48 protein-coding genes and 10 tRNA genes (1 of these 58 running past the window's edge) are annotated in these 57,671 nt (G+C 33.2%); 23 read left to right on the forward strand and 35 right to left on the reverse strand.

Features of this window, described 5'->3' with window-relative positions:
• A partial coding sequence (locus G6CMJM_RS03165; protein ID WP_206660752.1) for a hypothetical protein occupies window positions 1–538 on the forward strand: 538 nt, incomplete at its 5' end.
• Here G6CMJM_RS03165 and queA read toward each other — a convergent pair.
• From queA to G6CMJM_RS00050, 10 genes are all read right to left on the reverse strand, one after another.
• Window positions 535–1,575, reverse strand: a complete 1,041-nt coding sequence (queA, locus tag G6CMJM_RS00005) for a tRNA preQ1(34) S-adenosylmethionine ribosyltransferase-isomerase QueA (protein ID WP_129718449.1) — start codon at window positions 1,573–1,575, stop codon at window positions 535–537. The two genes, G6CMJM_RS03165 and queA, sit on opposite strands and share 4 nt — an antisense overlap.
• A 119-nt stretch (window positions 1,576–1,694) precedes the next feature.
• Window positions 1,695–2,849, reverse strand: coding sequence for a CHAP domain-containing protein (locus tag G6CMJM_RS03250; protein ID WP_129718450.1), 1,155 nt, complete (start codon window positions 2,847–2,849; stop codon window positions 1,695–1,697).
• 258 nt (window positions 2,850–3,107) lie between these two features.
• Window positions 3,108–4,163, reverse strand: a complete 1,056-nt coding sequence (mltG, locus tag G6CMJM_RS00015; protein WP_129718451.1) for an endolytic transglycosylase MltG — start codon at window positions 4,161–4,163, stop codon at window positions 3,108–3,110.
• The gene (gene ruvX, locus G6CMJM_RS00020) at window positions 4,163–4,570 is read right to left on the reverse strand and encodes a Holliday junction resolvase RuvX (RefSeq protein ID WP_129718452.1); all 408 of its coding nucleotides are present in this window, start codon (window positions 4,568–4,570) and stop codon (window positions 4,163–4,165) included. The genes mltG and ruvX overlap by 1 nt, the downstream gene beginning before the upstream one ends.
• Window positions 4,570–6,183, reverse strand: a complete 1,614-nt coding sequence (locus G6CMJM_RS00025) for a baseplate J/gp47 family protein (protein WP_129718453.1) — start codon at window positions 6,181–6,183, stop codon at window positions 4,570–4,572. The genes ruvX and G6CMJM_RS00025 overlap by 1 nt, the downstream gene beginning before the upstream one ends.
• 15 nt (window positions 6,184–6,198) lie before the next feature.
• A complete protein-coding gene (locus G6CMJM_RS00030; RefSeq protein WP_206660753.1) occupies window positions 6,199–7,479 on the reverse strand; it encodes a cell division FtsA domain-containing protein in 1,281 nt (426 codons plus the stop codon).
• Window positions 7,480–7,557: 78 nt separating this feature from the next.
• A complete protein-coding gene (locus tag G6CMJM_RS00035) occupies window positions 7,558–9,447 on the reverse strand; it encodes an alanine--tRNA ligase (RefSeq protein WP_206660754.1) in 1,890 nt (629 codons plus the stop codon).
• A 66-nt stretch (window positions 9,448–9,513) separates the two neighbouring features.
• Entirely contained in the window at window positions 9,514–10,899 is a 1,386-nt protein-coding gene (locus G6CMJM_RS00040; RefSeq protein ID WP_129718454.1) for a hypothetical protein, read from the reverse strand.
• Window positions 10,900–10,908: 9 nt separating this feature from the next.
• Window positions 10,909–11,679, reverse strand: a complete 771-nt coding sequence (tpiA, locus tag G6CMJM_RS00045) for a triose-phosphate isomerase (RefSeq protein WP_129718455.1) — start codon at window positions 11,677–11,679, stop codon at window positions 10,909–10,911.
• Window position 11,680: 1 nt separating this feature from the next.
• Window positions 11,681–13,084 carry a phosphoglycerate kinase gene (locus G6CMJM_RS00050; protein WP_129718456.1) on the reverse strand — a complete coding sequence of 468 codons (1,404 nt, stop codon included), beginning with the start codon at window positions 13,082–13,084 and terminating at the stop codon, window positions 11,681–11,683.
• Between the two features lie 77 nt (window positions 13,085–13,161).
• On the opposite strand from G6CMJM_RS00050, the gene G6CMJM_RS03255 reads away from it, so the two are divergent.
• Window positions 13,162–13,290 carry a hypothetical protein gene (locus G6CMJM_RS03255; RefSeq protein WP_274542108.1) on the forward strand — a complete coding sequence of 43 codons (129 nt, stop codon included), beginning with the start codon at window positions 13,162–13,164 and terminating at the stop codon, window positions 13,288–13,290.
• A gap of 48 nt (window positions 13,291–13,338) precedes the next feature.
• Here G6CMJM_RS03255 and typA read toward each other — a convergent pair whose 3' ends face one another.
• Together typA and G6CMJM_RS00060 are read right to left on the reverse strand one after the other, a co-directional pair.
• Window positions 13,339–15,165 (reverse strand): translational GTPase TypA, encoded by a 1,827-nt coding sequence (typA, locus tag G6CMJM_RS00055; RefSeq protein WP_129718457.1) that lies wholly within the window; start codon window positions 15,163–15,165, stop codon window positions 13,339–13,341.
• A gap of 75 nt (window positions 15,166–15,240) precedes the next feature.
• Window positions 15,241–15,681, reverse strand: coding sequence for an HIT domain-containing protein (locus tag G6CMJM_RS00060; protein WP_129718458.1), 441 nt, complete (start codon window positions 15,679–15,681; stop codon window positions 15,241–15,243).
• A gap of 97 nt (window positions 15,682–15,778) precedes the next feature.
• On the opposite strand from G6CMJM_RS00060, the gene G6CMJM_RS00065 reads away from it, so the two are divergent.
• The 4 genes from G6CMJM_RS00065 (at window position 15,779) to G6CMJM_RS00080 (ending at window position 20,332) form a co-directional block, all read left to right on the forward strand.
• Window positions 15,779–15,855, forward strand: a tRNA-Val gene (locus tag G6CMJM_RS00065).
• Window positions 15,856–16,061: 206 nt separating this feature from the next.
• Window positions 16,062–16,418 (forward strand): hypothetical protein, encoded by a 357-nt coding sequence (locus tag G6CMJM_RS00070; protein WP_129718459.1) that lies wholly within the window; start codon window positions 16,062–16,064, stop codon window positions 16,416–16,418.
• A gap of 362 nt (window positions 16,419–16,780) precedes the next feature.
• Window positions 16,781–18,184: a hypothetical protein gene (locus tag G6CMJM_RS00075; RefSeq protein WP_129718460.1), complete on the forward strand. Its 1,404-nt coding sequence runs from the start codon at window positions 16,781–16,783 to the stop codon at window positions 18,182–18,184.
• Between the two features lie 195 nt (window positions 18,185–18,379).
• Window positions 18,380–20,332, forward strand: coding sequence for a DUF7507 domain-containing protein (locus tag G6CMJM_RS00080; RefSeq protein ID WP_129718461.1), 1,953 nt, complete (start codon window positions 18,380–18,382; stop codon window positions 20,330–20,332).
• Window positions 20,333–20,392: 60 nt separating this feature from the next.
• Here G6CMJM_RS00080 and G6CMJM_RS00085 read toward each other — a convergent pair whose 3' ends face one another.
• Window positions 20,393–21,175, reverse strand: coding sequence for a sensor histidine kinase (locus tag G6CMJM_RS00085; RefSeq protein WP_129718462.1), 783 nt, complete (start codon window positions 21,173–21,175; stop codon window positions 20,393–20,395).
• Between the two features lie 59 nt (window positions 21,176–21,234).
• On the opposite strand from G6CMJM_RS00085, the gene G6CMJM_RS00090 reads away from it, so the two are divergent.
• The gene (locus G6CMJM_RS00090) at window positions 21,235–21,603 is read left to right on the forward strand and encodes a response regulator transcription factor (protein WP_129718463.1); all 369 of its coding nucleotides are present in this window, start codon (window positions 21,235–21,237) and stop codon (window positions 21,601–21,603) included.
• On the opposite strand, the gene G6CMJM_RS00095 is transcribed toward G6CMJM_RS00090, so the two are convergent.
• Complete coding sequence (locus G6CMJM_RS00095; protein WP_129718464.1) at window positions 21,600–22,445, reverse strand: bifunctional 5,10-methylenetetrahydrofolate dehydrogenase/5,10-methenyltetrahydrofolate cyclohydrolase; 846 nt, start codon at window positions 22,443–22,445, stop codon at window positions 21,600–21,602. The two genes, G6CMJM_RS00090 and G6CMJM_RS00095, sit on opposite strands and share 4 nt — an antisense overlap.
• 90 nt (window positions 22,446–22,535) lie before the next feature.
• Here G6CMJM_RS00095 and G6CMJM_RS00100 point away from each other — a divergent pair, with 90 nt between their 5' ends.
• Window positions 22,536–23,132 (forward strand): DUF5684 domain-containing protein, encoded by a 597-nt coding sequence (locus G6CMJM_RS00100; RefSeq protein ID WP_129718465.1) that lies wholly within the window; start codon window positions 22,536–22,538, stop codon window positions 23,130–23,132.
• Between the two features lie 47 nt (window positions 23,133–23,179).
• Here G6CMJM_RS00100 and murB read toward each other — a convergent pair whose 3' ends face one another.
• The 4 genes from murB to G6CMJM_RS00120 form a co-directional block, all read right to left on the reverse strand.
• Window positions 23,180–24,241, reverse strand: a complete 1,062-nt coding sequence (gene murB / locus G6CMJM_RS00105) for a UDP-N-acetylmuramate dehydrogenase (protein WP_129718466.1) — start codon at window positions 24,239–24,241, stop codon at window positions 23,180–23,182.
• A gap of 105 nt (window positions 24,242–24,346) precedes the next feature.
• Window positions 24,347–24,423, reverse strand: a tRNA-Arg gene (locus G6CMJM_RS00110).
• Window positions 24,424–24,469: 46 nt separating this feature from the next.
• Window positions 24,470–25,987: a glycosyltransferase family 39 protein gene (locus G6CMJM_RS00115; RefSeq protein WP_129718467.1), complete on the reverse strand. Its 1,518-nt coding sequence runs from the start codon at window positions 25,985–25,987 to the stop codon at window positions 24,470–24,472.
• 1 nt (window position 25,988) lies between these two features.
• On the reverse strand, window positions 25,989–27,266 hold the full coding sequence (locus tag G6CMJM_RS00120; RefSeq protein WP_129718468.1) for a serine hydroxymethyltransferase: 1,278 nt from the start codon (window positions 27,264–27,266) through the stop codon (window positions 25,989–25,991).
• A 135-nt stretch (window positions 27,267–27,401) separates the two neighbouring features.
• On the opposite strand from G6CMJM_RS00120, the gene G6CMJM_RS00125 reads away from it, so the two are divergent.
• Window positions 27,402–28,931, forward strand: coding sequence for a helix-turn-helix domain-containing protein (locus tag G6CMJM_RS00125; RefSeq protein WP_129718469.1), 1,530 nt, complete (start codon window positions 27,402–27,404; stop codon window positions 28,929–28,931).
• Window positions 28,932–28,964: 33 nt separating this feature from the next.
• On the opposite strand, the gene G6CMJM_RS00130 is transcribed toward G6CMJM_RS00125, so the two are convergent.
• The 3 genes from G6CMJM_RS00130 to G6CMJM_RS00140 all read right to left on the reverse strand — a co-directional run bounded on the left by G6CMJM_RS00130 (window position 28,965) and on the right by G6CMJM_RS00140 (window position 30,074).
• The gene (locus G6CMJM_RS00130; RefSeq protein ID WP_129718470.1) at window positions 28,965–29,357 is read right to left on the reverse strand and encodes a hypothetical protein; all 393 of its coding nucleotides are present in this window, start codon (window positions 29,355–29,357) and stop codon (window positions 28,965–28,967) included.
• 89 nt (window positions 29,358–29,446) lie between these two features.
• Window positions 29,447–29,523, reverse strand: a tRNA-His gene (locus G6CMJM_RS00135).
• A 50-nt stretch (window positions 29,524–29,573) separates the two neighbouring features.
• On the reverse strand, window positions 29,574–30,074 hold the full coding sequence (locus G6CMJM_RS00140; RefSeq protein WP_129718471.1) for a hypothetical protein: 501 nt from the start codon (window positions 30,072–30,074) through the stop codon (window positions 29,574–29,576).
• 94 nt (window positions 30,075–30,168) lie between these two features.
• On the opposite strand from G6CMJM_RS00140, the gene G6CMJM_RS00145 reads away from it, so the two are divergent.
• From G6CMJM_RS00145 to G6CMJM_RS00155, 3 genes are all read left to right on the forward strand, one after another.
• Window positions 30,169–30,243, forward strand: a tRNA-Gly gene (locus tag G6CMJM_RS00145).
• A gap of 121 nt (window positions 30,244–30,364) precedes the next feature.
• A tRNA-Arg gene (locus G6CMJM_RS00150) sits at window positions 30,365–30,441 on the forward strand.
• 74 nt (window positions 30,442–30,515) lie between these two features.
• A tRNA-Lys gene (locus G6CMJM_RS00155) sits at window positions 30,516–30,592 on the forward strand.
• 32 nt (window positions 30,593–30,624) lie between these two features.
• Here G6CMJM_RS00155 and G6CMJM_RS00160 read toward each other — a convergent pair.
• The 3 genes from G6CMJM_RS00160 to G6CMJM_RS00170 are packed head-to-tail and all read right to left on the reverse strand — an operon-like array spanning window position 30,625 to window position 34,685.
• Window positions 30,625–31,827, reverse strand: a complete 1,203-nt coding sequence (locus G6CMJM_RS00160; RefSeq protein ID WP_129718472.1) for a hypothetical protein — start codon at window positions 31,825–31,827, stop codon at window positions 30,625–30,627.
• A 6-nt stretch (window positions 31,828–31,833) separates the two neighbouring features.
• Window positions 31,834–34,212 carry an AAA family ATPase gene (locus G6CMJM_RS00165; protein WP_129718473.1) on the reverse strand — a complete coding sequence of 793 codons (2,379 nt, stop codon included), beginning with the start codon at window positions 34,210–34,212 and terminating at the stop codon, window positions 31,834–31,836.
• Entirely contained in the window at window positions 34,209–34,685 is a 477-nt protein-coding gene (locus G6CMJM_RS00170) for a hypothetical protein (RefSeq protein ID WP_129718474.1), read from the reverse strand. The genes G6CMJM_RS00165 and G6CMJM_RS00170 overlap by 4 nt, the downstream gene beginning before the upstream one ends.
• Before the next feature lie 139 nt (window positions 34,686–34,824).
• Here G6CMJM_RS00170 and rny point away from each other — a divergent pair, with 139 nt between their 5' ends.
• Window positions 34,825–36,351: a ribonuclease Y gene (gene rny / locus G6CMJM_RS00175; protein WP_129718475.1), complete on the forward strand. Its 1,527-nt coding sequence runs from the start codon at window positions 34,825–34,827 to the stop codon at window positions 36,349–36,351.
• Window positions 36,352–36,635: 284 nt separating this feature from the next.
• Here rny and G6CMJM_RS00180 read toward each other — a convergent pair whose 3' ends face one another.
• The 3 genes from G6CMJM_RS00180 to G6CMJM_RS00190 all read right to left on the reverse strand — a co-directional run bounded on the left by G6CMJM_RS00180 (window position 36,636) and on the right by G6CMJM_RS00190 (window position 42,520).
• Entirely contained in the window at window positions 36,636–37,874 is a 1,239-nt protein-coding gene (locus tag G6CMJM_RS00180; RefSeq protein WP_129718476.1) for a hypothetical protein, read from the reverse strand.
• A gap of 24 nt (window positions 37,875–37,898) precedes the next feature.
• A complete protein-coding gene (locus G6CMJM_RS00185) occupies window positions 37,899–41,555 on the reverse strand; it encodes a hypothetical protein (protein WP_129718477.1) in 3,657 nt (1,218 codons plus the stop codon).
• Between the two features lie 131 nt (window positions 41,556–41,686).
• Window positions 41,687–42,520 carry a hypothetical protein gene (locus G6CMJM_RS00190; RefSeq protein WP_129718478.1) on the reverse strand — a complete coding sequence of 278 codons (834 nt, stop codon included), beginning with the start codon at window positions 42,518–42,520 and terminating at the stop codon, window positions 41,687–41,689.
• A gap of 261 nt (window positions 42,521–42,781) precedes the next feature.
• On the opposite strand from G6CMJM_RS00190, the gene G6CMJM_RS00195 reads away from it, so the two are divergent.
• The 6 genes from G6CMJM_RS00195 (at window position 42,782) to arcC (ending at window position 48,328) form a co-directional block, all read left to right on the forward strand.
• Window positions 42,782–45,127, forward strand: coding sequence for a cation-translocating P-type ATPase (locus tag G6CMJM_RS00195; protein ID WP_129718479.1), 2,346 nt, complete (start codon window positions 42,782–42,784; stop codon window positions 45,125–45,127).
• Window positions 45,128–45,178: 51 nt separating this feature from the next.
• Window positions 45,179–45,547 (forward strand): KH domain-containing protein, encoded by a 369-nt coding sequence (locus tag G6CMJM_RS00200; RefSeq protein ID WP_129718480.1) that lies wholly within the window; start codon window positions 45,179–45,181, stop codon window positions 45,545–45,547.
• Between the two features lie 204 nt (window positions 45,548–45,751).
• Window positions 45,752–46,393 carry a tRNA (guanosine(37)-N1)-methyltransferase TrmD gene (gene trmD / locus G6CMJM_RS00205; RefSeq protein WP_129718481.1) on the forward strand — a complete coding sequence of 214 codons (642 nt, stop codon included), beginning with the start codon at window positions 45,752–45,754 and terminating at the stop codon, window positions 46,391–46,393.
• A gap of 51 nt (window positions 46,394–46,444) precedes the next feature.
• Window positions 46,445–46,519: transfer RNA gene (locus tag G6CMJM_RS00210), tRNA-Gln, on the forward strand.
• A gap of 52 nt (window positions 46,520–46,571) precedes the next feature.
• Window positions 46,572–47,336: a nicotianamine synthase family protein gene (locus tag G6CMJM_RS00215; RefSeq protein WP_129718482.1), complete on the forward strand. Its 765-nt coding sequence runs from the start codon at window positions 46,572–46,574 to the stop codon at window positions 47,334–47,336.
• 59 nt (window positions 47,337–47,395) lie between these two features.
• Window positions 47,396–48,328: a carbamate kinase gene (gene arcC, locus G6CMJM_RS00220; RefSeq protein WP_129718483.1), complete on the forward strand. Its 933-nt coding sequence runs from the start codon at window positions 47,396–47,398 to the stop codon at window positions 48,326–48,328.
• A gap of 77 nt (window positions 48,329–48,405) precedes the next feature.
• Here the strand turns inward: arcC and pyk are convergent, their stop codons facing one another.
• Complete coding sequence (pyk, locus tag G6CMJM_RS00225; protein WP_129718484.1) at window positions 48,406–49,833, reverse strand: pyruvate kinase; 1,428 nt, start codon at window positions 49,831–49,833, stop codon at window positions 48,406–48,408.
• Window positions 49,834–49,958: 125 nt separating this feature from the next.
• Between pyk and G6CMJM_RS00230 the strand changes: the two genes are divergently transcribed.
• Together G6CMJM_RS00230 and G6CMJM_RS00235 are read left to right on the forward strand one after the other, a co-directional pair.
• Window positions 49,959–50,033, forward strand: a tRNA-Glu gene (locus G6CMJM_RS00230).
• 108 nt (window positions 50,034–50,141) lie between these two features.
• Window positions 50,142–50,216, forward strand: a tRNA-Glu gene (locus tag G6CMJM_RS00235).
• An 81-nt stretch (window positions 50,217–50,297) separates the two neighbouring features.
• Here the strand turns inward: G6CMJM_RS00235 and G6CMJM_RS00240 are convergent.
• On the reverse strand, window positions 50,298–51,155 hold the full coding sequence (locus G6CMJM_RS00240) for a sortase family protein (RefSeq protein ID WP_129718485.1): 858 nt from the start codon (window positions 51,153–51,155) through the stop codon (window positions 50,298–50,300).
• Window positions 51,156–51,331: 176 nt separating this feature from the next.
• On the opposite strand from G6CMJM_RS00240, the gene G6CMJM_RS00245 reads away from it, so the two are divergent.
• Window positions 51,332–51,408 (forward strand) — tRNA-Pro (locus tag G6CMJM_RS00245).
• Window positions 51,409–51,459: 51 nt separating this feature from the next.
• Here G6CMJM_RS00245 and G6CMJM_RS00250 read toward each other — a convergent pair.
• The 6 genes from G6CMJM_RS00250 to G6CMJM_RS00275 are packed head-to-tail and all read right to left on the reverse strand — an operon-like array spanning window position 51,460 to window position 56,975.
• Window positions 51,460–52,197: a type 1 glutamine amidotransferase gene (locus G6CMJM_RS00250; RefSeq protein ID WP_129718486.1), complete on the reverse strand. Its 738-nt coding sequence runs from the start codon at window positions 52,195–52,197 to the stop codon at window positions 51,460–51,462.
• Window positions 52,197–53,468 (reverse strand): DUF1727 domain-containing protein, encoded by a 1,272-nt coding sequence (locus G6CMJM_RS00255; protein ID WP_129718487.1) that lies wholly within the window; start codon window positions 53,466–53,468, stop codon window positions 52,197–52,199. Before G6CMJM_RS00255 ends, G6CMJM_RS00250 begins: the two co-directional genes overlap by 1 nt.
• A gap of 6 nt (window positions 53,469–53,474) precedes the next feature.
• Window positions 53,475–53,855, reverse strand: a complete 381-nt coding sequence (gene tsaB / locus G6CMJM_RS00260) for a tRNA (adenosine(37)-N6)-threonylcarbamoyltransferase complex dimerization subunit type 1 TsaB (protein WP_129718488.1) — start codon at window positions 53,853–53,855, stop codon at window positions 53,475–53,477.
• Window position 53,856: 1 nt separating this feature from the next.
• Window positions 53,857–54,279, reverse strand: a complete 423-nt coding sequence (gene tsaE, locus G6CMJM_RS00265; RefSeq protein WP_206660756.1) for a tRNA (adenosine(37)-N6)-threonylcarbamoyltransferase complex ATPase subunit type 1 TsaE — start codon at window positions 54,277–54,279, stop codon at window positions 53,857–53,859.
• Between the two features lie 45 nt (window positions 54,280–54,324).
• A complete protein-coding gene (locus tag G6CMJM_RS00270) occupies window positions 54,325–55,743 on the reverse strand; it encodes a ComEC/Rec2 family competence protein (protein WP_129718489.1) in 1,419 nt (472 codons plus the stop codon).
• On the reverse strand, window positions 55,743–56,975 hold the full coding sequence (locus G6CMJM_RS00275) for an MFS transporter (protein WP_129718490.1): 1,233 nt from the start codon (window positions 56,973–56,975) through the stop codon (window positions 55,743–55,745). Before G6CMJM_RS00275 ends, G6CMJM_RS00270 begins: the two co-directional genes overlap by 1 nt.
• 83 nt (window positions 56,976–57,058) lie before the next feature.
• Here G6CMJM_RS00275 and G6CMJM_RS00280 point away from each other — a divergent pair, with 83 nt between their 5' ends.
• A protein-coding gene (locus tag G6CMJM_RS00280) for a glycosyltransferase (protein ID WP_129718491.1) crosses the window boundary here: on the forward strand, window positions 57,059–57,671 show its start. The gene runs 695 nt beyond the window's last position; only the first 613 of its 1,308 coding nucleotides appear in the window; the start codon lies at window positions 57,059–57,061; its stop codon lies beyond the right edge, outside the window.

Consider the following 57,671-nt stretch of genomic DNA (forward strand, 5'->3'; position numbering starts at 1 on the left):
TGTTGCTGGTTTAATATTCTTAATGGTTTTCTTAGCTCTGCCAGCACTACAACGGGCTCAAAGAGATATGGCTAGAAAACAAGCCATAGCTGATATTGCTTCACAAATAATAACTTATTATTCTAATACTCGCCAGTTTCCAAAAGCATATAGGGGAAGTATTAAGAGTAAAGATTTTCCCCTTAGTAGCTTTCAATCATCCGAGATTGAAGAAGTTATAATTGTAGATTCAAGGGAACGTATGGGAGTTAGTACATCAGAATACTATGCAAATCTATCAGGTAAATTTAATAGTTTATATATCGGATTAGGTGGGGTATGCCAAAAAGAAAGATACGGTGAAGAATGGCCTGCTTACGGAATTGCAGCCGGAACAAGAAGTTCATCCCTTGGAGCAAAAGGCAACGGAAATTTTGCTATTTTAGGATATCTAGAAACAGGAGCTATAACATCTGTAAAATACTATGGTCATGATAAATATAGTAAATTAGATGATGGAAAAACCCTAGCTAATTACTGTGAAGATTTTAGTCTTTAATAAATAATCATCGAATCGCCGTAAGATAAAAACCTATAATTATGCTCACTTGCATAATTATAAGCATTTAAAAGATTATCCCAGCCAGCAAAAGCACTGGCCATCATTAATACTGTTGATTTTGGTGCATGAAAATTAGTTATCATACCATTTAAAATTTTAAAGTTATATCCAGGGTATATAAAAATATCAGCCTCACCAGTTAGTTTATCTTTCGCGTCGTTATAATCTAATAAGCTGTTAGCGTTATATTCTAGTGTTCTAGATACAGTAGTGCCTAAAGCAAAAACTCTTCTACTCTCCTTTTTTGCTTTTTTAATAATACTCACAGTTTCTTGTGGTATTTCAAAATACTCTTGGTGCATTTTATGTTCTTCTAGATTATCCGTTCGTATTGGCATAAATGTACCAAGGCCAACATGTAAGGTTAAATAACAAACTATTACGCCCTTATTTTTAAGAGTTTGTAATATTTCGTCGGTCATATTAAGGCTTGCAGTAGGCGCAGCTACGGAACCTTTTTCTTGAGCAAAAACTGTTTGATACCTTTTAATATCAAGCGGTGTTGCATCTCTCCTCATATATGGTGGAAGAGGCACAGTTCCATATTGATCACACAAGTCCCTTAAATCTTTATTTGAACTAACGATAGCCAAACCATCACCTAGTATTTCCTCAACCTTTATTTTTTCTTGGCTATTTTCAACAGTTAATATGTCGCCCTCTTTAATTTTCCCCCTATACATAACTTTATGCTGGTGCCAGTCGGCATCATAACTATGTCTTTCTAGGATAACCAATTCCCTTTTAACACCTGACTCTTTTTTCACAAATAATCGTGCTTTAATAACTTTAGTATCGTTCAAAACAAGCACATCACCCCCTTTAAAGAAATCAGCAATATTACGGTAAAAAGAATCCTTAATTTCTCCATTATTTCGGTTTAGGGCAAGGAGTCTTGACCATCCTCGTACCTCTGGGGGGGTAGAAGCAATTAATTCATCTACTAAATTATAAGTATAATCTTCTAGTTTCATTCTTTATATTATACACCTACCATGGGCTTTAAACTAAACTATTTTTATTTTCTTTATTAGCTGACTTAAAAAATAAAAGAGGTGATATTACCTCTTTTATTAATTTATACTATTAACTATTAGTGAATATAGTTAGATGGGTTACTTATTGGAATTGTTCGAGTAGTAATTTTACCCAAACCTCCGTTGTGGTTCATATCTGTAATTGTTATAGTACCATCACCATTTATAGATTCAACAATACCAACGTGTCCCCAGTAAGAGCTACCTGAAGCACCTGAGTTCCATTGCGCTATAGCACCAACTGTAGGCGTAGAGTCAACTCTATATCCAGCAGCTCTAGCACTTATTGCCCAACTTGACGCATTACCCCAGAAACTACCAATATCAGAACGACGGTTATAAACGTACCATGTACAGTTACCCCATGCATAAGCGTTACCAGCCTTAGCATTATAATTTGAGCTTGGCACTTGAGTAGCAATAACACCTCTTGATACTGAAGAGCTTTTAGCTGTAGATTTTACGGGAGTAGTATAATCTGGGCGTTCATTCTCTGGTAAAATTCCACCTGGGATAACGATTTCTTTACCAGCTTCTAGTTTTTCATTACCGTTATAAGAGGAGATCCTCTCTGTACTTGCTTGGTATTTTTTAGCAATTTCTTCAATAGAATCATTATCTTTAACGGTATATACAATACCATCAATAGGTAAAATTTTTAGTTCTTTACCAGCCTCAACCTTATCATCTTTTAGGTTGTTTACCCATTTAATAGTTTGAGCTGTAATACCATATTTATCAGCAATAGATTGAATAGTTTCTTCTTCTTTAGTTTTATAAACTGTAATTTTACGCTCTTCAGCCTTAACTTCTAAAATCTTCGGTTTTTCTACTACACCAGTTGATTGATTACTATCATTTATAACTGATATAGAAACTGATAAATTAGCAGTACTTGGCGCAACAGCTAAGTTAGCAGATTCAGCTAAACCAGCTACAACGTTAGACTCAGTAACTTTATCTAAAGAAATATTCTCTATTTTACTTTTATTCTCATCATTAGAAGATTCAATTATTTTGTTGCTATGAACTTCAATATTAGCTTTTTCTTCTTTATGGTTATAACTAAATAACGCAACTGAGAATATTGTTAATATAATAAGTGTATATATTATATTTGACTTATTTTTTAAAATTTTTTTCGGATTAATTTTGCCCTTACCCGTTTGTTTTTGATTTTGTATTATCTCGATACGAGATGTTTTTTCCATCTCTTTTCTTTGACTACAAATAATCGTTCTCCCGCAAACGTATTACTACGTTGCACTACCTTACTATTATCTTCCGAAGAATCAGATACGAATTCGACCTTAAATGTTAATATTATATCAGTTTCACCCGCGTATCCTTTACAACCTCTGGTAGGTGCCTTAATATAAAAACCACATTACTAAGTATAAGTTTTATATCAATTTACCTTAAGATTATAACAAAATATATTTAAAATGTCAATTAATGGTGCTTCTGTTTTAAATTATTTGACACTTTTTTTGACAATGATTTTTAATATTTTGTTGATGCTGAGCATCTGTTTTTGCAAAATAAGTTATATCATCATCGCCACTTAAAAAGAATAAATAATCGTGTTTTTCTGGGTTGGCTACAGCTTCTAAAGCATTAACGCCTGGTGTAGCTATTGGCGTAGGAGTTAAGCCTTTCTTAATTCTAAGATTATATGGGGATTCTAAATTAACATCCCTATCTAGCTTATTTTTATCTGCTATATATTGATAAGTTACATCTGATCCTAAAGTCATATTAGCTTTTAAGCGATTATAAAATACCCCTGCAATTTTCTTCATATCCTCTAGATTACCTAGTGATTCTTTTTGTACTATAGAAGCCAAAGTAATACCTTGATACAAACTTAAGTTATGACTAGCATATTTTTTAACTAATTGTTTTTCTTCTATTTTTTTCTCAAAATCTGCAAAAAACCGTTCAACTATTTCTTGTACAGTAACTCCTTTTTCAAAGTTATGAGTCTCCCCCCAAAAATATCCTTCATTATCTACATTTTTAGGTTTACCAGAAAAAAGTGTTTTAAATTTGCCAGAATAGTCTTTAGCTAAAGCACTATCAACTTCTTCACTAGAAAAGCCTGCTTTAACTAATACATTTTTAGCATTTTTGATAGTTCCTCCAGGTAAAAAAGTTATACTGATCTTTTTAGAGTTAGGGCTACCATTTAAAATTTTTAATATTTCAGCCATTGTCATATTACTATTTAGCTGATATTTACCAACTTTAACCTTATCAAGGTTATTATTTTTTGCGTAAAAATTAAAGAAAAATTTAGAATTAATTAATTTATATTTTTCTAATTCTTTGCCGATACTAGAGATAGTGTCGCCCTCTTCTATAGAAAAGTCTATTTCTTTACCATCACCTCTTTTATAATTTAAGGAATTATTATAACTATAAAAGGCCATACCTCCAAATACTAAAACGACAACAGCTAAAAATAAACCTATAAATCCAAATATCTTAGCAATCTTTTTTTTATTTTTACCCTGCTTACTCATTAAAAATTCTCCTCTAAATAATCTTGTAATATTATAGCCGCTGCTTGCATATCTATATCACCTTTAGTATAAGGTTTTTTATAACTTTTTAATATATTCTCTGCTTGTACACTAGTTAAGCTCTCATCTTGAAATTTAATTTCATTAACAGATAGTTTAAAATTTTCTAAAAATTCTTTAGTGTATACACTTTGTGCAGTCTCTTCTCCGCTCATATTTCTAGGAAGGCCGGCAACGATAGTGTTAATTTTCTCATTAACAATAATTTTATTTATTTGAAGAATCTCATCTCCATCATTAACTTCTATAGTAGTTAATGGGATAGCAATTTTAATACTACTATTAGCTACAGCAACACCTATACGACGCGTGCCAATATCAAGACCAAGTAAGTTTTTGGCTTTCATTATTCTACCGTAAATTCTATTGAAAGTTTATCATTATCTTTAGGAATCTTATTAACCCAAAAATATGAGAATTTAACTTCAACTTTATTAACTCCTTCAATCTTTTCTAATATAGATTGCACCTCACCAGATTTTTTGTCGGCAATTTTAGTTCTTAGCTCAGATTCTTTAATTTCTGGACCAACTTTAACTTCTGTAGAGGCAGTAATTTCTTTATCGCTATAATTTGTTAGGGCTATTTTTTTAACGCCATTATCATAAATTTTTTGATTCTCTACTTTTTCAATTTTCTGTTTTGCCCGGTTTTCTATAAATGTAGCTAATGAATCTCGTTTTATAGCTAAAATATTATGAATAACCTTGCTTTTAACAGTAACTTTACCTTTACTTGCTTCTTCATTAATAGATGGGCTTGCTACTGGATTTTCGGCAGTTGCTTTATAGCTATCTTTTATAGCAATAAAACTATTATCTATCTTGCTTAATAATTGTGATTCTATGTTATTATCTGATTTTTTAGCCAATTGTTGTTTAGCATTGTCGATATCGTTCTGTGACACTACACTAATAGTCTTCTTTGTTCCACCAGATAAAGCTTCACCTTTTGCGCTAACACCCTCTACTGCTGAAATGTAAGTTTGTGGACTTAAATTACATTTTTCACCAATTTCCGTAGCTTGTATTCCAACGGTTGTACTGCCAGCTATCAAATTACCACTTCGAACCTTTACCCCTGGTATTGTTGCGTTAGAGGTAGTAACAAAATTACATCCACCAGCAGAAAATGCAGTACCTTTAAGAACAGTCACAGCTTCACTCTCGCTACTTTGCGATAATGTTATAGTACCTTTGGAGGCTTCACCAATATCTTTCTTGCCAGTTGCATCAACAGTAACTTCATTATTTTGTTCTAAAGATTCTGTTTTGGTAGCTAGAACACCTTTTTGAGCATCTTCTAAAGTATCGCTATTTACCAGCTTAATTTTTTCTTTCAAGCTTATAGAATTTGTTTTAGCTGAAATTATTACCTTTGCACTTGGAGCAAACACAATAGCCCATACTAAAAATACAATAACAGCTATAGATAAACCACCTATAATAAATGCTTTCTTTCTGAATTTTTTAAAATCTGGAATTTTAGGAGTTTTAACATTTTTAGCTGCTTTAGATTTAAAATCTTTATTATCATCTATAGATTCATCAATATCAAGATTATTTAATATCTCATCTTCTTTATCTTCAGGGGTATCACCAGAAAAATCTGCTATAGGTAATTTTCCACCGTCAATAATCTCATCATCATCAACTTTTATTACATCAATCTCAGGAACTTCTGGCTTGTTATGGAGGCTCTGAGCTATAGGTATTTTAGCTACAGCGCACATAGGCCTTAAAGCTTTACTATTAGAAACTATAACAATTTTCTTATCGGCTTTTTCGGCACTTCTAGCTAATAATCTTAAATTAACGGCACTTCTAAGACTACCTAAATTTTTTGGTGGAACAATAGCAATAATTCGCTCTTTTGACTTCTTTATTTTATTTACAATATCAGTAATATCATCTTCTATATCAAGATAGATAACATCTTTTTTTACAATATTTTCACTCATATTTTTATACCTATCCTAAACTCTTAAAATTTTATTTAGCTTATCCTTAAAACTATCCCCTACATTTTCATTACCTGTATAAGTATCATAGGCAACTCTTAAAAGACCCATAGCCGTAATAAATGTATGGTCTACCAATTTTCCTGTCCCATCGTTAATACCAACCACTTCGCTAGGTTGAATGTATTTTATTTTAGGCTTTTTATTAAATGGTAAATCTTTCCACCAGTCAGTATCTTCTAGTTTATCTACTAACCCTTGCAAGCTAGCGCCACCACCACATAACAGAACGCGATTAGGTAGGTAGTCTAAGTTATCAAATTCGCTCAAAGCTAATTCAACTCCAGAGATCCAAACATCTAAAGTATTCTCAATAGCCTCTGTAGCTTCTTGAACGATATTTGATTGTAGTTTATCGCCAGACAGGTTCACTTTTAATTTTTCGGCATTTTTATATGATAAGTTCATTTCATTAGCTATTTGATTAGTAAAACTACGCCCACCAATACCAAACATCTTTGTTCCTTCAACGCCACCGTCATTAACCACAGCAATATCGGTAGTACCACCACCTACGTCAGCTAAAATAGCTGTAAAATTACTGCTTGAATCAGTACCTATCACACTTCTAGCTACAGCAAAAGGCTCAGCCGCCACTGCAATTAGATCTAGAGCTAGCTCATTAGCAACCCTCTCTATTGCACTAATATGCACCATTGGAGCGAAAGCAGTATATATTTGAACTGCTATATCTTTACCTTGAAAACCAATTGGGTTAGATATCTTATATCCATCAATATGTATACCAACAATTGCAGAGTTAACAAGCTTAACTTCAGCATCTTTATTGCCTGTTTCTAAAGCAATTTCACGCTGCGCTTTAATTTGGGCACGCTCTTGAATTTTTTCAATGATAAATTCCATTTCAGCATCATCAAGAGGTCTATTTGGCTGAGGTCTTCTATATTTAATAGTGCTGGTATTACCTTTAACTAGTTCACCAGCAATACCTATTACAGCTTTTCTAGCTTGTATTCCAGCTTGGTCTTCTGCCTCTATTAAAGCTGTTTCACAGTTGTGTATTACACTAGAAATATCTGCTATAGCACCTGAGTGCATGTCTGATAAAGATTGCCTTGCACGGCCAACACCAATAACATTAATATTTTCTCCATCTATTTCAGCAACTAAAGCTTTAACAAATTCAGTTCCAATATCTAAAGAGACGATAAAATTATCGTTAGCGTCTTCTTTTTGTTTACTTTTAAACAACATATTGCTTAAATTATAAAGCATTTATGTTTTTTTAGCAAACAAGGGGAGAAATACAAAAAACAAGCAGTTCTCTGCTTGTTTTTGTAAGTAATATTTTATTTATTGTAAGACTGCTTTTATTCTTCTTACTCCAGCACTAGAAGATTGCTCTTTCTTAATCTTAAACACTTTTCCACCATCTGCTAGTTGCAGAGTATTTTCAACATGAGGTCCACCACAAATCTCTACGCTAAACGGTTTTTCTCCGTCTGCCTGCATAGTATAAACTTTAACTACATCACCGTATTTATCGCCAAATACACCAATAGCCTTTAACTCATTTAATGCATAGTCAGTATCATATTCTGCAAAAGTAACTTTTAAGCCTTTTTTAATCTGTTCATTCACTATATTTTCAACTTCTAATATTTGCTCTGGGGTCATTTTTTGATCATAGTTGAAGTCAAAGCGTAAACGTTCTGTTGTGATATTAGAACCTCTTTGTTCAATATTTTTACCAAGTACAATACGAAGAGCTGCATTCATTAAGTGAGTAGCAGTATGCAATTTAAAGTGTTCTAAAGTCTGACCTTCCAAACCACCCTTAAACATACCTTTTGACGCAGTTTTAGAACGCTCCCTTTGGGCAAGCATATACTCTTCAAATTCTTTTTCCCATTTAGCACTAATTTGTATATTTAGCTTATGTGCTTCTTCTACGGATAATTCTGTAGGAAAACCGTATGTATCATATAACATAAATAAGTCTTTACCAGTTAATTCTTTATCTTTAAAACGGTTTAGCTCTCTTATTCCTTTTCGCAAGGTTCTAGCAAAGGCTTTTTCTTCTGTTACTAAAGTGCTGATGATTTGATCTTTTTTAGCTACAAACTCTTTATAATTATCTTTATAAATATCAATTATTACAGGTACTATTTGTTCTAAAAAGTTTTTTTCAATACCTAAATTAAAGGCTTGTATCATAGCTCTACGAATAAACTTTCTCATCACATAGCCTTGTTCTTTATTGCTTGGAGTACAACCATCTACTGCAAGAAAAGTAGCGCTTCTAAGATGGTCGGCTATTATTCTCATTGATTTTGTATTTTCTGCATACTTACTACCTGATATCTCTTCAATTTTATCTATAATAGGTTTTAATAAGCTAACCTTAAATACGTCAGAACTACCCATTTTAGCTGCAGCAATTCGCTCTAATCCACCGCCAAAATCAACATTTTTATTTTCTAAAGGCTCGAAACTGCCGTCCTCTAAGCGATGATACTGCATGAAAACCTGATTTCCTATTTCCATAAAACGACCACTATCACTTGCCGGATGTGCTTCTCCATAGCTAGGGTCATGATTTTCTTCACCAAAATCATAAAATACTTCAGAATCAGGACCACATGGATCACCAATAGGTGTAGAATCCAAGCCACCTCCACGACTCCACCAGTTTTCTTTGTCGTTATAGAAGAAAATACGTCCACCTTGCATACCTAATTTATCACCCTTTTCGGCCGTACCTAATTCTACAATCTTAGCTTCAATACCCTTTTCAGCAAAAACTTCTTGCCATATTTTAGCGCTTTCATCGTCTCTAGGTATATTGTATGTTTCATCACCTATAAAACATGAAACATATATTTTTTCAGGATCCAATCCAACTTCATCTACTAGAAAATTAAAGAACTGTCGTATCTGTTCTTTCTTAAAATAATCACCTAATGACCAGTTACCTAGCATTTCAAAAAAAGTGGTATGACGATTATCCCCTACATCATCAATATCTTGCGCACGCAAACATGTTTGACTATCTGTTAATCTATTTCCTTTAGGGTGCTTTTCGCCTAATAAATATGGCAATAATGGTTGCATTCCACTACCAGTGAAAAGAGTTGTAGGATCGTTATTTAAAACTAATGGCGCACGTTGTATTTCTTTATGTCCATTTTTAATTAGATATTCTGAGTAAAGTTTACGTATTTGCTGTGCTGTCATAACCATAATTGTAACATATCACCCCTATAAAACAAAATTAATAACCCTCCTAGTGGAGGGTTATTAATTATTTTATTTAAGGAAGAAGAAATATATTCCTAACCCCCCTGCTATTCCTAGTAACAATGTAGTAATTATTGCTAGAACCGTACCCCAACCTGTTTTTTTCTTATTATACTTTACGGGCATTGCGTAATCTTCTTTTGCTAGAAGAGGAGTGGTGCTATTCTTATTATTACTAATATTGTTAGAAATAGCATTTTTTTGAGGATATTGTACCTTATTGTTAGATATACCATTTATATTTCTTGTTCTAGATAAAGAGTTAAAGTTATCTATAGTTTTATAGCTTGCACTATTTCCTAATGGTCTTTTTTCAATTTTGGGATTATCTACAAAAGGAGTTTTAGTAATAGTATCGTTTTCTACGCTTCGAATAATAACTTTTTCTTCATCCTTATTTTCAGGTAGTGTCACGCTTGTATTATTGATAGGGTTATTATCTTTAAAAGAATCTTCTATTTTATTATCAGCTTTATCATTATCTTCAGTATATTCGCTAACTTTTATAGAAATACTTTCGGGTTTTTCTTCTTTTACTGTAGTATCCTCTGTAGCTTTAATATCTTTCTTAATCATTACAGAAATCTTTTCAGATTCTTCTTTTTTAGATTCTTGAGCTAATTCTTTTGCTATATCTTCTACACTTTTTACTGGTTTAGATCCACCAATCTCTGTTAAAACCTTCTCAAACTCAGCAATAGGCTTTTCTTCTTTAATTACTGGTTTTTCTATTTTTTCCGTTTTTATAGCTTTAACTAGCGTATTAACGATTTTGCTTTCATTAGGTATGTCAGTTTTTGTTTCTGTCTTCATTACTGCATTAAAAACCTGCAATTTATCAGTATCCTCTATGCTAACTACTTTACCTATATTTTCTATATTCTTTTTAGCTTCAATAGGCTTTACAACATTATTTTTATGCTTATTTAATATTGGACCTTCCAGTCTTCTTTTAGGAATACTTATAGATGAAGTATGTCTTCCAGAGATGTTCATAGGACTATCATAGTCAGGTAGTATAGGGCTTTCAAATTTATTATCTTCTATAGTTGCTAAATTATCATTAATAACATCTTTACTATTATGGCGCCTGTTGGATTCTGCTTTATCTTTAAAATCATCTAAAATCTTAATATCTTTCTTTAAAGGTTTATCAGAACTACCATCTTTTATATGTTCTTGAATATCTATTACATCGTTATCGATATTTCGTTCTTCTATAATTTTAGCCATTGAATGTAATTGGCTAGCAGTTTTAGGAGCTTTTCTTTCACCAAAAACCATCTTTTTCTTTGTACTTTCACTCATATTATCATCTTTCATTGGTGATATTTTTTTAGTTGTTAAAAAATTATTAACAGCTTTATCTAATTCATCAAAATCAAAATCTCGCATATCACAACCTTACTTATTAACCTTATTATCGATTTTTTGTACGATCTGCTCAAATTTCTCTAAGTTTAAGCTAGCACCACCTACAAGGAGTCCATCCACACCAGGAACAGCCATATAATCTACAGCACTTTCTGGTTGAACGCTGCCACCATATACAACCTGTATATTTTTAGCTACTTTTTCACCATAAAGATGCTTAACTTGAGTTCTTATCATTTTAACTGCCTTTTGTACTTGCTCTGGGTCAGCATTATCTCCACTTCCAATAGCCCAAACTGGCTCATAAGCTATAACGACTTTCTCGATATCTTCGCTTGATACATTAGCCAATCCACCTACTAACTGGTCGTTTAATACTAATGAGGTTTCCCCATGGTTACGCTCATCAGATGTCTCCCCTATACATAATATAGGGCGAATATCATTTCTTATTGCTGCCGCTACCTTAGCCCTGATATCCTTATCGCTTTCATGAAAAATATTACGCCTCTCTGAATGACCTACTAGGGCGTACTGCACTATACCTCTAAGCTGAGATATAGCAACTTCCCCAGTAAAAGCTCCTTGATCTCGCCAATAAAAATTCTGTGCTGCCAATTTAAATTGATTATGATTAACTTGCAAGCTAAGGGACTGTAAAGTGAATATAGATGGGGATAGGATAATATCTATATTGTTATAAATACCTATTTTAGTACTTAATTTATGTAAGAATATGCTAGATTGATGCATATCAAAATTCATTTTCCAGTTTGCAATTATAAGTTTATTTCTAGCCATCTTATTTACTCCTATTGTTTATATTTCTACGCTTACTTGGTAATATCTCTAGCCCGGGAAGTATTTCGCCACTAATAAGTTCTAGAGTAGCCCCTCCCCCTGTAGAAATAAGCGAAAAATCATTAGCGTCTACTTTTTTATCTTCGCACCAATTTAGTACAAAGGAAGAAGTATCACCACCACCAATAATAGATGTACCTCCATTCTTAGCTATCTCATGCATACTTTCAGCAATAGCAGCAGACCCAGCTTTAAATCCTTCTAATTCAGTTACACCGGCCGTACCATTCCAAATTACCGTTTCAGCATTCTTTAACTCATTCTTAACCATGCGTATAGTTTTATGACCAATATCAAGGATACTGTCATTATTATTTATATCTGCAAGGTCTTTATCAATCCTCTTACTATTAGTCCCTTCTACTTTTACAGCTATGTCACTAGGTAAAATAATAAAATTATCAATATTTTGAATACCTACTTTACGAATCGCCTTTTCATAAATAGATTCTATAATTTCAGTTTGACCATCTTCTATCTTACTTTTTCCTATATTATAGCCTTTATATTGTAAGAAAGTATTAGCAATAGCACCAGTAATTAATATTTTATCTGAAAGCGCAATAAATTTTTCAATTAATGGCAACTTATCAGAAATCTTACCCCCACCAAGAACTGCTATAAAAGGTCTTTTTGGTGTAGTTAGCATACTATATAATGTACCAACTTCTTTTTCAATTAATAGCCCAGCATAGCTTGGCATTATTTTTGCTATAGCTTCAGTAGAAGAATGACCACGATGAACAACGCCAAAGCCATCTTGCACGAAAATACCTGCACCAGTAATTTGTTTTAAGGCTTGCGCTAGACCTAAAGAATTTCGCTTTTCATCTTTACAAAAACGAATATTTTCTAACATTTCAATTTTATAATCATCATCGGCTTTAGCTATTGGCACTGGGTAATGAGTGCGAGAGAAAATAGGAGTAGCATGAAAATTCATAGGAAAATAATAATCTCTCTCTTGAAGAAGATTTTTTAAATGTTTAAAAACTGGCATTAATGAATATTTTCTTTTGCCATTTGGTAGTTTTTCTAGTTCATCAATATCAGCTAAACTTTCTACTGATTGTGGGCGACCTAGATGTGATACTATTATAATTTTCTTAACACCTTGATTAATCAAGTATTCAATTGTTGGTAAACTCGCTTTTATTCTAAAATCATTTAAAATATGGGCAGAGCCGTTATCATCGTAAGATATAGGTACGTTATAATCTGCTCGCAAAAGCACTACCTTATCTTTTAGGCTAGCGTCTTTAACTGTTTTTTTATTAAACATATTTTCCTTTTTATTTTCTAATTTTGTAAAAATTATAGCATATAAACGCTTGTGCTTCAACATATTTTATGATTAAAATACTGTTTTTTACAAAATAACTATTGACTTTACTATATAAATATGTTATTATATAAACATTGATGACAAAAACAAACATAAAAAACAAAAAAGATCATCATAGAAAGGAAAATACATTGTTTAAAGTTATTAGAGTTAGCCAAAACGAGGAATCATATTCTATTAAAGTTCGAACTAATCGTGAACGCTAAATAAAATAAAAAATAAATACCCCCTTTTGTCCTTTGGGGGTATTTTTATTATTTATTACTTTTAGCCATTCTTTTTCGTTCGTTTGAATCTAGATATCTCTTACGAAGACGTAAGTTTTCGGGCGTAATTTCCAAAAGCTCATCATCTTCAATAAAGTCAATACATTGTTCTAAACTTAGGTCGGTAAACGGTGTAAGTTGCACTGCACCATCGCTTGATTTTGAACGCATATTAGTTAAATGCTTCTCTTTAACAACATTAATTTCTAGATCTTCTTGCCTATTATTCAAACCTACAATCATTCCAGCATATACTTCTTTACCAGCTGGAATAAATAGCTCACCTCTAGATTCAGCACTTTGCAGAGCGTATGGCGTTGAAATACCTTTCTCGAAAGCTATTAAAGCTCCATTACGAGTTGATGGAATTTTTGCACCTAAAGTTTGGTATCCATGAGGCAAGGAATTCATTATGATAGTTCCTTTAGTAGCTGTAAGCATTAAGTTACGCAAACCAATCATTGCTCTAGTAGTAATAATATAAGTCATACGGCTAGCGCCTGTAGGAAGATTTTCTTGGCCCTTCATTTCTCCTCTACGGATTCCCATTTCTTGGCTAACAGCACCTACAAATTCTGGAGCCACTTCTATTATTAATTCCTCTACCGGCTCTTTTTCTTCACCATCTTCAGTAATAGTAACTACCTGAGGACGACCTACTTCAAATTCAAAACCTTCACGCCTTAATGTCTCAATTAACACTGATAAGTGTAACTCTCCTCTACCACTCACAATAAATCCAATGCCATCTTCTTTTACCTGTAAGCTAACATTAGTTTCTAATTCTTTGCGTAACCTATCGCCGATCTGACGCGAAGTAGTAAACTCACCCTCGCGACCTTTCATTGGGCTAGTATTAGGGCCTAAATACATAGATAATGTTGGTTTTTCTATTTCTATTGTTGGTAAAGCTTCAGGATTTTCAGCATCTGCAATAGTTTCACCAATTTCAGCGTCAGTAATACCTGTTATAGCTACAATATCACCAGCAAAAGCCTCTTTAATTTCTTCCCTAGTTAAGCCTCTATAGGCAAATAACTTATCTATCTTACTCTTTTTAACAGTTCCGTCCCTTTTAACTAAGCTTACCTGTTCGTTAGTTTTTACGCTACCTCTAGTAATTCTACCTATTGCGTATTTTCCTAAGAAATTGTCATAAGTTAAAGAAGTAACTAAAAGCTGTAAACTACCTTCAATATTAACTTTCGGCGCAGGTATATCTTCTATAATGGCATTGAAAATAGGCTCAAAATTAGCATCTTCATCTAGATTTGCTGGTACACTTTTCCAAGCTTTACCATCTCTACCGATTGCATAGTAGGTAGGATATAATAGCTGATCATCATTTGTGGCAAGCTCTAAAAACAAGTCTGATACTTCATCATTAACTTCATCAATTCTTCGTGCAGGCTTATCTATTTTGTTCATTACTACAATCGGCTTAAGCCCTAACTCTAAAGCTTTAGATAACACAAATTTAGTTTGTGGCATAGGTCCTTCTTGTGCGTCAACAACAAGAATAACTCCATCGGCCATATTTAAAGTACGCTCTACCTCACCTGAAAAGTCGGCATGCCCAGGCGTATCTATAATATTAATTTTGTAATCATTATAATAAATTGAGGTTTGCTTTGCAGTAATTGTAATACCTCTTTCACTTTCTTGATCCCCTGAGTCCATTAGTAATGTCTGTGACATTTCTGCTTGGTTATCACGAAAAGTATTACTTTGCTTTAATAGGCCATCAACAAGTGTAGTTTTACCATGGTCGACGTGAGCAATAATTGCCACGTTACGTATCTTATTTGAATCCATATTTTCCTTTTATTAGATTATCAATTTATTTTTAAACTTTACATATTTTAACATCTTATATAGTAAATAGCAAATTTACAGCCACCATAAAATTTTACCTGCAATATTAAATAATCTTTTAACAGGTTTATTATAGTTAAGGGTTATAAGATGGGTGTGCTGGTGAGCTACAGTTTTCCTTACATTTTGGTTAGCTCTAGCATAAAATGAATACCCTTTCTTTTCGTAATCTGCTAATATCTGAAAATATTCATTGCTATATTCATTATCAAAACTACTAATTGTAGTGGTAAATTTTTTAGGAATTACTAGTAGATGATCATCAACCTCAAATCCATCCCATATTTCATATGGAAACATATTTTTAACAACTATAAAATGTTTTCGTTTTTCAACTATCAAATCTTCCTTTAACGCTCTATCGTAAAAATTAAATTCTTTTATAACCGATTCGTTATGCTTATCTTTATATTTTTCGTATTTTTTGCCTGCTATATTAGGTTTGCGAGTATCCATTTTTTCCTATTCTATTTTTAAAATAACAATTCTTTAATAAAATTATAGCAAAAACTATTGACTTTTAAAAAACTAACTGCTAAAATATCTAACATATGGGTGATTAGCTCAGTTGGCTAGAGCACCTCGTTTACACCGAGGGGGTCTGGGGTTCGAGTCCCTAATCACCCACCATATTTTATTGTTTTTTATAACACCACGCAAAATGGTGTTATTTTTATTTTATAACCCTTTTATTTATTGACATATATAACATAATATGTTATAATAAAAAACATATTAGCACCTTACTAGTTCATTTAGAATTAATTTGAAGTGCTTTTAAAATCTTTTTTAGAAGGGAGCATTTCAAAATGCTTTATATTTTAACAAACATTATTATGTTCATTCTGAGAATCCTACCTTTAGGAATTATCGTTGACAATAGAATGTCGGTATATTCTATCCTAATTACTAGCTTTTTTATTCTAGTAATAATTAGTGAAAAATACCTAAAATTGTTAACCATTGTAACTGCAGGAAATTCTTATACTATTGCGTTGCTAGTTATCGGGTTAGTCCTAAACTCTACTGCTAGTTTCTTCTTATGGCTGATTGGTTTAGTGCTAATGATTATAGCTTATATCTTTGCGCTAAAACAATATAAGGCCTCTCAAAAAAGAGAGAAAGCTAAAGCAAAACCAAAAATAACTTTCCAAAATATGAAAAAGAAATTTATTGATTGGCTAGACGAATAATAGCAAAAGAATTTATAATTCTAAATAGAATAATCTTAAAAGACTATCTTAAAAGATAGTCTTTTTCTCTTTTTTAAAATGCTTGCGTTTATATTAATATGGTGTTATAATTATTGATTTTTTAAGAGTTTTGTGATATAATTAAACCAGTCGACAGTATTAGTTAACATTAATACGGCCGATGTAGCTTAATAAAATAGGTTGATTAGAGGTATCAACTTTTTTGGTGTAGTTTTGGGCTATGTTGTTTCAAAATAGTCCTAAGCTACATCAAAACTGTAGTTACCTCTTAAAGAGGTATTCCATTTTGTTTTTCTTACGCAGGAAACAACAAAAAATAAATGCAAAGGAGTGAAAGAAAAATGGAAAAATGGAATAATAACAACGACATCTATAATGTCCTTTTGGACGTTATAGTTTACAAGTACGGCGAAAAAGCTAAAGATGATTGGATTTCTCGATATCAAAACGCTTATGAAGAATTATCTGAAGAAGATCAGAAAAAATTTCTTCTAAAACATCTAAGTGCTTTAGGGATCCATTCTGAAGAAGATCTTCCCGAGGAGATACATAAGCAATATGAAAAAGATACCAGCAAGTTAAGTCGCAGCAGCAAAAAACATTCAGGCAAACGTCGCTTAATTTTCTATAGCATTATTGGTATTTTATTCTTGTTTGTTATTATTTGGTCAGTAACCTCATTGTCAGGCAAAGACCAAAAAACTAATAAGAGTGAAGAGACTATTACTTCTTCTGTTGCTGGAAAAAATCTTGATGAGTGGGAAGTTGACATGAGTTACGATCCCAATTCAACAAAAGTTATTCAAAATTCAGCAAAAGATAAGAACTCTCTGCCAAACAACAAGGAAGAAGCTCTAAATATCTTAACAGAAGAAATGAAGCATAAACCAAATGTACTACTAGATAAAGCAAAGTATACGAGCGTATTGCCTAGTGAAACTAGAGTTGAAGAGCTTATTGAAACTAGAAACGGAAAACAATATCTTAACGAAAAAGGTAAAGAAGCCTTTTATGCTGTAAAAAATATTTTCCGTCCTGAAAATGCTAGTATTGAAAAAGTTCAAAACCATGGCTTTTCTACAGGTATCGTGCAAGGTAAGCATGTTTTAGATGAGACAGATCGTGACTATAGCAATTGGAATGCGTTAACTTTCCGTAAGGAAAATCCTAAAACAAAACAAGTAAACGTATACTATAACTTGCTATATTGCGGAAATTCTGTATATTCAGCTAAAGATCCTAAGATCCCTCAAGGTAAAGTAGACAATCCAAAAGATGAGCCTAAACCTAATCCAAAAGATCCAGATCCTAAACCACAAGATCCAGAGCCTACACCTAACCTAGAAGCAAAAGACCCTAGCAAAGAGGTTTATGCCCAACGTGGGAATAAAGAAGATGGACGAAAAGAAGAACAAGACGGCAAAGGACCTGAAACTTCTAAGGTACAATTACCTGAAAAGTATGAAGCTCCTAAACCACCTCAAGCTTCTTCATCAAGTCAGTCTTCAACATCTAGTTCATCGACTAGTTCAGAATCAATAACTCCACCTAGAGAATGGACTGGAAGTGGTTCCTTTACGGATAGTAATGGTGCTACTAAAGTATCTGAAAATGGTGCTGTTAGCACTCCATCAGGGAAAAATTATAGTAGCTTGAAAGATTCAGTTCCACCTGTAGAAAGTGGCGCTACTGGATCGTCATCTGTTATCGATGAGTCAATCAGTGAACCTCCAATTGATGACTAATCGCCTCTAAAAGTACCTTATAAGCTGGCGACCTATTCGTCGCCAGCCTTTCCATGATATTTCTAACCAACTTATTTTATTTTAGCTTTAACAATTCGGTTCTATAGCGACAGCAAAAAACATAAAAACTCCCCAATAAAACAAAATTTATATAATTCAATATTAATTCTAATCACAAAATTAGAAGGGAGAAAAATGAGAGACCTTTTAAAAAAGATCATTTCTTTTGCTAAAAATCACCCCGTGATAATAAGCTCAATTCTAGTTTCAGTATTTGTGCCGTTAGTTTACACACTAGCTTACGGGCCAAATCGTAACACTTATACTGTAGCTAAACCTGCCGACCATATAGTGTTCAACTCTATAGTTGACAACCCAACTTTAGGTGGTAACGAACAAGATTTCGTTGGCATTCGTGAAGTTGGCACATCTAACGCTTGGTCTAATTCAGTTCAAGCAAAACCTGGAAAAGAATATTACGTACGTATGTATGTACATAATAATGCTGCATCTAATCTAAAACTTGTTGCTCAAAACGTAGTAGCAAAACTAAATGTACCTACAAATACAGCTAAATCTATTACTTTACAAGGACAAGTATCTGCATCAAATGCTACTCCCGCAACTGTATGGGATGAAGCTACATTAAAATCAGATAGAGACTTTAACCTTGCTTACGTAGCTGGCTCAGCAACATATACAAGCAATAAATTAAATGGTGTTGCCCTACCTGACTCAATCGTTACTAATACTGGTGCTAAATTAGGTTATGACAAACTTGATGGTAACATTCCTGGATGTTTTGAATATTCAGGTTATGTAACCCTAAAAGTTAAGCCTCAATTTGCTCCAGAAGAAAAATCAGATATTGCCCTTTCTAAGAAAGTTCGCAATAAAACAAATGGTGAAAAAGCTTGGAATGAAATAGTAAATGCTAAAAGTGGTGATACAGTTCAATTCCAAATTGAAGCTAAAAATAATGGTTCTGCTACTATTGACAATATGGTATTAAGAGATATCTTACCTAATGGTTTAGAATATGTGGCAGGTACTACAAAGCTATATAACAAGGCTAATAATGGCCTAAAAGTTAGTGATAATCTAGTAGCTGATTCTGGTATAAATGTAGGAAGTTACGGGCCAAACGCTAACGTTTTCGTACGTTTTGATGCTAAAGTATCAGAAAACCAAAAACTACCTAAATGTGGAGAAAATACTTTAACAAATCTAGCACAAGCAAGTAATCAAAAAATCGTACAAAACGATACTGCAAGTGTAAAAGTTAACAAAACTTGTGAAACACCAAAGCCATCAACTTACAAATGTGAATCTCTAAGTATTAAACCTATTAGAAAAACAAGTGGTTTTGATACTACTCAAAATAAACCATTTGGTACTGAAACCTTCGAGTTTGACACTAAATACAGCCTACAAAATACTGAATTTGTTGGTGTAAAATATGTAATCAAAAATTCTAAAGGTGAAACAGTAATTGAAAAAACTGTAAATAACGGTTCTAAATTAACTGTTGAAATTTCTATAGCTGGTAAATATACAGTTACCTCAACAGTATTGTCTAAAGATGGACAAAATAGTGCTCAAAACTGTGAAAAACATTTTGAAGTTAAAAATCAAGAAAAGCCATCGATCTCAATACGTAAAACTGTAAACAACCAAAAGAATATTACAGTAGAGGCAGAAAAAGAATTCAATTACGAATTACTCGTAACTAATAATGGAAATGTAGATTTAAGAGATATAGTAGTTTCTGATAAAGCACCTGCTAATATTACATTCATTAGTGCTGATAGAGGAACTCTATTAAATAATAACTTAACATACAAAATAGCTAATCTAAAAGTTGGTGAAAGCCAAATTATCACTATTAAAGCTAAAGCTACTGCCGTGGGAATATCTTCACGCAATATAGCTTGTGTAAACACTCCAGTAATCCCTGGTGATAACGATGGATGTGACAGTGCAAATATAGAAGTGCCTAAAAAGGATACTCCACCTGCACCTAAACAACCAGAATTACCATCAGAACTTCCAAAAACTGGTGCTGATAACCTACTTGAGATAATTGGTTTATCTTCAGTAGTACTAGCAACTAGCTACTATGTCGCTAGCCGAAAACTTCTAAAATAAAGCTTGACCGCTTCCTAACTTTGAAGCTCAAGCTTCACCAAAATAGACCCTAAAAAGGGTCTATTTTTTTATCTTAAATCCAAAAGTACTTCCTTTACCCTCTTGGCTATAAAAAATAATTTCTCCATTATGTTCATCTATAATTTTTTTAGATAGATACAAACCTACGCCAGTTCCATCAGGCCTTTTCTTTTGTGCGTTAGAACCTCTATAAAACTTAGTGAATAATTTACCTTGCTGAGTAGCGGGCACTCCTATACCACTATCCGTAACTTTAAAATATGCATATTTTTTATCTTCGCCCACTTCTATGGTAATTTCTGAATCTTTTTCAGAATAAAAAATAGCATTATCAATCATATTCATTATTACTTGTCTAAGTTTACTAAAATCAGCACTAAAAATAATTTTCTTATGTTTTTTATTAAATTTAATTTTAATATTACGTGTTTTGGCAATTTCTTGTAAAACTATCAGCTCTTCATCTATTATTTTAGCAAGGTCGCCCTCCTCTTTTTGCAGTTCAAACTTACCAGACTGCACTCTAGATACACCTAAAAAATCTCCAATAATTCTAACCATTCTTTCACTACTATTAAATGCTTCCATTAAAAACCGTTTTTGCAGGTCATTCACTTCGCCAGCATCGCCTTCAAGTAACATTGACAAATACCCTTTTATAGACGTTAAAGGGGTTCTTAGCTGGTGGGAAGCAATAGATAAAAAGTCGTCTTTAATAATTTTATCTTTATCTTCTTTATGGTTTTTATGGCTAATAAGAATAATTAAGCTACAAATTCCACTACCCATAAAAAAGCCTAAGAAGAATATAGCTATTTCCATGTAGTAATTTTAACATAACCGATTTGAAAAGTAAAAAATATTATGCTAAAATTAGCCTAATGACAAAAATAGCAATTATTGAAGATGATGCTGTAATAAGCCAAATGTACAAAATGAAATTTGAACTAGAAGGTTTTGATACCTATGTAGCATTAGACGGTAAAGACGGCATTAAAATGGTTGAAAAAAATCACCCTCATCTATTGCTATTAGACCTTCAAATGCCAGACCTTAATGGAGATGAGGTTCTATCTCAAATTCGTCAAAGTAAATGGGGTAAAAATTTACCTGTGCTAATTTTAACAAATACTAGCAAAGAAGATTCCCCTGAAGCATTAAAAAGCCTAAATGTTACAGATTATATAGTTAAAGCAGAATTAACACCTCGTCAAGTTGTTAATAAGGTTAAAGATATTTTAAACAATTAAAGGTCAACTTGCCCTTGCTTATCAGCTTGTTTTCTAGCAGAAATAATCACATTATCTATAAGCGAAGCTATTGTCAATGGTCCCACGCCACCAATTTTAGGTGTTACCGTTAAGTCTTTTCTATCTTCTCTTACCTCTTCAGCTAAATCGCCTACCACCTTACCACCGTCCGTAGATGTTCCAGCATCTACTACTACGCAGTTCTTTTTCAACATTTCGCTTTTTATCAGTGCTGGCTTACCTACAGCACTCACAACAACATCATAATTGTGTAGAGTTTTTTGCATCTCATTACTATTCTCTTCATTAAAAGTCATTACGTTATAGCCACTTTTAAGCCACATACTAGCTAGAGGCTTACCTACTAGTTTTCCATCGCCAACAATTGCTATTTTTTTATTTTTTAAATCTATATTATAGCCTACTAGTAGCCAGTCAATTGCTTGTGCTGTAGCTGAAAAATATATATTGCTTTCACTATTAAGCCCATCCACATCTTTTTCCGGCTTAATATAGCTTAATATTTCCTCAACATCTCCCCACTCTTGTTTTTTATCTAAAGGCAGCTGCACTATAATTCCATGCACATTTTTATCATTATTAGTTTGCTCTATTTTAGAAATAATATTTTTTGGTGTAATTTCAACAATATCAACATCAACCAATATGTCATCAGCGTACTGTTTTTTTAAACGCATATAAGTTTCAGTAACTTTATTATCTCCTGCATAAAAAATTACTAATTTTGGAAATACTCGCCAGCTTTGTCTTAATGCCCTAACTTGCTTGGCTTGTCTTTCTTTTATAAAATCTCTTAATTCGGCACCATTTAAAAATTTCATATCTGTTATATATTATATTCTTATTGATTGACTTTTTCAATTTATGTAGTTATAATTTTTTGTAACAAATATAATTTTGAAAGGAAAAAGATGAATCTTTTATCACAATTTGCCTATTCTTACGGGACAAACTATGGTTATTACCACAGCAACACTTCAAGTGTAGAAAGTATGGGAACTTGGTTTATATTATTACTACTATTAATCCCAGCAGTAGCTATAGCAGGCTATGTAATTATGTCTCTATTTTTTGCTCGTATTTTTAAATTAGCAGGTCTTCCAGCATGGAAAGCTTGGGTGCCAATATATAATCAATGGATATTTTTCCAACTTGGTGGCTATAGTGGTGCTTTTGTATTACTTCCATTTGTAACAATAATTCCTGTTATAGGATTTTTCGCAAGTATCGTCTACTTCGTATTCTTCTGTTTTGCAGCTCAAGAAATCGGTAAAAAAGTTGGTAAAAGCGATATCTTCATTCTAGTTCCACTAGGACTTGTTACTTTTGGTATAACTACATATGTATGGTTCTATCAAGTTGGTAATAGAGAGAATGTTTGGAATGATTCACTAGGTAAAGAAAGCTTAGCAGAAGGAACTATTCTTGGATATGCTGAAACTGAAGAAGAAACTGAAGTTCAGGAAGCAGAAGTAGTTAAAGAAGAAAAAGCAGAAGATAAAGAATAGATATACAATTATGAATAATAAATAAAAGCCTTATATAAGGCTTTTATTTATTCTACCTCTAACGGCTCTTGCTCTATAGCTACGCCAAATTTATTTTTAACTTCCTTAGCAATAAACTCCCTAGCCATTACTAAATCATCAAAATTCTTGGCACTGTCATTAGTTAACACTAAAGCATTCTTCTCATATGGCCTCATACCATAAATAAGCTTATTTTTTAGCCCTGCCTTATCTATAAGCCAACCTGTTGCAATTTTTTTCTTATTGTCTTGGCCACTACATTCAAATATTGGTGCGTCAGGATATTCTTTTTTGATTTTTCTTGCATTGCACTCTTCAACAATAGCATTCTTGAAAAAACTACCTGAGCTAGCAATATTTTCAGGGTCGGGCAACTTATTTCTTCTAATATCATCAACAATATTCATAATTTGCTTAGCATTAATAGTTTCCTTACTTATTCCATTATCGTCTAAATATTTTTCAATGCTGATATAAAAATTATTAGAAGCTTGATATTGTTTTTTTAACTTTAACTTAACACTCGTAATAATATATTTGCCCAAAAATTTATCACGAAAAATACTACCCCGATAAGTCATTTCACAATCTTCATTCTTTAAAGTAGTAAAAATACACCTATCAGTATCGTAAACCTCTACCTCCTCTAAAATATCTTTAGCCTCTTGTCCGTAAGCTCCCACATTTTGTACAGCTAATGCACCTACACTTCCAGGAATCCTTACCATTGCCTCACAACCACAGTAACCTTCATCTACAGCATGTCTTACAAAATTGTCCCAATGCTCACCGGCACCTATTTTAAAAATCACTTTTTCATTATCTTCAAAAACTTTTTCCTCCCCTAATATATTGATTTTAATAACTAAACCATCAAAACCATTATCTCTAACTAAGGTATTACTGCCTTCGCCTAAAATATAAAATTTTATTTTTTGTTTTTTAGCAAAATCAATAAGCTTAACTACATCTTCCTTAGTTTTCGCTACAGCAAAATACTTAGCGTTTCCTCCTAGTTTCATGGTAGTTAACTGTCCAATATTAATATTTTTCTTAATTTCAATATTGTCTAACTTTATAGTATTCATAAAACAATTATATCAATTATGATATAATTTAAAAAGGTTATTATTAAATTATTATCTAATAAAAATACACTGAAGTTATATTCAGTGTATAAAATTTTCAGAATATGGTACACCCGGCAAGATTCGAACTTGCAACCGCTTGGTTCGAAGCCAAGTACTCTATCCAGTTGAGCTACGGGTGCTTAATACTAGTATTATACCATATCCCTCTATTATATTAAATATTTTTTATTTAGTAACTTTATACATACTTAAATTACTAAATTCAATACCTTTAATATTTTCTATTCTATAAACACCAGTAAATTCAGGGTATTTATCTTTATTCATCACTACATAAAAATTATCTAGATTATCAATATCGTATATTCGTTTTTTATATTTATTAATTGGTGCATATCCACCACCATAGTTATTATGATTATCTGTAAAAATATTCATATCACATTGTTTATTATATACTTCTAGTTCCATAAATAAATATATGTCATCCATTATTATCGGATGGTTTCCGCATATAGTAGATATCTTAGCCATATTGTCACCAGCATTAGATTCTCTATAATTTTGATAGTTAAAATTACCAGCACTAGCTAAATTACTAACGCCAGTAAATAAAATTATTGCTGTCACTATAGATATAATAGCTTTATTATCTTTAACTTTAAGTAGCATTCTTGCTATTGCTACAAAAAATACTAAGTAGAATAGAATAATATATTGCGACATATATCTTTCTACAAAGAAAGGTTTCTTTAATATAAAAGGCTGAGATAGTATAGCTATTATTATAAATGGCAAAATAGCCGACCAAAATACCACAAAAAAGTTTCTATTTATTTTTTTATCTTTTTTATTGAATAAACCTCTCTTAATAATTACAAATATAAATAATGCCATAATTAAGGTGAACCCTAATGGATATTCCCAGCCAGGTTTATAAAAGAAGATAAAATCAAACATATTTTTTGCTACATTAAAACTAAAATAATCACCTATACCTGAAGAAGCTGAATTTTCTAGCTGAAACTTAAAACTTGGTATCCACGGTAGGTAGCATAAAACTGCAAACAGGTAAGCCTTAAACCACTCTTTTTGCCAAATTTTATAATCTTTATTCTTTATAACGCTATATATAGCAATGATAAAATGACTAAAAAATACAAAAGCCAATGTATATAAAGTATACATTCCAATAAGTACACTTAAACCGTAATAAAGCCAATAAAAGCTTTTCTTTCGTCCGCCACCTTTCATAATTTTACAAAAAAGAATAGTTGAAATTAAAGCTATAAAACTAGCTAGCGAATACATTCTTATTTCATAAGAATATCTTAGCAGGAATGGCGAAAAAACCATTAATAAGCTAACTACAGTAGCAACTTTTTTACCATATATCTTTTTCACAAAAAGTCCAATAAATAATATAGATACTGCAAAAAAAATTATACTCAAAGCTCTAAGGCTCATAATGTTAAAATTAAATATCCTACCCCATATATTTAAAAGTATGTAATAAAAAGGTGGGTGTGCATCTACGCTAGTTAAATTAATAGTTTCACTTATAGTTTTATTTTTAGTTATCCAAATTGAATAGGATTCATCAAACCAAACTTGTTGTCTACTTGCTAAAAAGAGTGAAAAGCTAAAGCTAAATATAACTATTAACATTAAAGAAAATTTAAAATACTTTTCCCTATCAATATTACTTTTAATTTTCCTAAGTTTTGATAATATACTATTCATTTTATTCCTTGTCGCTAGGTAGTGGGTATTTTAAAGCAAATTCTCTAACTTCTTCTCTAATCCTCTGTAAATACTCATCATCATACCTATTTTCTATAGCTTTAGCCATCCAGTCAGCTATTTTTAACATATCTTTTTCTGTCATTCCCCTTGAAGTAATAGCTGGTGTGCCTAACCGTATACCGCTAGGTTTAAACATTGTTAGCTGATCATTTGGGATAGAATTAGCATTTAAAGTAAGGCCAATTTTATCCATTACCTTTTCAGCCTCTTTACCATCTATTCCAAAACTACTATATACATCAGCTAAAATTAAGTGATTTTTAGTTCCATTAGTTACTAGTTTAAACCCTTTTTTCTTTAGCTCTTCAGCTAAAGTTATAGCATTTTTAACAACTTGCTCAGCATACTGTTTAAATTCTGGCTGCAAAGCTTCATACAAAGCTACAGCTTTAGCTGCTATAGAATGCATTTGAGGACCTCCTTGTGTACCAGGAAATACCGAACGATCTATTAGTGTTGGTATATTTTCAATTGTTTTTTCTACTTTTTTAAGTGGATTAGAAACTACACCTTTAGATAATATCATTCCCCCTCTAGGGCCTCTCAAAGTTTTATGTGTTGTAGTAGTTACAACATGAAAACCGTAATCAAAAGGGTTATCTGCCACTCCTCCAGCTATTAGCCCAGCAATATGGGCAACATCGGCCATTAATAGTGCATTATATTTTTTACCTATTTCAGCAATTCTACCATAGTTTATTTCTCCAGGGTAAGCAGAAAAGCCAGCTAATATAATTTTAGGTCTATATTTTTCAGCTTTCTTCTCTATATCTTCATAATCAATATCGCCATTTTCATCAAGGCCATAACGCACAAAATTATAAATTTTACCACTTCTTGTTACTGGTGAGCCATGAGTTAAATGGCCTCCTTGTGCTAAGTCCATACCTAAAACAGTATCGCCAACCTCTAACCAAGCATTATAAACTGCTTCATTAGCGTTAGCACCTGAGTGTAGCTGAACATTTACATGGTCGGCTTTAAAAATCTTTTTAGCTCGCTCTATAGCTAAAGATTCAATAATATCTGTATTTTCTTGACCACCGTAATATCTTTTTCCAGGATAACCTTCTGAATATTTATTAGTAAGTACTGAACCTAAAGCATTCAAAACTGGTCTACTAACATAATTCTCACTCGGTATTAATTCCAACCCTTCTCGTTGCCTTTGTTCTTCTTTTTTTATGGCATTAAATATTTCATTATCAAGAATCATCTTAAAAACTCCTTTTTATTGTTTCTATATATATTTGTTGAGGAATTTTTTACTATATCATAAGTTAAATTATATCATACTATATTTTAAAATGCAGTATTGTACACTATATATCATTTATGATATATTAATAATATGAAAAATGATCAAGCTTATTTAGAAAAAATTGGATTGTTAATACAAGAAGCTCGTGTATATCGTGGCATGACTCAATCTGAACTTGCTGAAAAACTTAAAACATCTCAAAGTGCTGTTAACCGTATAGAAAGTGGTAAGCAAAATTTAACCCTTGAAATGTTAACAAGAATATCCGAAGTATTATCAAGTGAAATTATATCTGTTAACGCTAATAAAAAAACTAATTTCAGAGTGCATGGTGGCCGTAAACTTTCAGGAACTATTGAAGTAAAAACAAGTAAAAATGCAGCTGTTGGTTTACTTTGTGCCTCTTTAATTAATAAAGGCAAAACAACTCTTCGTAGAGTAGCTAAAATTGAAGAAGTTAACCGTATTATTGAAGTTTTAAATTCTATAGGAGTAAAAACAAGGTGGCTTAATGAAGATAATGACTTAGAAATTATACCCCCAGAAAAACTAGACTTTCATAATCTTGATGTACAAGCAGCCAAACGCACTCGCTCTATATTAATGTTTCTTGGCCCATTACTTCACCAATACAATCATTTTCAAATTCCTTTTTCCGGTGGCTGCAACCTTGGAAAACGCACAGTAGAACCCCACATTGCAGGCCTAAAGCATTTTGGCAGTAAAGTTGATGCTTCTAGCGACTGTTACATAGTAAATAATAACCCGCAAAAAGTATTAAGGCCTATACTCCTTACCGAACGAGGCGACACAACTACTGAAAATATTATTATGGCAGCTGCTTTAAGTGGTCAAAAAATAACAATTCGTAATGCTAGCCCAAACTATATGGTGCAAGACCTTTGTTTCTTCCTTGAAGAATTAGGTATTAAAATTGAAGGAATAGGCTCTACAACTCTAATAATTCACGGCGTAAATTCTGTTAATAAAGATGTTGAATATTTTGTAAGCGAAGATCCTATAGAAGCTATAACCTTTGTAGCTGTTGCTCTAACAACAGGAAGCAAAATAACAATTAAAAGAATGCCTGCTGAATTTGTAGAACTAGAACTAGCAACTTTATCTCAAATGGGTGCTATTTTTGATATTTCTCCAGAATACTATTCACGCAATAAAAAAACTCGCCTAATTGACGTAACGGTTCATAAGTCAAAACTAACTGCTGCTAAAGATAAGCTCCACGCTATGCCTTTCCCAGGAATCAATATGGATAATCTCCCATTCTTGGGTCTTATTGCTACTATGGCTAATGGTAGAACTCTTGTTCATGATTGGAGCTATGAAAACCGTGCCATCTATTTTACTGAACTTTCTAAGCTTAACGCTAAAATAGAGCTTGTAGACCCTCACCGTGTTTGGATAACTGGTGAAACTAAATGGAAACCAGCTGATATAGTTGCCCCACCAGCTCTAAGGCCAAGCGTCGTGATCCTTATTGCTATGCTGGCCGCTCCGGGCGTCTCTACTTTGCGTGATGTATATAATATTAATAGGGGATATGAAGATTTTGCCCAGCGTTTAAATTCTCTAGGTGCCCAAATTGAAACATTATTAGTATAAAAATACCCCTCTATAAAGAGGGGTATACCAGAATTACTTAGAATAAAAATCCTGATATTCGGCAATATATTCTTTAAGATTGTTAGACATAAATGTTCTGTCGTGTCGAGGCATCATTCTTAAGTTGTTTAGCAATTTATTAGCAAATAGTAAGTTAAATTTTACTGTACCTTTAGGGGCATTTTTGCCATCATATAAGATACATAAAACATCATTAACTTTTATTACAATATCGCTACTTTCACCGTAGTTATCTGCTTCTGCTAAAGCATTTGCAGTGTCAGTGATCGCTTTGCTTATAACAACTAAAATGTCCCAAATTTCACCTTGTCCATGCTCTTGCCATAGGATATTTTGTATTTCTCCACCAAACATAGTTACATTTTTAGAGCCTAATTCTGGTATTGTGTAAAGTCCTTTTGCCATTTTCTTTTCCTCCTAGTCGGCAAATTTATAACTAAATTATAGCATATTTTTCTTTTTTTGTCAAATAAAAAAGAGCTACTGCTCTTATATGGGGCGAATGATGGGGTTCGAACCCACGGCCTCCGGAGCCACAATCCAGCGCTCTAACCAGCTGAGCTACATCCGCCACACTATTTGCTTATTATAGCATATTTTTAAATTATCATCAATAAAATTTTATTTTAAAGGTGGTCTAAAATTATAAAAATTATTACCACTAGGTGTGCTACTACTTTGAAAAGATGAACCCCTTGCTATACCACTTTGGCTAATACTGTTAAAATCACGACTAGAATTTCTAGAGCTACTATTATTATTACTACTATAAGTGCCCATTCTTCTTTTAGTTGATGAATCTATATCAGAATCTTTTAAAGCCATATTCTTCTGCCTATTCATGCCTTGCGTTTCTTCTAGCTGCTGACGTCTTTCTCGTATTTTAGTTAATGTAGAATTCGCTCCAGTTCTAGCTGCTCTTCTATTTGAATCTAACCTGCCTAGCTGAGAATCGCTATAAGATTTCACAATACTTTGTGAATAATCTATTTTTTGTCTTTGTGAAAAACTATTTCTACTATCAGCTGAACCAAAATTAGAGCCAGACTGTGCTTTAGCGTACCCACTGCTGTGCATAACCTCGTTTAAATTAGTTTTTGTCACAAAGTCATTCATTTTCATATAGTTATATTTTAGCATAAACCTTTTATTGTATGCAAAAATGGGGTTTATTTTACTTGATTTTATTTTAACGCTTTGCTATAATTAACTACATGCGGGCGTCGTATAACGGCTAATATACCTGCCTTCCAAGCAAGTGATGAGAGTTCGATTCTCTCCGCCCGCACCATTTGATCTTTTTTGTTTTAGTAAAACCCCTCATAATTTAATTATCGAGGGGATTTTGCTTTCCTTGTAAAAAATAAAATTAATTGATTTTGTATTTTTATTTTGCTATAATATTTACATAGGCCCCCGTAGCTCAGTGGATTAGAGTAAGAGGTTTCTACCCTCCTGGCCGTAGGTTCGAGTCCTACCGGGGGTACCACAGAATTTTAATATTTTTAATCTATTACCATATTAACTTTATATTGCTAATATGATAAAATGTAACTATTATATGGGCCAGTAGCTCAGCTGGTTAGAGCACCTGCCTCTTAAGCAGGGTGTCGAGGGTTCAAGCCCCTCCTGGCCCTCCAAAATAAACCTCCGCAGTTCCGTACTCGGAGTTTTATTTTTGATTTTTTCGAATCGCTCTCCCGGTGGAAAGTATTTTATATCTTCGACTAAAAACTAAATTAACAAATATCACCTGATATAATTGCGCTAAGACTTGAGCAATACTTAAAGCAAATGGAGTAATGGGGCTAAATACGATAACTAGAAGAAGCCGAAATGCCATAGCAGAAGATTTTATAAAAGTAGCAATTTTAGCAGAAAATTTTAACTGAATAAAATCTAGTTTTAATCGATACTGAGGATATAACAAAAATGCTAAATACTCAATTATTACAAAAGTAATAGAAATACCTAGATTTAAATCATAAAAATTTTTCATACTTACAAAAGCAATAATTGAGCTCAAAATTAATACAAAAATCAAGACATAAGAATTCTTATAACTTTTCGGGAAATTCATACGCTTCTTAGCGATGTCAATCTTAGTTTTAGTCTGAATCGCTGTAGCAACATCCCATTGAATATCAGTTATTAAGGTAACAAAAGTTATTGCTAAAGCATACTCTTCACCAAAAGAAAAAGCTTTACCTATGCCAAAAAGATAAACAAAAAATAAAATTAAATTTTCGCCAAAATCCATAGAATTTATTTTTATCGATCTTAAAATATTGAACCTAAAAGAAACTCTTCGCACTTCTCTAATAAATACAAAAAGAGTAAAAGCGAAAATCGTCAGTAAAGTTGCGCTAATTATTATTTTTGAATTTTTAGTTAAAAATGAAGCACCGATAAAAACGATAAAATTTAATAGATTAAAGGTTAATGAATATTTGTTTGCAATTTTGTTTTTATCTTGATAATAAAGTTTATCCAAAATTATACAAAAAACTAGCTGAATCCAAAGCTGAAGCGCAATATAAAGACAAAAGTCTCGATAAATACTAGGATCGGCATTCATGAAAATAATAAATTTATCAATATTAAGTGCTACTAGCCCAAAAATAATCCCAGAAAATATCAAACCGGTAAAAATTCCAGCATCAACAATCTTAGAATTCCTAACCTTTATTGAAACTAAGTTTGCACCTACACCAAAAATATCACGCAACATTAACCATACAAATTGAAGTGGATAAGTAATCGAAAATACATTAATAAGTCGAGAGTCTAAAATTAAACTCAGCATAAACCACGAGATAATAGGGTTAAGAGAGGCTAAGGCTAAATCAAGCCCAATCTGAAATAGCTGTTTCATTTTAAGTTATAAACTTTCCCGGACTATATTTTCATCAATTATAATATTTGAGCCAGCAGTAGCCTCTCCTGAAAGCATTTTTCTAGCAATAGTATTTTCTACTACTTTTTGAATTACTCTTCGCATAGGTCTAGCACCAAGTTGTGGGTCATAACCTAGTTCTGCCAATAATCGTTTTGCTTCTGCTTCTACTTCTACAGTTATTTTTTGTCCTGCTAGCATTTTATTAACGCTAGCTAGCATAATATCAATAATCTGCAATAAGTTTTCTTTTGTTAATGGCTCAAACACTACAACTTCATCAAAACGGTTCAAGAATTCAGGACGAAATTCTCGGCTGTTAATTAAATCATTTACAATAATACTTTCTGTATCGGCAGCACTATAACCTCTCTCTATCAATTCCCTAATCCTATCAGCTCCAGCATTAGATGTAGCCACTATAATTGTATCCCTAAAAGAAACTTCCCTATTTCGTTCGTCCCTTAATATACCCTCATCTAATACCTGCAATAGTGCTGTAAGTACATTAGGGTGAGCTTTTTCAATTTCATCTAAAAGTACAACCGAAAAAGGTTTTTTCATAACTTGTGCTGTTAATGATCCTGCATCTTTAGCACCATCAGCTATCAATCTTGCCACGTCATCTAACTGCACATATTCATTTAAGTCTAAACGTACAATATTGTCTTCACCATTAAAATAAGCTTCAGCTAATGCTTTTGCTAGCTCTGTTTTACCTACACCTGTTGGCCCTAAAAATAGGAATGTACCAATTGGCCTATTTTGATTTCTCACGCCGGTTCTGGCTCTTCTTAAGGCATTAGCTACGGCTGAAACAGCTTTTTCTTGACCAATCATTCTTTTATGTAATATATCTTCAAGGTTTAGAAGTGTTTCTTTTTCTTCTTCAGCTTTAGCTGTAGAAACTTTTACGTTCATCGTTTTTTCAATTGCATTCTCTACCGATAAAGCATTAACAAGTCCATTATTACCAAAACTAGCCGCCATCTCTAATAAGCGTACTGCCCTACCTGGCATCTCTAAATCATAAATATATTTTTGCGATAGGTTATAGGCTTCTTTTAAAGCTTGGTATTGGTAAAAAACTTTATTTTGATGTTCAAAAATTATCAGTTTATCTTCCATTACGGCCAAAGTTTCCTCAAAGTTAGCTGGCTGCACCTGCAACCTATTGAGTGCTGTAGCTAAATTTGGTTTTTTTGCAGAAATTTGCAAAAACTTTTGCTCGTCCATTGTTAAAATCATGCGTAGTTTACCAGACTCTATTATTGGAAGTAAAATATTGGAGATGTCAACGGACCCCACCCCATCTTCAAAAAATAGTTGCGCATTATCAAGACAGATAATTATATTTTTAGCAGCATAAGCTTCAGCCAATATATAATTTACTAAATTTTCAACTTCACCCCTACCAGGAGCAGCCCCAATAATTGCCCCAGCATCTAAAGAGATAACTTGACGGTATTGCAAGTTTAACGGTATTTTATTTTCGCCATTAACAATACGCTCAGCAAAAGCATTAACAACAGTACTTTTACCAACCCCATCTGGCCCTATTAAAGCTATATTTTGCTTGCCGTTAGCTGAAAACTGGCTTATCATTTTTTCAATAATATCGTGGTGCTGTTCTAGGTTAGAGCTCATTAATACATTTCCAGCTACTTGCTGGGTTATATTACTACCAAATCTATCTAAAGTAGGCGTCCAGCCAAAACTCCAATCTCTAGCAATGCCACCAGTTTTACGTGGCATTTTCATTTTACCAATTAACGAATAAATATGGTCATGCCATTTAACGCCTCTTTCAAGGTCACTAAAATCAATATAAAATTGTGCTAATAATTTTTCATAGTCTGGGTAATTTTTAACTACAGCTAGTGCCAATACTGATCCCGATATAGTTACTGTATTTAAATCTTGGTGAATCTGCAAAGCTGTACGAAAAATATTCTCAGGGCTATTTTGTGGTAAGGTTGCAAGACTAGTGATAGTAGTTTTTCCAAGTCCGAAACGAGTAGCAATAAACATACCACCGGAAGATGCTAGTATTATTTCAGCTATTTTTTCAGAAGTAATATTTTTAGGCATTTTACCTAATATATTACTAGCTACTCGCGATTCAAAATTAAAAGGTGCGTCAGGGTTAAGACGGTGCAATTCACCATTCCACCAATTTAAAATAATAATAAAAGGCACTATAACAGCCAAAATAAGCCAACCTATTGGTTTATCTAATAGTATTAAGGTTAATCCAGATATTATAGCTATAACTCTAAGTATCTTAATTAAAGTTAAAAATGGCCTTAATCCATTCATTAAGCGTGATTTTTTAGCTCTTATATGTCCGTAATCAAAAATCATCTAAATAACCACCCTTTCTTTTTTGTTTGTACCTGTTCAACTTTTATGGTTTTTTCTTGTTTCATTTTTTCCATATTGTCTTTAATTTTTGGTAAAATTTGTGGAGTCCAGCCAATTATAAACATTACAAAAAAAGTAATTGGCAAAATAGGTAATAATGGCCATAATAATAAAATAAATAAACCATATATTGTTTTCCCTGCAATATAAAATATACCTATTAGCATTACTATAGTTCTTAGCAACGCTCCTATAAAACGGGAAACAAGCCTATCTAAAAACTTACGCATTCGCATTTCCAGTGAAGCATTTACAAGCCCACCAGCATCAATTTGCCTAAATGGTGCAAACCAAGTTCTAAGTAATAAGCCAAGCGAAAAAGTATCAATAGACCTTTCAATTCCGTCTAAAGTTTTCTCTGCCTTTAAAACCCAACCTTTTCCATACCACCAAGAAATAAAAGACATTAGCATAATAAAATTATACCAAAACTATCTTTATTTTGCTAGTTTGAAGCAAGCTTATATTTACCATTTGTGTTATAATATTATTATAGCTTTTTATAGTAAAGCATTTTGATTTTTTAATTTATTTTTTGATGAAAGGAACGATATGGACATTATATTTACCATCATAGGTATTTTAGTTGGTGGTAGTAGTGTTTTTACTTACCAAAAAGTAAAAACTGCTAACGCTAAAAATAATTCCGACAAAATAATTGCTACTGCGCAAAAAAAATCTGCAGAAATTTTAGCTAAAGCTAATGAAAAAGCAATTAAAATAACTGAGGAAGCTAAAAAAGATGAAAGCGACCGTCGTAAAGAACTGCAAAAAACAGAGAACCGTCTTATAGAACGTGAAACTGTTTTAGATGCTAAGCTAGACCAAATTAATGAAAGAAGTGAAAAGTTAGAAAAAAGAAACGAGTCACTTAGAAAACAAGAAAATGAGCTTGAAGATTTAAAGGAACAAGTCCTTAAAATTAAAGAGAAGCAAACAAATAAGCTAGAAGAAATAGCAAAATTAAATCGTAAAGAAGCTGAAGAACGCTTGCTTGCTGCTACTGAAAAATCAATGAAACAAGATATGATTAACCTTGTAGCTAAAATTCAAAAAAATACACAAGAAGATGCCGAGGAGCGTGCTCAAACCATTTTAGTTACTGCCATGGAACGTATCTCTAGCGAAGTTACTGCTGATAGAACCGTAACGGCTTTAAAATTACCAGATGATGAAATGAAAGGTCGTATTATTGGTAAAGAAGGCCGTAATATTCAAGCTATTCAAAGAGCTACTGGTGTTGATGTATTAGTAGATGATACTCCAGGCATGGTTGTATTATCTAGTTTTGACCCTGTTCGCCGTCAAGTTGCAAGGCTATCACTTGAGTTGCTTATGAAAGACGGTCGTATTAATCCAGCTCGCATTGAAGAAGTTGTAGAAAAAGCCCAAAAAGAAATTAATAAAGAAATCAATCGTGCTGGTGAAGATGCTGCCAGGGAAGTTGGTATTTCTGGTTTACCTCGTGAAATGCTTCGCTTACTAGGTGAGCTAAAATTCCGTACTAGTTATGGTCAAAACGTATTAAAACACTCTACTGAAATGGCTAATATTGCTGGTTTAATTGCTGAAGAAATTGGTGCTAATATTAAAATAGCTAAAACGGCTGCCCTTTTCCATGATGTTGGCAAAGCCGTAACTCATAAAATTGAGGGCAAACATGCTCAAATAGGTGCTGAACTTGCCGAAAAATACGGTATGGATCCACGTGTAGTTAACGCTATAGCTGCTCACCATGATGATGTTGAAGCGACAACTCCGGAAGCTATTATTGTTAAAATTACAGATGCAATGAGTGCTTCTCGCCCTGGTGTGCGTAATGCTGCTGCTGAAAACTTTATGGAGCGTATGCGTGAACTTGAAAATGTAGCTACTAGTTTTGATGGAATTGATAAAGCTTACGCTATTTCTGCAGGTAGGGAAATTCGTATTATTGTAAGCCCTGAAAAAATTGATGATCTATCAGCCATTAAACTTGCTCGTGATATTGCTAATAAAATTGAAAGCACAATGCAATATCCTGGCGTTATTAAAGTAAATATCATTCGTGAAACTCGTGCTATAGAATACGCAAAATAGTAATAAAACTATTATAGTAAAATAACCTACCGTAAAAATGTAGGTTATTTTTTAAGTTCTTTTTTCGTAGTTTTGCCCCCTTTTATTTTTACCTTGTTTTACTCATAGCCTTAAAGAGCTAAAATAAATTAATCAAATAGCATATTATTAAGCGTTATTTCTATTTTTTACCATTAAGCTAGTTAATTCTATTGCTTCTAATTATCTATATAAAGTAACTCTAACACTATAAAAAGAACCTCCTTTTTATTGAGGTTCTTTTTTTATAGCTTTTTTCACTTGTTTTATTTACAATCAAATGAGTTTTTGTCACTCTGCCTTAAGTTTGTTACCCAGAAGTTTTTACATACAGGTTTTGCCTGATCTTCTGTTTGTACTGAAAAATCTGGCACTGGGAAGTTAGGGTCAGAAAACTCAATTCGGCTTTGCACTCGCCTAAATTGGTCATTAGCTCGCCCTGTGGAGTCTACAGACGGCTGCACACCGTTAAAATTCACTACTTTGCCATTATTTAATAATTCAATTTTAAAGCTTGCCCTATTGTAAATTGGCGTTAACCTTAAGAACGCGAAATCTTCTGGTCGTTGTTCGTGCCTTAAGTCTATTAGCATTGAACAAGCAAATTCTTGTCCTCTGTCTAAATTACTTTCACATCTTGTTAAAGTATATCTATCTGTTCTAGTAGTGTCACCCTCACGCCTTGTAGATGGAAGCCTTGAAGTATTAGATGTAGCAATTCCACTTGCTGGGTAAAGGAGCATCTCATCTAGCCCAGTACCACCATTAACACCACCAACACCTGAATTACCAGCAGAAAAGTTATTATTTAACCTTTCTAGTAATCTATCATTGTCACTATTAAAACGGTAACCGTAAACCTGTGTTTTCAAAATAGCCGGCCTATTAATAGCGTTTTTCCATTCTTTATTGCTTGGAACGGTAGTTTTTGGCCTTGGGCTACTTTCATTCTCTAAGTTTATATTAGTGTTATCTTTATTTGTTAAGTCTTCTTTATTGTGCCAAGATATCCTTACTTGGTTAAAAGCACTTGTTCCCCTTAGGGCTATCATTCTAGAAGTTCCTTCAGTTGCTGAACCTAGAAAATCAGCCGTATCACGTGTAATTTTAACGCATGTATAGGCTTGGTTTAAATCAACTTTACTTGCACTATTTCCAGCGCTTGATTGCACTTTAGTTTCAGCTCCAGCAGTTCCTATACCACCACTAGCTAAAGTGTCGCACTCTCTTTTTGCCATAGCATCAGCCATTCGTCGACATTCTCCGTTAGTAGTATCGTTACCACCAGCACATCTTGTGTTAAAGTTCTCTAAAAATCTTTTAGCATCCTCTACCCCTACCTGCGCACTATCGTACGCAGATTGGGATAAGTCTTGTTGTGTTGCTTGTTGCTGATCTCTTACCATTAGCCGCATAAAGCTAGCTGCCATAATAGCCACTAATGCACAGGTAATGGCAACAATAAAGATTGAAACGCTACCTTTTTTACTAAAGTTTTTCTTCATATTCTTCATATCACCTTTCCTCTACTAATACCTTACTGGCAACTCTTTTGAGAAAGTTGTTAACATTTTACCATTTCCACTAGCTTGTGCTTGTGCCCACATATATATGTCAGCCCTTTGGTTATAAGTTTCAGCAGGAGTTGATCTATCCATTCCAGCCTTATTTTCTGAACCGTAGGTTCGCCATGAATGTAGGTTGTTAGCTAGCACCGGTCCGTTTACGGCTAAGTGTTTACCACAGTTCTTTTGGTTAACATGTCCGTGGCCAGTTGTTGCCCCATTTGCACAAGTATAAATATCACCTGTAGCAATTAGCCATGCGTCTATATTACCTACATTTCCTTGTATATATATATTACCCTCGGCAATCATAATTATTTGTTGGAACTGTTTAATACCATTAGTTCCTATAGGGTTTCGCACAAAAATGTCACCATTTATAACAATGTCCCTACCTTTAATAATATGTGTTCTTATTGGGGAGCCTCCTCTTCGGTAATCAACGCCGTTAAAGGTTCCTATACCCTCATCAACTCGTACTTCATTGCCATCACTTCTAGGGAATTTAGTATTTAAGCTATTTCTTATAGCGTTAATACTTGAAGCACCTTGACCGAATGATCCAGCACCGTTTACAAAATTATCAATTGTTAAGTTTCTAGTTGTTTGTGAAGATTCAGACTTAAAGCCTTTTACTTGTCCACCTACTAAAGCCTCATATTCTACCCAAGAACCTAAGCCCCTAGAAACGCTTGTGACCACTCCACCACGAGAATACAAGCCATTTCCCCATACTTGCATTTTAGGTTTTTTGGTAACAAGCATACAAAGTGGTTGTGAATGTCGCCAATCTCTACCAACTTTAGCCTGTTGTTCTTCTTGCGTTTCATTCTCTAGCATTGTAGGTGCTGAGATTGATACAGCAACACAGTACCTTTGGCCTAGTGGTGCATTATCAGGTATTTTAATGTTTCTTAAAATATCTTGAAGTGTATTTTCACCCACTTGGAATTCTCTTTCACCCTCTTTTACTGAGAATCGTTTACCTTTTCCTCTAAATTGTTCATTATAATGGCTAGCAGTATTACCATTACGGTTATCTACTGGGTTTGTAGGTACTGGAATTTCTTCATCTACGCCATCAACTTCCCATTGGGTAATTTTCCATTTAGTATTCCTTGGGGTTCTAGTTCCCTTATTTGGTACTTTTGGAATAATCGGTACATCATCACCAGGTTCTACTGGTATTTCACCACTACTACAGTTACTTGAATTGCCATCCATTGGGCTTTTAATACAGTTAGTAATATCAAAGTGGTAAGGTACATAAGCACATAGCCATTCACCTACAGTAGGGCTTCCACGGTCTCGGCTATGAGTAGCGTAAGCTCGTTGACAAAGTGATGTTCCTAAGTCACTACTTTGCACTCTATAGGTATATCTACTATCGTTCGTAGTTTTAGTTTGGCCTGGATCAATATTTCCTGAGTTTGTCCTAAACTGAAAGTCGTTAGTTGCTCTACTGCTTGCTTGGTTTTTATTAGTCAAGCCATAAGCTTTTTGTCCACCGGCATTAGTATAGGTATGCGGGTTATTTTCAATAGTATTTCCAGGGAAGCCAGGTGCTACGTAGCTAGTGCTGTTTCTGAATGAATGTCGCCAAGTTATTGAGTCACCAGCATTCACGTTAAAGTGCCTTGTTCCAAAGCCTGACCCATTCTTACCTATTTGGGTTGAAGCAGTTATTTGCCATGGTTGTGGTTCTACATAGAAACATACCTCATTAGATGTTCGGCTAGGATCCACTCCACCACTTATGTATTTCGCTCCCAGAACGGCTGTTATGCTTTGACAAATCGTTTTACCAATATCTCCTTCTCTTACAATATAACGGCCACTGCTTGGCAATGAGCTACCCTCAAATGTTTTCGTTTCGCCGTTGTAATAACTAAGGCTTTTATAATCCATTGGGCCTTCAGAACCGCCCCCATATCCTATATCACTAGAGATGCTCCTATTAATACTTGTAGATATAGTAAAGCTCTTATTTGCGTCATACATTCTGTTTGTATGTTTGAAGAAGACATTATCACCAAGATGAACCCTTAGTGGGTTACTTCTATTCCAGTATTGTGAATAACTTCTTTCGTTCTTATTTCCTACTTTTATATATGATTGCGGATCTGTCTGGAAGTGCTCTTCCTGTTCTAAATATATATCCCAATCTATATATGCTAGTCCATTTTGGCCTCTAATAAAATAATATCCAAAATAGCTATCATTTGCAGAATATTTGTATTCATCACTAGCCTCAGGTTTGTATGCATCACCAGCATATCTTACTCTTTTTATTTTATATCCTGTAGGCAAAGAAATATCCAAACCGGCATATCCCGTCCCTCCTGGACCTTCGCCTAAACAATTCATCACTAGCGTTATAACACTTTCTCCGCGGCCTAGACTACCATAATCATTTACAGCACAAGTCTCCTCACCATCAAATGAACCTGGAGTCTGATGACTACTCATAGTTACCCCTCCATCTACATACCATCCGCTTCCTATTCTAAATGTGAATCTATGGCGCACATTATGTATCTCACTACTGAATCGACCATAACAAGCTGAAGACCAAGATGCTGTAAGAGTAGAATTACTGTTGCTAATCTTATTTAATGGGGAATCAATACTTATTTTATTATTTCCCCTATAACCATTAATTTTTTCCTTATAAAATTTCTCCCATGAGCTATAATTACCAAAAACCTTTTCTGCCCTTATTATTGATACTTCACCATTACTTCCAATAATCGCTGGAGTATACTCACCCTCTTTTAGTTTTTCTACATAATCATTTACATTAACTCCACCAAGCAAAGTAGCTTCTTTTGAATTTCTAGGGTTTTTGTATGTTAAGTATTGCCCTCCCCAGTTCTCAGAAAATAGCCCAACTTTATTAGGTTTATTAAAATAATCCATCTTAGGAGTTCTATTAGATATAGTATTATAATCTACTTTATTAGATAAATCTTCTATTTTGATTTTTTCTTTAAATAATTTAGTATACTTGTTATCAAGAAAATCTCTAGCGTTGTTTACTTCTTTTTTAAAATCTTCATCTTTAAGAGTTAAGTAGTAATTTCCATAAGATAAAATAGATACCCTAGTTAATTTCTTTCTAGTTAATACACAGTCAGCAAAAGAGCGTTCAAAGAATTCATTTTCCATTCTTATTTTCGCATACTCTCCTTCATTAGAAACTAGATCATTTACATAATTATCAGCAACTTTACTGTCAGAAGTGGGTTTATTGCGTAGTCCATATATATTTTTATTGTTGACGGTAACTTCTTTACTACAAATATCTTTCATTTGCTTGCTCTTAAAAAAAGCGTTCACAAGAAGATCATTTCTAGCAATATCTTCTATATTACCCTCGCCATAGCTAATGTTTTTATTATTATTCAAAAAGCTCTGCATGTCCTTAGCATTTTTAGAAATCTGTTTATCAGTAATTAAAGTGTCACCAACTTTAATGCCTTTTTCTTCCTCTTTTTTATTTAATAAGAAAAAACCAGCCATAGCTAAAATAATAATAACAAAAAAGAAACCTACTAGTAAAATTAACTTCTTTTTTGATATTTTAGCAAAAAGTTTTCCTTTTTTTTGCCCTTCTTCCATTTTACTCCCTTATATTTAAACTATGCCTCTATTTAAGCATAATTACAATAATTTTTCAATATAAATTAAAACCCCCTAGCTACTGCTAGAGGGGATATTTTTTATAGTTGATAGAACAAAATTAATTCTTGCTATTCTTCTTTAGCACTTTTTTTGAAAAGTGTAGAGAATAAAGCTAAAACACTACCTACCATTGCAAGAAGCATTGGAAGGTCAGAACCAGCAGCTGTATTTGAAGCTTTTTTAGCTTCTACTTTACCGCTAGCTGAAGCTACGGTGCTACTACCTTTTTTAGCTTGTTGATTAGTTGCTTGAGCTTTACTAGTATCATTGTTAGCACCAGCGTTTGCATTACCATCATTGTTTGGTTTCACTTCTGTACCAGCGTTGTTGTTAGCACCAGCGTTTGCATTACCATCATTGTTTGGTTTCACTTCTGTACCAGCGTTGTTGTTAGCACCAGCGTTTGCATTACCATCATTGTTTGGTTTCACTTCTGTACCAGCGTTGTTGTTAGCACCAGCGTTTGCATTACCATCATTGTTTGGTTTCACTTCTGTACCAGCGTTGTTGTTAGCACCAGATCTTTTACTTTTAGGATATGTGACATAGAAATTAGTCCAGTTACCAAAAGGATCGTTAAGTGAGCTTAGGGATACACCTTCACTACCTCCACTATGTGCTCTTGCGCCAGCAAATACATATCCACCAGGCAATGTTTCTGGGATATGATCTGACAATGGTTGGTTAGGAGTAACGTAAAATACTTTACTGCTACTGCTACTACTGAATGGACTCATTGGATCATCATAAAGATTGTAGTAGATCGTTACTTTGTGAGTTTCTTCAGCAGCATAAACCACACTACCATTCAAATTAAGTACCGACGGAGCTACTGCTGGAGCTACCCCACCAAGTACTACTACGCTTAACATTACAATTCCTGCTTTTTGCATTTTTTTCATCTTTTTTTCCTCCTGATGAATAAAGTTTTTTGTTTTTTGAAAAAGTTTTAAAAAGCTCTTCATAAGAAGCAATAAAAAGATGAATTTAAACAAAGCTAACCTGTTAGCTCATTTTCAACTCAAATTATTAATGTTCTTATTAAAAGCTCTTATAACGACATAAAAGGCTTTTCTATCAACTGGTCTATATATTAGCATATTTTAGCTAAATTGTCAAATATAAAAATACTTCTGTTTAATTTATGCTATAATATACCTTATATGGATATTGATAAAAAATTGCACGGATTAACTGCCGAGCAGGTACGTAAAAAAACTGCTCAAGGGCTTCATAATAACTTTAACGCTAAGCCAAGTAGTAGCAACTGGGAAATATTCCGTCGCAATGTTTTTAACCTTTTTAACTTTTTAAACTTTATCATTGCCCTAGCTTTAATTGCTGTTAACGCTTGGAGTAACAGTATTTTCTTTGTAGTTATTATTTTTAACGCTGTTTCCGGCATTATTACTGAGCTACGCGCTAAAAAAATGATTGATAAACTTAATTTACTAAGCCGTGAACAAGTTACAGTTATTCGTAGCAACCGTGAGCAAAAAATAAACTCTGAAGAAATTGTCCTTGGTGATATTATTAAGCTTTCTGCTGGTGAGCAAATTCCTAGTGATGCTATGGTTTTAAAAGGTATAGCTGAAGCTAATGAAGCAATGCTTACTGGCGAGAGTGATTTAGTATTAAAAGAAGCTGGCGAGCTACTACTTTCTGGTAGCTTTTTAGCAAGTGGTAAAATTATTGCCGAAGTAACCCATGTTGGTAAAGATAATTATGCCAATAAATTAATGGTAGAGGCTAAAACACATAAACCTATTAATTCTAAAATTTTAGCTTCCCTAAATAAAATTGCTGGCTTTACTGGTAAAATTATTATTCCTTTTGGTATTGCACTTATTCTTGAGGCTTTACTTATTAAACATTTGCCACTTAAAAATTCTGTTATTACTACCGCTACACCGTTACTTGGAATTTTGCCAAAAGGTATTGCCCTGCTTACAATTACAGCTCTGCTAACATCTGTTATTAAACTTGGACTTCGTAAGGTTTTAGTACAAGAGATGTATTCTGTAGAAACTTTAGCAAGGGTGGATACTATTTGTTTAGACAAAACAGGAACTATTACTGAAGGAAAAATGAAAGTAGAAACCTTACATAATATTTCCAAAAAATACTCTCAAAAAGAAATAGAAAATATTCTTTCTGCCTACATGAAGCAAAGTCAAGATAGTAACCCAACAGCACAAGCTATTCGTAATAAATTTAAAAATAAAAAACATGGACTTAAAAGTGAGAATATTATTCCTTTTTCTAGCGATAGAAAATGGGGCTCTATGGAGCTGGAAGAATATGGCACTATCTTTTTAGGTGCACCTGAAATGCTTTTTGAAAAGCCTTTAAAAGAGGTTCAAGAAGCTCAAGCTCGTGGCTCTAGGGTATTAACAGTTGCTATTAGCTCCGAAAAAATTAACAATAAAAAAATAGTGCTACCTAAAAATATTGAGGCTTTAGCTGTTATTGAAATTTTAGACCCCATTCGTGATGGGGCTGCCGAAACACTAGAATATTTACGCTCACAAGGAGTAGATTTAAAAATAATTTCTGGCGATAACCCTGTAACTGTATCTAATATTGCTAAAAAGGCAGGTTTTGTAAATTATGAAAGCTATATAGATTGTTCTAAAGTTAATGATAAAGAACTTAAAAAAATAGCTGAAGAAACTGCTATTTTTGGCCGTGTATCACCCCATCAAAAACGCTTAATAATTAAAACACTTAAAAAAGCTGGCCATACTACTGCTATGACTGGTGATGGCGTTAACGATATTTTAGCACTTCGTGAAGCCGACTGTTCTATCGTTATGGCAGAGGGCGACCCAGCAACAAGGCAAATAGCTAACCTAGTATTATTAAAGTCTGACTTTAACGACCTACCTGAAATTCTTTTTGAAGGAAGAAGAGTAGTAAATAACATAACACGCATAGCACCGATATTCTTTATTAAAACTATTTATTCTTTCCTACTCGCTATAGTTTGTATACTATCTGGCGTACTTGCTAGTGTTACAGGGCATAATGAATGGTTGCTAATTTTCCCATTCATTCCTATACAAGTTACTGTTATTGACCAAATTATTGAAGGCTTCCCGCCTTTTGTACTAACTTTTGAAAAGAATATAAAACCAGTAGAAAAGAACTTTTTAAAAAAGACAATGCTTATGGCCTTGCCAAGTGCCTTAATGGTTGTATTTAGCGTTTTATTTGTTTATATATTCGGTAACTTAAACGGATGGATTAGCCAAGAAATTTCAACAGTACTTTACTATATGCTTGGTGTAATTGGCTTTATGTCGGTAGTAAGGGCAAGCCTACCATTAAATAAATGGCGACTATTACTACTTATTTGGACAGTTTTTGCCTTTATTTTTACAGCTATTTTCTTCCGTTCTTTAACCGAAATTGGTGTACTAACAGGAAGAACTTTCCCTATTTTTGCCTTATTATCACTAGTATCAATAGTGGTTTTTGTAGGCTTAGAGAAGTTGAAAAAACGCTAGCATTTTGCTAAAATGTAACTATTAAACGAACTAAAAAAGGAGTAACTGAAAATGGCGACAATAGACCAACAGTTTGTTGAATATATTGTAAAAAATCTTGTAGAGAATCCCGAAGCTGTAAAAGTAGAACGTACAATTGATGAAAGGGGTGTTTTGCTAAATTTGACCGTAGACGAAGATGATTTAGGCCGTATTATTGGTAGGCGTGGCGCTACTGCACAAAGCCTTCGTGCCCTTTTGCGTGCATTAGGCTCAAAAAATGATGCTCGTTATAACCTTAAAATTACTAATTCAGAAGTAAAAAATACTGAAAACTCAAGCTCTGTGGAAAATACAACAGATATAGCTGTGGAAAACAACAATAACTTTGTAGAAAGCACAAAAAAAGCACTTGCGGAATTAGACGACCTTGATGTATAATAATAACAGTTCAAAGATAAAGCGTTTCTGTGGAGTTTCGCTTAAGAAATCTTGAACTGCGGAAAAAACAAAAAAGCTCTACTGCGAGTAAAACGTAAAGTTTTGAGAGCTTATACTTGAGAAAAACCAGTCCCCTTATAACCCTTGGCTGGTTTTTTCTTTTTTACCTATATTTTTTGATATAATATTAACTATAATAAAATTATGAAAATTCAAGTTATCACCCTATTTCCTGAAATGTTTGAGCAAGTTTTAAATAGCTCTATGATGTGGAAAGCACAAAACAATAACGCTGTAACATTTAGTGTTATTAACTTGCGTAATTTTGGTATTGGCCCTCGCAAGCAAGTTGATGATACTCCTTACGGTGGTGGGAATGGTATGCTACTCAAACCAGAACCATTTTTTGAGGCAATTAAATTTGCTAAGGAAAAATCACCTAATGCCTTAGTTATTGCTATGACACCTAGCAAAACAGTATTAACCCAAAAAATAGCCGAAAATTTTGCCAACGAGCAAAAAGATTTAATTATTATTTGTGGTCATTATGAGGGCTTTGATGAGCGTATTTTTACACTTGTTGACCAAAAAATTAGTATTGGTCAATTTGTACTTACCGGTGGAGAATTGCCCGCTATGGTTTTAATTGACACTGTAGTAAGGCTACTACCAAATGTGTTAGGTGGTGAAGATTCAGCTTTAATTGAGAGCTATTCAGATGGCGATAATATTGAATTCCCTCAATACACTCGCCCAGCAGAATACCAAGGGCTAAAAGTACCTGAAGTACTCCTTAGTGGTCATCACGCTAATATTGATAAATGGCGAAAAGAAAACTACCGATAAACTTTTTACCACTTGAATTTAATAATTATTTTTGTTAGAATGGTAGAGCGTTGGGATGTCGCCAAGTGGTAAGGCACCAGGTTTTGGTCCTGGCATTCGGGGGTTCGAATCCCTCCATCCCAGCCAAATTTATTTTTAGAAAGAACAAACCACTTTAGATGGTTCTTTATTTTTATATATGCAAAGTAATAAAATTATTCAAGATATTCTGAATTTAAAAGATTTAAAACCCTCAAATGAGGTGAATAGTAAGTTTAATAGTTTAGTTTCTTTAGTTATTAATAATCCTAATTTAGACCAAGAACTTACTAAAGAAGAAATAATAAAATTACAAGCTATTTGTTCTCAAGCTGAATCTGAATTGGAAATATACTGGAGCAATAGAATAATTAATAGCGAAGACCCCAAAAAAGAAATTGCCTTATTCCCCTACCTAAAAAATTATCAAGAATTAACAAAGCGTGAAATAAAATTACTTGAAAAAACAGGTCTTATATTGAACAAAAATAAAAAAGTTCTTTTTATTGGTAGTGGGCCACTTCCTCTTAGCTGCATGATACTACATTTATTAACTAAGGCTAATGTTGATCAAATGGATATATCCCCTAAAGCAATAGAAAATGCTAGCCAATTATCTAAAGCTATCAACTTTAAAACTAAGTTAATAAATGGTAGTGGAGAAACTTGCCGGCTAAATACAAAATATGACTTAGTTGTTATTGCAGGGCTAGCTGGCAAAAATATAGCCGAAAAACAAGCTATAATAAATAATATTACCCAATTTATAAACGCTAACGGAAAAATACTAATACGTTCGGCCAAAGGTAGCCGTAGTCTACTTTACCCTAGTTTTAACGCTAAAGATATCAAAAATATACAATTAAACCTTTCTTATCATCCAAAAGATGAAATTATTAATTCTGTTTTTATTTTTAGTCTTTAAAGCATAAGCAGTAAATGTTATAATGTTGCTAAATATTCATTATAAATAGGAGGTCTTTTATGTCAAAGATAGTAGTTGCACTAGGTGGCAATGCCCTGCAACGAGATGGCGAAGCTAGTGCAATTGAGCAAGAATTAGTAGCCAAGGAAACTGTAAAGAAACTTATACCCCTAATTATGGCTGGGCATCAAATAGTTATTGTTCACGGTAATGGACCACAAGTTGGTAATATTGTACTTCATGAAGAAGCAATTAACACGGATTCTACCCCAACAATGCCTTTACATACATGCGTTGCTATGACGCAAGGAATGATTGGTTACTGGCTACAAAAAGCCTTAGCTGAGAAATTTAATAAGCTTAAATCATATAAAACAGCTGTTAGCCTTGTAACACAAGTATTAGTTTCAGAAGAAGACCCTGCTTTTGCCAACCCAACAAAACCTATTGGACCTTTCTATTCAGAAGAAGAAGCAGAAAATGTTAAGAATGAAAAAGGTTATACTGTAAAAGAAGATTCTGGCCGTGGCTGGCGACGAGTTGTTCCATCACCTAAACCTGTAGAGATACTAGAAACTTATACTATTAATAAGCTTATAAATTCAGGTGCTACAGTTATAGCTAGTGGTGGTGGTGGAATACCTGTAGTAAAAACTGAAGACGGTTATAAAGGCGTAGACTGTGTTATTGATAAAGACTTCGCTGCTGAATTACTAGCTGAAAAAATTAAAGCTGATGTGTTATTAATTTTAACAGCTGTTGATAACGCAATGATTAACTACGGACATGAAAACCAGCAAATTCTTGGTACTATTTCTATAGAAGAAGCTAAAAAATATATAGACGAAGGCCAATTTGGTGCAGGATCAATGCTACCTAAGGTTCAAGCTTGTGTACGCTTTGCCGAAAAAGGTGGAAAAGCCATTATTACATCACTAGATAACGCCCAAGATGCTATTCAAAATAACTTAGGAACTATTATTAAAAGATAATAGCTAAAAATAATTAAATGTAGCAAATAAAATACGACCAACTAGGTCGTATTTTATTATGACTAATATATTAAATATTAGATTGCACGAACACGAATTGTATCTGTTCCACCAACTAAACCAGGTTGACGACCAGAAACAATAACAACTATTACGTTTTCCTTGTCACCAAAGAATCCATCAGCTTTAAGATCTTTAGCAAGTTCATAACCGGCAAATTCGCCATCTGGTCGCACAAAGCTACGTGTACCATAGTTTAAGCCTAATTGTTGAGCTACGCGTGTACTACTTGTTACGCTTACAATTGGTAAGCTTGGACGGTTAGCTGCAACAGTGGCTGCAGTTTGGCCAGATTTAGTTTCAACAACAATAGCATCAGCATCAATTTGTTCAGCTAGTTCTACGGCAGCAAGAGAAATAGCATTTAAAGCTTCATTTTCTCCACGCTCTACAATATCATCAATTGGAGCAACAGCAGCATGTTCTTGAGTGTAACGGATTACGCTACGCATAGCACGTACTGTTTCATATGGATATTTACCTGTAGCAGATTCATCAGAAAGCATTACTACGTCTGAACCTTGAATTACGGCATTAGCAACATCAGAAACTTCTGCACGTGATGGTTGTGGATTATCTACCATTGAACCCATTGTTTGGGTTGCAACAATAGAAATTTTACCATGTTTGCGACATAGTGCAATTGTTTTGCGTTGTACAATTGGCACAGCTTCTGGTGCAACTTCGTAAGCCATATCACCACGAGCAATCATTACGCCGTCAGCAGCAATAACAATTTTTTCTAATTCTTCGTCAGAAACAGCTTTTTTAGTTTCAATTTTGGCGATAATTTGTGCTTCACTACCTAAACTTAAAAGAATTTGGCGTACTGCTTCAATATCTTCAGCAGTCTGTACGAAGCTCATTGCTACATAGTCAATATCTTGGGTAGCACCAAATTCCATGTCCCTTTTATCTTTTTCGGTAATAACATCACCACCGAAATCAGTATCAGGAAGGTTTAGACCTTTGCGTGAAGCTAAAGTACCCTTATTTAATACTTTTAATTTAATAGCAGTGCTGGATGGAATTTCTACAACTTCAGTTTTTACTTTACCATCAAAAATAAATACTGGTTCACCTACTTTAACTTTTTCGGCTAAATTGTATTGTACTGGCAAGTTTGCTGAACCATCATGTTGTTCTATTGCGTAGTCTAATACAATTTCATCACCTTCAGCAACTTCAAAACGGTTATCTACTAAGTCGCCTAAACGGATTTTTGGACCTTGTAAATCTTGCAAAATAGCAACTTGTTTGCCAAGACGGGTAGAAATTTCACGAATTTTCGTGATTTTTGCACCATGTTCTTCATAAGAACCGTGTGAAAAGTTTAGGCGAGCTCCATTTATACCACCCTCTATTAGTTTTTCAATCATTTCTTCGCTATCACTAGCTGGGCCGATTGTAGCCAAAATTTTTGTTCGTTTATAAATTGGTTTCATACTATAATAGTATAACACAAAAACTTACCCTTATGAGTAATTTTAACCTTGACTATACTATTTTTTTTTGATAGAATAGTAAGCGAGTTGTTACTTTATCACCCCAAAGAAGCAACTCACCTCGTGGTCTTATCGTCTAACGGTTAGGACACCAGGTTTTCATCCTGGCAATCCGGGTTCGATTCCCGGTAAGATCACCAAATTTGAATAAATTAAAAAGCCTTGTATGGGGCTTTTTTGTTTAGCCCTGTGGTAAAGGTTTTTATATCTTGACCACTCCTAGCTATTTTGATAAAATTATTAATAATGGTCTTATCGTCTAACGGTTAGGACATCAGGTTCTCATCCTGACAATCCGGGTTCGATTCCCGGTAAGATCACCAAATTTGAATAAATTAAAAAGCCTTGTATGGGGCTTTTTTATTCTTCTTGATATATAGGAAAAAGGTAGCTATTGCTACCTTTTAATATTTGTAAGAAACGCCATTCTGCTCAATAGACATTAATTTACCAACAACAAATAATAATTCTGGTTTATCTTGTAAACAACCTTGCAAGGTTATGCGTGGGTGATCTACCCTAGAACTAAGTATAGATTGTAAATCGCTACTTAATTCTTGACCACTATTTTTTGTTACGGTTTTTATTTCGTCTATTTCAAATTTAAAAGTAATACCAGTTTCATATTCTTTCACTGTTATTTCATCACCTTTTTGCAAGACTAGTTTCGATAGATCGGTTGTCATTCCTCCTTCTTTAGAAGTTAACAGTGGAGAAAACCACTCATTAGAATAATCAACGCCAATACCTCTACCTGTCCAAATATGGGAAACTACCACGTAGTTATCTCCCCCTAAAACTTGGTCATATCGCCAAGTACAAGAATGATATAGACGGTCAAAATCACCTTCACCAAAATTACCATTAGGGCTTGTGCCTATTCCACGCACAATTTCACGGCTAAAATTATTTAATTTTGGAATACTTAAAGTCCCAACTGGTTGCTCATTAGTGTTTAAGGTATCTTTACCGCCATAAGTTTCATCAGCATATAAAACCTGTTTACCGTCTCGATACTCAATTGATTGGCTAGCTTTTTCTCTTCTAGCCTTTAGAATATCAGCCAATTTAGATTTTTCATCATTAATAGGCTGTTTCTCTTCCTTATGCACATCTTTTCCTGCAGGAACTAGAGTATTTACAACTTCTGCTGTTTTAGGCTGATTGTTACTTTTAATAAAATTATAACCACTAAAGGCTAAAATTATTAACATTAAAACTACAAAACAGACCCTTAAACCTAATATTATTCTTTTTCGCATTTTAATAGCACCTCTTTCTAAAATTACTTTCCCTTTTAGTTTAGGGAACTTACTTTGTAAATTATAACATATTTATGCTAAAATGTCAAAGATAAACATATTCTTTTTATGATGCTTTTAAAAATAAATATTTGATATTATGGTCATCGTGTGCTATAATCGTTTAGTAATCCTTTCGGGGTGTGGCGCAGTTGGCTAGCGCGCGCGGTTTGGGACCGTGAGGTCGAAGGTTCGAGTCCTTTCACCCCGACCAATTAGATAAAAATAATACAGTACTTGTCTAGTACTGTATTTTATTTTTTCCCTATCTTGGTCGGCTCTTAGCAATTTCTTTAGCTATTTTAGTAATTCTTTTTAGCTTCTGCTTTTCTTCTATATTTTCAAAAGTAACAGCAGGTAGTTCATGTTTTTTGTTCTCTAGAGCTTTTTCAATTAAGAATAAAGTTACGCGTGGATTTTTAGGTAAAATAGGGCCATGAAGGTAGGTACCGATAATGTTTTTATAAATAGCCCCCTCACTACTACCTGTCATATTATTTCCACAGCCATTTTTAACCTTACCAAAAGGCTTAACCTTTCCTGATAAATATGTTTGACCACTATGATTTTCGTAACCGACAACATCACCGAACCTATCATCTTTAACAACGATATTACCTATTAACCGCTCATCACCTGCTACTGTTTTAACACCCTCTAGTATATTAAGGCCTTTAATTTTTTCGCCATTGCTTGTTTCAAAATAATTGCCAAAAAGTTGGTACATACCACAAATCATTAGCATTGGCACGCCTTTTTTAGCAAGTTCTATTAATTTAGGAGCTATGGCCATTAAATCATCTTGTATTTTATTTTGTGAAGAGTCTTGCCCTCCACCACCAATAACTATATCAGCATCCTCAGGGAATTTATCACCTATATCATAGTGAATAATCTGATATTTTAAGCCGTGTATTTTTAGCTGTTTTTCTAAAGCTAGAATATTACCGTAGTCCCCATATATATTCATGCTTTTCCAGTATAACCACACTATTTTTAACATTATAACACCCTCTCAACTTTAGTATTTTTAGATAGTTCTTTCCTAATTTCTAACATTGCCGTATAAGTTGCATAAATTTTTTTATTACCTTTAAGTTTAAGGAAATTATTTACAGATTCTGCAATATTTGTATTTACATCACTTTCCTGAAAATCAACATCGTCATGCATTAACCTAAGTGCCATATCATAAGCACGAATGCCAGTTATTGCGCCAACGGATTTTATTATACTAAAGTCAACATCCCATAGCCAGCTCATATCTCTACCGTCTGCATAGTTATCATTAATAGCTATCATAACTTTTTCATCTTCTTTATGGCTTAGTAAGTTAACCCTAAATCCAGCTGGATTTTTAACAAGCATAATCTCTACTTTATCTTTTCCAATTTCTAATGTTTCACCACGGCCGAAAGCTGGTTTTATATCTTTAATGATGTTAGCTAACTTTTTATCCTTTATTTTAAGTTTTTCTTGCTCCATTACTGTATAGAACATACTTAAAGCTGCCGTAATATTTAACATATTATGCGCTCCATTTAAGCTAATAGTAAACTCTTGCACAGCACCATCTTTTAGCTCAATTTCAAAGGAGTTATCTGAAAAATTTAACAACTTAAAATCAACTTTATTTTTTGAATTACAAATATTTTTTCCACCATAAAGTTCATCATCATTAGGAAAGAATTGTGCTACTTCGCTAGCGTACCCAAAGCTAAAAGTACTAGGAAAATTCTTTTTGAATGGCTTTTTAGATAATAAATGATCACAACCATTTACAAGTACAGCTTTTTCTGTAGCATTACCAACTTTTTGTAGTAGACTAGCCGTATAATCTATTTCTCCGAACCTATCTAGCTGATCTCTCATTACATTTAATAGAAGTGAATAGCTTGGGTTTACATTTTCAATAAATTTTACGGCATGGGCTTCATCTAATTCTAAAATAGCAATATCTGAATTAATTTTGCCTTTCCAACTGGTTGATTCTATAGCTGAAGCAATAATGCCCCTTACAAAATTAGAGCCTGTTTTATTTGTAAATACATTAAGCCCTTGCGACTGAAAAAGTTCAACTAACATCTTTGTAGTAGTAGTTTTTCCGTTGGTGCCAGTTACTACTATTATTCCATAAGGCAAATCAGACAAAACTTGATTTAAAAAATTTGGATTAATTTTTTCTATAACCAAACCTGGTAGGGCTGACCCTCCACCTTTAATTCTTGCAAGTGCTCTGATAATTTTTCCTAAAATAATTGATAAAATTTTCATATTTCTTTATTTCCTTGGCTTTGTTATATTAGCTTCTTTTCCATATATTGGCATAACTAGTTTTTCATTTTGACCTTGTAAAAGTTTTTCTTTTGCACTGCTGTACCAATTCTCATATTCACCAGATACCGAAACTATAGGTATATTTAGACCATCTGCTAAAGAATTTGCTACAGTTATGCCTATTCTAAGTCCTGTGAAACTACCTGGACCAGAGAATACACAAATACCTGTTAAATTGTTTAAGTTATTACCATTCTCTTCTATAACTTCTTTAATAAAGGCGAGTATGCTTTTAGCCATATCTCTATTTAATTCTTTAGCATAGCGCTTATCATTAAAATATAATTCACATACTGGGCTAGATGTATTAATACCTAAAATCATTTTAACAGCTCCACTCTACTTCCCTAATATTTTCGGATATTATTTTGATTTTAACTGTTATATATTTTTTAGGCAAAACTTCACGAACCGGTTCGCCCCATTCTATAACAGTAATATTATTAGGATCATCTATAACATCTTGCATTTCTATAGCCATAATTCCAGCATCATTTAATCTATAAAAATCATAATGAACTAAATTATTTTTAGCTCCCTCATAAACTCTAGATATAGTAAAAGTAGGGCTTTGAATTTCATCAGTTATACCAAGGCTTTTAGCTAGCCCCTTAGTAAAAGTAGTTTTACCTGCCCCTACATCACCAATTAGCTCAATTACCTCTCCACCCTTAAGGCTATTACCAAGTTCTTGGCCAAAAGATATCATATCTTCAGAGCTAGATATTGTTTTTATATTAACATTCACTCTTATATTTTATCACTTTTACTTTTTTCTTCAAAAAAAAGACTATTACCCGAAATAATTCCTCTTATTCTTATATTCTAAAAATATAATCAGTAAAACAATAATTACATAATAACAAAGTAAAAATTGAAGGTTAATTTTAAATTTTGATTGTGCTATAGGAAAACTAGCAAATAAATTAATAATTGCTATTTGTAACTTTAGTATGGCATTACTAATAACAGCAAAAATAGTAGCTAAAGTAGGGATAAAAAATAGTAGACCAACCATAAAAATAAAGAACATAGTTATTGGTAATAACGGTAAAATTACCATATTAGTAATAATAGATATAAACGAAAAAGTACCAAAATATAAGGCTATAATAGGTACTGTCATAATTTGTGCAGATAAAGTTTCAATAAAAAGCTGGAAAAATATATTGGTTTTATATTTTTGGGGTGTCAAAAAATCATGTATCAATGGAGATAATATTAACACACCAAAAAAGGCAGCAAAAGACAATTGCCAGCTTAAGTCTAGCATATTATTAGGGTTAATAATTAAAGTTAAGCTAGCTACAAATAATAATAAACTATATGGTCGTGATAACCTGCCATAATACCATAAGAATAAACCTAAAGTAGAAACAAGCCCAGCCCTTAACATGCTAGCAGATAGCCCTATCATCAGCATAAAAAAGGTAGTACTGGCTAAAGAGATGAGTAATGCCATTCTGCGATTTTTATTTTCAAAAATTCTTCTAACAAAAAGTACTAATATAGTTAAATTATACCCACTAGCTACCACAATATGGCTTAGGGAGGTCTTACGTAGATTCTCTTGTAAATCGGCAGAAATTTTCTTTTTCTCTCCTAAAAGATATCCTAATCCTAAACTACCTTCTTCACCATGAATATAATTTTGAATATTTTTACTAGCCCAATCCCTAAAATCTCTAGCTATATCTACCGACGGAATAATATTAATTATTTTAGCTTTTTTAACTATGCCGTCATAGGAACTAAAATTACTTTTAACTATTTTTCCTTTTAATTCTATTTTGTCAGACCTTTTAATATTCTTATTTTTATCCGTTATTCTTACTAAAGCTATTGTTTTTATTTTACTACTTGCAACATCCTCAGTAGATATCTTAATTTTAATCCCATTTTCATCTTCTTCTGGGTCGTCCATAACTACACCTTGAATATTTACAGAGCTACCAAATAGCTGACTTAGAACAGTTTTATCATAATTTACACTAGAATATCGCCAAAAACATAAGAATAAAGCTGAAAATATAATAGCCACCATAGATACTTGCTTAACATATATAGCTAAAATAAAAAGTAAAATTGCCAAAAATAACCAAGAAATATCCCTAAAACTACTTATTTTAACAAAATTTAATATAAAACAGAAAAATACGATAGCAATACAAAAGGTTATAATTAATTTATACCCTCTTGTATTATTACTCATTACTCTTCCTTATAAATATTTTTAGTATCGTAAACCTTAAATTTAGCAAATAGAAGAATTAGAATAAAAAATGAAGATATTGCAAAATAATGTCTAATACCCTCTTCGGCGTTAGCATTAAAAACTACCATAAACAATAGCAGTGAGGAGCATATTATTGCCATTACCCCTGCAACTATCTCATGCATAACAATATAAGTTATTCTACAGCCCGACCTATCGGCCTCATCATAAATACCCTTATAAACTGACATATGTTGACCAGATAAAGCTAAATCATGCCCTGCGTGAGCCAATAAAGCCCCTAATGGTGTTTTAACTAGTAAACCTTTCGTTATCCATACTCCTGATTGAATTAAAGTATTTATTTTCATTAAACGGTTTCCGTTACCCTTATCTGTTACTTTAGCATAAAAAAAGGTGGCTAAAATAGCTGCTAAAGCACTAAAGGATTGTATAATTCCAGATGCACCGTAAGAGTTGAAAGCTGAGAAAATAAACACACTAGCAAAAAATCCCCATATAAATAAATTTACAACTAAAACACCTTCATATGATTGTGCTACGATATTTCTTCCATATAGACGCCAAGAGAAATTATGAAATTTGAGCTTTTGATTTGTTTTGATTGGCTCTTTGCTAATAACTAAAGGTATTGTTGCTAAAGCAAATATTATGGCTGAGATAATCATTACAATAGGGGCTCCAAATATCATAGCAGTTAAACCTCCTATTACAGGAGCTACAACTGTTGTTATTTTATCAAATATATATGAAAGCCCTAACTGCTTACCACTAGTTTTAGTATTTTTTACTTTTGAAAAATCTACATTAACAGAAACATTATAGATACCTACAGATAATGCTTGCATAGTAGCACCTAATATTATTGCAGGTACGCCAAAACTTTTAGCTAAAGACATTGAAAGTAACATAGGAACATATAATATGTTTGATATTATCATTCCATGCTTTGGGCCATATTTAGCAACTACAGCCCCACCAAGAATAACTGCTACTAATTTAACTATATAATAATAAAAAATATATAACGCCAAGAACCACACCGGATAGCCTAACTTATATATAAAAATTAAAGATATACTACTAGATAACTTAATCGCCATAGATCGCATAACTTTAGTAATATAAATAATGCCAACTTCAGTAAAAGTAATATATCGCCAAAAATAGCGAGCCCTCTTGAATGAATTTAACATTTTTTTAATCATAAGCTTAATCAATTTTAACACTTAACCCTATTCAAAACAATCTCTATAACTAGTATGCCTACAAAATATGTTATAATCAAAATATGAAAATAGCTATTGCATCCGACTTATTTTGGCCAATGATAAATGGTATATCAATTTTTAGTAAAAATCTTGCAGAGCAACTAACCTTAAGAGGTCATGAAGTTGTAGTTTTTGCCCCTAGCCAATCAGGTGATTTTCAAGTTGAAAAAACTGATGGCTATACGGTAGTTCGTTTAAGCTCGGTTAACTTCCCTTTTTACCCTAATCAAACAGAGCCTCTAGCTCCAGCTAAAAAACTTGCCGGCAGAATAACTATTCCTAGGGTTTACCTACATAACGGATATCGCCTTTCCCTTTTACCTTACCGTGAAATAAAAAGATATTGTAAATATAATGGTTTTAAGCCAGATGTTGTTCATGTTCAACTTCAGCTTATGATTGGGCAAGCTATGATTGATTTTGCACGTAAAAATCATATTCCTGTAGTAGTAACTAACCATGCTAGCCCTGAAAACCTATTCGATAACCTTCGCATGCTAGCTCCTCTATCACCAATAATAAATAAAACTGTCCTTTTATACACTAAGCGTTTTGCTCTTCAGGCAGATTATGCAACAATGCCGACTAGACAAGCTATAGACCGTCATTTTAAAAAACCTGAAAACGCGAAAA

The sequence above is a fragment of the Candidatus Nanogingivalis gingivitcus genome (assembly GCF_004151455.1).
In the GTDB taxonomy this organism is placed as follows: domain Bacteria; phylum Patescibacteriota; class Saccharimonadia; order Saccharimonadales; family Saccharimonadaceae; genus Nanogingivalis; species Nanogingivalis gingivitcus.

What these genes read in the sequence shown, in the direction of transcription:
- queA (WP_129718449.1), bottom strand. Translation starts at nt 1,575, where the DNA reads ATGAAACTAGAAGATTATACTTATAATTTAGTAGATGAATTAATTGCT.
- G6CMJM_RS03250 (WP_129718450.1), bottom strand. Translation starts at nt 2,849, where the DNA reads ATGGAAAAAACATCTCGTATCGAGATAATACAAAATCAAAAACAAACG.
- mltG (WP_129718451.1), bottom strand. Translation starts at nt 4,163, where the DNA reads ATGAGTAAGCAGGGTAAAAATAAAAAAAAGATTGCTAAGATATTTGGA.
- ruvX (WP_129718452.1), bottom strand. Translation starts at nt 4,570, where the DNA reads ATGAAAGCCAAAAACTTACTTGGTCTTGATATTGGCACGCGTCGTATA.
- G6CMJM_RS00025 (WP_129718453.1), bottom strand. Translation starts at nt 6,183, where the DNA reads ATGAGTGAAAATATTGTAAAAAAAGATGTTATCTATCTTGATATAGAA.
- G6CMJM_RS00030 (WP_206660753.1), bottom strand. Translation starts at nt 7,479, where the DNA reads ATGCTTTATAATTTAAGCAATATGTTGTTTAAAAGTAAACAAAAAGAA.
- G6CMJM_RS00035 (WP_206660754.1), bottom strand. Translation starts at nt 9,447, where the DNA reads ATGGTTATGACAGCACAGCAAATACGTAAACTTTACTCAGAATATCTA.
- G6CMJM_RS00040 (WP_129718454.1), bottom strand. Translation starts at nt 10,899, where the DNA reads ATGCGAGATTTTGATTTTGATGAATTAGATAAAGCTGTTAATAATTTT.
- tpiA (WP_129718455.1), bottom strand. Translation starts at nt 11,679, where the DNA reads ATGGCTAGAAATAAACTTATAATTGCAAACTGGAAAATGAATTTTGAT.
- G6CMJM_RS00050 (WP_129718456.1), bottom strand. Translation starts at nt 13,084, where the DNA reads ATGTTGAAGCACAAGCGTTTATATGCTATAATTTTTACAAAATTAGAA.
- G6CMJM_RS03255 (WP_274542108.1), top strand. Translation starts at nt 13,162, where the DNA reads ATGACAAAAACAAACATAAAAAACAAAAAAGATCATCATAGAAAGGAA.
- typA (WP_129718457.1), bottom strand. Translation starts at nt 15,165, where the DNA reads ATGGATTCAAATAAGATACGTAACGTGGCAATTATTGCTCACGTCGAC.
- G6CMJM_RS00060 (WP_129718458.1), bottom strand. Translation starts at nt 15,681, where the DNA reads ATGGATACTCGCAAACCTAATATAGCAGGCAAAAAATACGAAAAATAT.
- G6CMJM_RS00070 (WP_129718459.1), top strand. Translation starts at nt 16,062, where the DNA reads ATGTTCATTCTGAGAATCCTACCTTTAGGAATTATCGTTGACAATAGA.
- G6CMJM_RS00075 (WP_129718460.1), top strand. Translation starts at nt 16,781, where the DNA reads ATGGAAAAATGGAATAATAACAACGACATCTATAATGTCCTTTTGGAC.
- G6CMJM_RS00080 (WP_129718461.1), top strand. Translation starts at nt 18,380, where the DNA reads ATGAGAGACCTTTTAAAAAAGATCATTTCTTTTGCTAAAAATCACCCC.
- G6CMJM_RS00085 (WP_129718462.1), bottom strand. Translation starts at nt 21,175, where the DNA reads ATGGAAATAGCTATATTCTTCTTAGGCTTTTTTATGGGTAGTGGAATT.
- G6CMJM_RS00090 (WP_129718463.1), top strand. Translation starts at nt 21,235, where the DNA reads ATGACAAAAATAGCAATTATTGAAGATGATGCTGTAATAAGCCAAATG.
- G6CMJM_RS00095 (WP_129718464.1), bottom strand. Translation starts at nt 22,445, where the DNA reads ATGAAATTTTTAAATGGTGCCGAATTAAGAGATTTTATAAAAGAAAGA.
- G6CMJM_RS00100 (WP_129718465.1), top strand. Translation starts at nt 22,536, where the DNA reads ATGAATCTTTTATCACAATTTGCCTATTCTTACGGGACAAACTATGGT.
- murB (WP_129718466.1), bottom strand. Translation starts at nt 24,241, where the DNA reads ATGAATACTATAAAGTTAGACAATATTGAAATTAAGAAAAATATTAAT.
- G6CMJM_RS00115 (WP_129718467.1), bottom strand. Translation starts at nt 25,987, where the DNA reads ATGAATAGTATATTATCAAAACTTAGGAAAATTAAAAGTAATATTGAT.
- G6CMJM_RS00120 (WP_129718468.1), bottom strand. Translation starts at nt 27,266, where the DNA reads ATGATTCTTGATAATGAAATATTTAATGCCATAAAAAAAGAAGAACAA.
- G6CMJM_RS00125 (WP_129718469.1), top strand. Translation starts at nt 27,402, where the DNA reads ATGAAAAATGATCAAGCTTATTTAGAAAAAATTGGATTGTTAATACAA.
- G6CMJM_RS00130 (WP_129718470.1), bottom strand. Translation starts at nt 29,357, where the DNA reads ATGGCAAAAGGACTTTACACAATACCAGAATTAGGCTCTAAAAATGTA.
- G6CMJM_RS00140 (WP_129718471.1), bottom strand. Translation starts at nt 30,074, where the DNA reads ATGAAAATGAATGACTTTGTGACAAAAACTAATTTAAACGAGGTTATG.
- G6CMJM_RS00160 (WP_129718472.1), bottom strand. Translation starts at nt 31,827, where the DNA reads ATGAAACAGCTATTTCAGATTGGGCTTGATTTAGCCTTAGCCTCTCTT.
- G6CMJM_RS00165 (WP_129718473.1), bottom strand. Translation starts at nt 34,212, where the DNA reads ATGATTTTTGATTACGGACATATAAGAGCTAAAAAATCACGCTTAATG.
- G6CMJM_RS00170 (WP_129718474.1), bottom strand. Translation starts at nt 34,685, where the DNA reads ATGCTAATGTCTTTTATTTCTTGGTGGTATGGAAAAGGTTGGGTTTTA.
- rny (WP_129718475.1), top strand. Translation starts at nt 34,825, where the DNA reads ATGGACATTATATTTACCATCATAGGTATTTTAGTTGGTGGTAGTAGT.
- G6CMJM_RS00180 (WP_129718476.1), bottom strand. Translation starts at nt 37,874, where the DNA reads ATGAAGAAAAACTTTAGTAAAAAAGGTAGCGTTTCAATCTTTATTGTT.
- G6CMJM_RS00185 (WP_129718477.1), bottom strand. Translation starts at nt 41,555, where the DNA reads ATGGAAGAAGGGCAAAAAAAAGGAAAACTTTTTGCTAAAATATCAAAA.
- G6CMJM_RS00190 (WP_129718478.1), bottom strand. Translation starts at nt 42,520, where the DNA reads ATGAAAAAAATGCAAAAAGCAGGAATTGTAATGTTAAGCGTAGTAGTA.
- G6CMJM_RS00195 (WP_129718479.1), top strand. Translation starts at nt 42,782, where the DNA reads ATGGATATTGATAAAAAATTGCACGGATTAACTGCCGAGCAGGTACGT.
- G6CMJM_RS00200 (WP_129718480.1), top strand. Translation starts at nt 45,179, where the DNA reads ATGGCGACAATAGACCAACAGTTTGTTGAATATATTGTAAAAAATCTT.
- trmD (WP_129718481.1), top strand. Translation starts at nt 45,752, where the DNA reads ATGAAAATTCAAGTTATCACCCTATTTCCTGAAATGTTTGAGCAAGTT.
- G6CMJM_RS00215 (WP_129718482.1), top strand. Translation starts at nt 46,572, where the DNA reads ATGCAAAGTAATAAAATTATTCAAGATATTCTGAATTTAAAAGATTTA.
- arcC (WP_129718483.1), top strand. Translation starts at nt 47,396, where the DNA reads ATGTCAAAGATAGTAGTTGCACTAGGTGGCAATGCCCTGCAACGAGAT.
- pyk (WP_129718484.1), bottom strand. Translation starts at nt 49,833, where the DNA reads ATGAAACCAATTTATAAACGAACAAAAATTTTGGCTACAATCGGCCCA.
- G6CMJM_RS00240 (WP_129718485.1), bottom strand. Translation starts at nt 51,155, where the DNA reads ATGCGAAAAAGAATAATATTAGGTTTAAGGGTCTGTTTTGTAGTTTTA.
- G6CMJM_RS00250 (WP_129718486.1), bottom strand. Translation starts at nt 52,197, where the DNA reads ATGTTAAAAATAGTGTGGTTATACTGGAAAAGCATGAATATATATGGG.
- G6CMJM_RS00255 (WP_129718487.1), bottom strand. Translation starts at nt 53,468, where the DNA reads ATGAAAATTTTATCAATTATTTTAGGAAAAATTATCAGAGCACTTGCA.
- tsaB (WP_129718488.1), bottom strand. Translation starts at nt 53,855, where the DNA reads ATGATTTTAGGTATTAATACATCTAGCCCAGTATGTGAATTATATTTT.
- G6CMJM_RS00270 (WP_129718489.1), bottom strand. Translation starts at nt 55,743, where the DNA reads ATGAGTAATAATACAAGAGGGTATAAATTAATTATAACCTTTTGTATT.
- G6CMJM_RS00275 (WP_129718490.1), bottom strand. Translation starts at nt 56,975, where the DNA reads ATGATTAAAAAAATGTTAAATTCATTCAAGAGGGCTCGCTATTTTTGG.